The sequence below is a fragment of the uncultured Lutibacter sp. genome (genome assembly GCF_947493565.1).
Taxonomy (GTDB): domain Bacteria; phylum Bacteroidota; class Bacteroidia; order Flavobacteriales; family Flavobacteriaceae; genus Lutibacter; species Lutibacter aestuarii.
Genome location: NZ_CANLRG010000001.1, coordinates 346,029 through 403,699, shown reverse-complemented (window position 1 = coordinate 403,699; position 57,671 = coordinate 346,029). Strand labels below are relative to the sequence as shown.

At 29.0% G+C, this 57,671-nt stretch carries 48 protein-coding genes (1 of these 48 only partly in view); 22 read left to right on the top strand and 26 right to left on the bottom strand.

Annotation, left to right across the window (positions count from 1 at the left end; translation table 11 throughout):
* On the bottom strand, nt 1-249 hold the 5' portion of the coding sequence (smpB, locus tag Q0714_RS01775; RefSeq protein WP_298262578.1) for an SsrA-binding protein SmpB. It extends 213 nt beyond the left edge of the window; only the first 249 of its 462 coding nucleotides appear in the window; it begins with the start codon at nt 247-249; its stop codon lies beyond the left edge, outside the window.
* A gap of 115 nt (nt 250-364) precedes the next feature.
* On the opposite strand from smpB, the gene Q0714_RS01770 reads away from it, so the two are divergent.
* Complete coding sequence (locus Q0714_RS01770) at nt 365-1,417, top strand: serine hydrolase (protein ID WP_298262577.1); 1,053 nt, start codon at nt 365-367, stop codon at nt 1,415-1,417.
* Nucleotides 1,418-1,584: 167 nt separating this feature from the next.
* Here the strand turns inward: Q0714_RS01770 and Q0714_RS01765 are convergent, their stop codons facing one another.
* From Q0714_RS01765 to clpB, 4 genes are all read right to left on the bottom strand, one after another.
* Nucleotides 1,585-2,493 (bottom strand): hypothetical protein, encoded by a 909-nt coding sequence (locus tag Q0714_RS01765; RefSeq protein ID WP_298262576.1) that lies wholly within the window; start codon nt 2,491-2,493, stop codon nt 1,585-1,587.
* A 19-nt stretch (nt 2,494-2,512) separates the two neighbouring features.
* Complete coding sequence (locus Q0714_RS01760; RefSeq protein WP_298262575.1) at nt 2,513-3,199, bottom strand: DUF6799 domain-containing protein; 687 nt, start codon at nt 3,197-3,199, stop codon at nt 2,513-2,515.
* Nucleotides 3,200-3,362: 163 nt separating this feature from the next.
* Nucleotides 3,363-3,875 carry a phosphoglycerate mutase family protein gene (locus Q0714_RS01755; RefSeq protein ID WP_298262574.1) on the bottom strand — a complete coding sequence of 171 codons (513 nt, stop codon included), beginning with the start codon at nt 3,873-3,875 and terminating at the stop codon, nt 3,363-3,365.
* 88 nt (nt 3,876-3,963) lie between these two features.
* On the bottom strand, nt 3,964-6,552 hold the full coding sequence (gene clpB / locus Q0714_RS01750; protein ID WP_298262573.1) for an ATP-dependent chaperone ClpB: 2,589 nt from the start codon (nt 6,550-6,552) through the stop codon (nt 3,964-3,966).
* Nucleotides 6,553-6,685: 133 nt separating this feature from the next.
* On the opposite strand from clpB, the gene ytxJ reads away from it, so the two are divergent.
* Nucleotides 6,686-7,021, top strand: a complete 336-nt coding sequence (gene ytxJ / locus Q0714_RS01745; protein WP_298262572.1) for a bacillithiol system redox-active protein YtxJ — start codon at nt 6,686-6,688, stop codon at nt 7,019-7,021.
* Here ytxJ and fahA read toward each other — a convergent pair.
* A complete protein-coding gene (fahA, locus tag Q0714_RS01740) occupies nt 6,999-8,291 on the bottom strand; it encodes a fumarylacetoacetase (RefSeq protein ID WP_298262571.1) in 1,293 nt (430 codons plus the stop codon). The genes ytxJ and fahA overlap by 23 nt on opposite strands.
* Before the next feature lie 120 nt (nt 8,292-8,411).
* Between fahA and glyA the strand changes: the two genes are divergently transcribed.
* Nucleotides 8,412-9,686 (top strand): serine hydroxymethyltransferase, encoded by a 1,275-nt coding sequence (gene glyA, locus Q0714_RS01735; protein ID WP_298262570.1) that lies wholly within the window; start codon nt 8,412-8,414, stop codon nt 9,684-9,686.
* A gap of 77 nt (nt 9,687-9,763) precedes the next feature.
* Here glyA and rmuC read toward each other — a convergent pair whose 3' ends face one another.
* On the bottom strand, nt 9,764-11,086 hold the full coding sequence (rmuC, locus tag Q0714_RS01730; protein WP_298262569.1) for a DNA recombination protein RmuC: 1,323 nt from the start codon (nt 11,084-11,086) through the stop codon (nt 9,764-9,766).
* 92 nt (nt 11,087-11,178) lie between these two features.
* On the opposite strand from rmuC, the gene Q0714_RS01725 reads away from it, so the two are divergent.
* Nucleotides 11,179-11,718 carry a 1-acyl-sn-glycerol-3-phosphate acyltransferase gene (locus Q0714_RS01725; RefSeq protein ID WP_298262568.1) on the top strand — a complete coding sequence of 180 codons (540 nt, stop codon included), beginning with the start codon at nt 11,179-11,181 and terminating at the stop codon, nt 11,716-11,718.
* Here Q0714_RS01725 and gcvT read toward each other — a convergent pair.
* Nucleotides 11,715-12,797: a glycine cleavage system aminomethyltransferase GcvT gene (gene gcvT / locus Q0714_RS01720; RefSeq protein ID WP_298262567.1), complete on the bottom strand. Its 1,083-nt coding sequence runs from the start codon at nt 12,795-12,797 to the stop codon at nt 11,715-11,717. The two genes, Q0714_RS01725 and gcvT, sit on opposite strands and share 4 nt — an antisense overlap.
* A 180-nt stretch (nt 12,798-12,977) precedes the next feature.
* On the opposite strand from gcvT, the gene Q0714_RS01715 reads away from it, so the two are divergent.
* Complete coding sequence (locus Q0714_RS01715; RefSeq protein WP_298262566.1) at nt 12,978-14,441, top strand: aminopeptidase P N-terminal domain-containing protein; 1,464 nt, start codon at nt 12,978-12,980, stop codon at nt 14,439-14,441.
* A 7-nt stretch (nt 14,442-14,448) separates the two neighbouring features.
* On the opposite strand, the gene Q0714_RS01710 is transcribed toward Q0714_RS01715, so the two are convergent.
* From Q0714_RS01710 to Q0714_RS01670, 9 genes are all read right to left on the bottom strand, one after another.
* Nucleotides 14,449-15,573, bottom strand: a complete 1,125-nt coding sequence (locus Q0714_RS01710; protein ID WP_298262565.1) for an aminotransferase class V-fold PLP-dependent enzyme — start codon at nt 15,571-15,573, stop codon at nt 14,449-14,451.
* Between the two features lie 8 nt (nt 15,574-15,581).
* Entirely contained in the window at nt 15,582-16,079 is a 498-nt protein-coding gene (locus Q0714_RS01705) for a DUF6265 family protein (protein WP_298262564.1), read from the bottom strand.
* 51 nt (nt 16,080-16,130) lie between these two features.
* A complete protein-coding gene (gene thrC / locus Q0714_RS01700) occupies nt 16,131-17,426 on the bottom strand; it encodes a threonine synthase (protein WP_298262563.1) in 1,296 nt (431 codons plus the stop codon).
* Nucleotides 17,427-17,437: 11 nt separating this feature from the next.
* Nucleotides 17,438-18,358, bottom strand: coding sequence for a homoserine kinase (locus tag Q0714_RS01695; RefSeq protein WP_298262562.1), 921 nt, complete (start codon nt 18,356-18,358; stop codon nt 17,438-17,440).
* 3 nt (nt 18,359-18,361) lie between these two features.
* On the bottom strand, nt 18,362-20,806 hold the full coding sequence (thrA, locus tag Q0714_RS01690; protein ID WP_298262561.1) for a bifunctional aspartate kinase/homoserine dehydrogenase I: 2,445 nt from the start codon (nt 20,804-20,806) through the stop codon (nt 18,362-18,364).
* Nucleotides 20,807-21,157: 351 nt separating this feature from the next.
* Entirely contained in the window at nt 21,158-22,366 is a 1,209-nt protein-coding gene (gene lysA, locus Q0714_RS01685) for a diaminopimelate decarboxylase (RefSeq protein ID WP_298262560.1), read from the bottom strand.
* A gap of 175 nt (nt 22,367-22,541) precedes the next feature.
* Nucleotides 22,542-23,774 (bottom strand): peptidase T, encoded by a 1,233-nt coding sequence (gene pepT, locus Q0714_RS01680; RefSeq protein ID WP_298262559.1) that lies wholly within the window; start codon nt 23,772-23,774, stop codon nt 22,542-22,544.
* A gap of 63 nt (nt 23,775-23,837) precedes the next feature.
* On the bottom strand, nt 23,838-24,395 hold the full coding sequence (locus Q0714_RS01675) for a hypothetical protein (RefSeq protein ID WP_298262558.1): 558 nt from the start codon (nt 24,393-24,395) through the stop codon (nt 23,838-23,840).
* Between the two features lie 7 nt (nt 24,396-24,402).
* A complete protein-coding gene (locus tag Q0714_RS01670; RefSeq protein WP_298262557.1) occupies nt 24,403-25,440 on the bottom strand; it encodes an oxidoreductase in 1,038 nt (345 codons plus the stop codon).
* Nucleotides 25,441-25,486: 46 nt separating this feature from the next.
* Between Q0714_RS01670 and Q0714_RS01665 the strand changes: the two genes are divergently transcribed.
* Nucleotides 25,487-26,407, top strand: coding sequence for a patatin-like phospholipase family protein (locus tag Q0714_RS01665; protein ID WP_298262556.1), 921 nt, complete (start codon nt 25,487-25,489; stop codon nt 26,405-26,407).
* Nucleotides 26,408-26,516: 109 nt separating this feature from the next.
* Here the strand turns inward: Q0714_RS01665 and Q0714_RS01660 are convergent, their stop codons facing one another.
* Nucleotides 26,517-27,998 (bottom strand): S41 family peptidase, encoded by a 1,482-nt coding sequence (locus Q0714_RS01660; RefSeq protein WP_298262555.1) that lies wholly within the window; start codon nt 27,996-27,998, stop codon nt 26,517-26,519.
* Between the two features lie 140 nt (nt 27,999-28,138).
* Between Q0714_RS01660 and Q0714_RS01655 the strand changes: the two genes are divergently transcribed.
* The 5 genes from Q0714_RS01655 to Q0714_RS01635 all read left to right on the top strand — a co-directional run bounded on the left by Q0714_RS01655 (nt 28,139) and on the right by Q0714_RS01635 (nt 32,711).
* Entirely contained in the window at nt 28,139-28,648 is a 510-nt protein-coding gene (locus Q0714_RS01655) for an RNA polymerase sigma factor (protein ID WP_298262554.1), read from the top strand.
* Nucleotides 28,635-29,054, top strand: coding sequence for a hypothetical protein (locus Q0714_RS01650; RefSeq protein WP_298262553.1), 420 nt, complete (start codon nt 28,635-28,637; stop codon nt 29,052-29,054). Before Q0714_RS01655 ends, Q0714_RS01650 begins: the two co-directional genes overlap by 14 nt.
* An 11-nt stretch (nt 29,055-29,065) precedes the next feature.
* The gene (locus Q0714_RS01645; RefSeq protein WP_298262552.1) at nt 29,066-29,605 is read left to right on the top strand and encodes a DUF4252 domain-containing protein; all 540 of its coding nucleotides are present in this window, start codon (nt 29,066-29,068) and stop codon (nt 29,603-29,605) included.
* A gap of 1 nt (nt 29,606) precedes the next feature.
* Nucleotides 29,607-30,155 carry a DUF4252 domain-containing protein gene (locus Q0714_RS01640; protein WP_298262551.1) on the top strand — a complete coding sequence of 183 codons (549 nt, stop codon included), beginning with the start codon at nt 29,607-29,609 and terminating at the stop codon, nt 30,153-30,155.
* 117 nt (nt 30,156-30,272) lie between these two features.
* Nucleotides 30,273-32,711, top strand: coding sequence for a M1 family aminopeptidase (locus Q0714_RS01635; protein ID WP_298262550.1), 2,439 nt, complete (start codon nt 30,273-30,275; stop codon nt 32,709-32,711).
* A 52-nt stretch (nt 32,712-32,763) separates the two neighbouring features.
* On the opposite strand, the gene Q0714_RS01630 is transcribed toward Q0714_RS01635, so the two are convergent.
* Nucleotides 32,764-33,159 (bottom strand): helix-turn-helix transcriptional regulator, encoded by a 396-nt coding sequence (locus Q0714_RS01630; RefSeq protein WP_298262549.1) that lies wholly within the window; start codon nt 33,157-33,159, stop codon nt 32,764-32,766.
* A gap of 353 nt (nt 33,160-33,512) precedes the next feature.
* Between Q0714_RS01630 and Q0714_RS01625 the strand changes: the two genes are divergently transcribed.
* From Q0714_RS01625 to Q0714_RS01600, 6 genes are all read left to right on the top strand, one after another.
* Nucleotides 33,513-34,625, top strand: coding sequence for a M14 family zinc carboxypeptidase (locus Q0714_RS01625; RefSeq protein WP_298262548.1), 1,113 nt, complete (start codon nt 33,513-33,515; stop codon nt 34,623-34,625).
* Nucleotides 34,626-34,697: 72 nt separating this feature from the next.
* Complete coding sequence (locus Q0714_RS01620; RefSeq protein WP_298262547.1) at nt 34,698-35,177, top strand: Lrp/AsnC ligand binding domain-containing protein; 480 nt, start codon at nt 34,698-34,700, stop codon at nt 35,175-35,177.
* A 124-nt stretch (nt 35,178-35,301) separates the two neighbouring features.
* Nucleotides 35,302-37,275: a dehydrogenase E1 component subunit alpha/beta gene (locus tag Q0714_RS01615; protein ID WP_298262605.1), complete on the top strand. Its 1,974-nt coding sequence runs from the start codon at nt 35,302-35,304 to the stop codon at nt 37,273-37,275.
* 68 nt (nt 37,276-37,343) lie between these two features.
* Nucleotides 37,344-38,504 (top strand): PAS domain-containing sensor histidine kinase, encoded by a 1,161-nt coding sequence (locus tag Q0714_RS01610; protein ID WP_298262546.1) that lies wholly within the window; start codon nt 37,344-37,346, stop codon nt 38,502-38,504.
* Nucleotides 38,501-39,553 carry a response regulator gene (locus Q0714_RS01605; RefSeq protein ID WP_298262545.1) on the top strand — a complete coding sequence of 351 codons (1,053 nt, stop codon included), beginning with the start codon at nt 38,501-38,503 and terminating at the stop codon, nt 39,551-39,553. The genes Q0714_RS01610 and Q0714_RS01605 overlap by 4 nt, the downstream gene beginning before the upstream one ends.
* Before the next feature lie 247 nt (nt 39,554-39,800).
* Nucleotides 39,801-40,250, top strand: coding sequence for a hypothetical protein (locus Q0714_RS01600; RefSeq protein WP_298262544.1), 450 nt, complete (start codon nt 39,801-39,803; stop codon nt 40,248-40,250).
* Nucleotides 40,251-40,639: 389 nt separating this feature from the next.
* On the opposite strand, the gene Q0714_RS01595 is transcribed toward Q0714_RS01600, so the two are convergent.
* Nucleotides 40,640-41,338, bottom strand: a complete 699-nt coding sequence (locus Q0714_RS01595; RefSeq protein ID WP_298262543.1) for a pseudouridine synthase — start codon at nt 41,336-41,338, stop codon at nt 40,640-40,642.
* Between the two features lie 167 nt (nt 41,339-41,505).
* Between Q0714_RS01595 and Q0714_RS01590 the strand changes: the two genes are divergently transcribed.
* From Q0714_RS01590 to Q0714_RS01575, 4 genes are all read left to right on the top strand, one after another.
* Nucleotides 41,506-41,985, top strand: a complete 480-nt coding sequence (locus tag Q0714_RS01590; RefSeq protein ID WP_298262542.1) for a lipocalin family protein — start codon at nt 41,506-41,508, stop codon at nt 41,983-41,985.
* On the top strand, nt 41,985-42,695 hold the full coding sequence (locus Q0714_RS01585) for an OmpA family protein (protein WP_298262541.1): 711 nt from the start codon (nt 41,985-41,987) through the stop codon (nt 42,693-42,695). Before Q0714_RS01590 ends, Q0714_RS01585 begins: the two co-directional genes overlap by 1 nt.
* Before the next feature lie 68 nt (nt 42,696-42,763).
* Complete coding sequence (locus Q0714_RS01580) at nt 42,764-43,534, top strand: sulfite exporter TauE/SafE family protein (protein WP_298262540.1); 771 nt, start codon at nt 42,764-42,766, stop codon at nt 43,532-43,534.
* Between the two features lie 12 nt (nt 43,535-43,546).
* Nucleotides 43,547-43,717 (top strand): CPXCG motif-containing cysteine-rich protein, encoded by a 171-nt coding sequence (locus tag Q0714_RS01575; RefSeq protein WP_298262539.1) that lies wholly within the window; start codon nt 43,547-43,549, stop codon nt 43,715-43,717.
* A gap of 61 nt (nt 43,718-43,778) precedes the next feature.
* Here Q0714_RS01575 and Q0714_RS01570 read toward each other — a convergent pair whose 3' ends face one another.
* Nucleotides 43,779-44,978, bottom strand: coding sequence for a multidrug effflux MFS transporter (locus Q0714_RS01570; RefSeq protein WP_298262538.1), 1,200 nt, complete (start codon nt 44,976-44,978; stop codon nt 43,779-43,781).
* Nucleotides 44,979-45,244: 266 nt separating this feature from the next.
* Here Q0714_RS01570 and yccS point away from each other — a divergent pair, with 266 nt between their 5' ends.
* Nucleotides 45,245-47,398 (top strand): YccS family putative transporter, encoded by a 2,154-nt coding sequence (gene yccS, locus Q0714_RS01565; protein WP_298262537.1) that lies wholly within the window; start codon nt 45,245-45,247, stop codon nt 47,396-47,398.
* A 95-nt stretch (nt 47,399-47,493) separates the two neighbouring features.
* Here the strand turns inward: yccS and Q0714_RS01560 are convergent, their stop codons facing one another.
* From Q0714_RS01560 to Q0714_RS01540, 5 genes are all read right to left on the bottom strand, one after another.
* On the bottom strand, nt 47,494-50,280 hold the full coding sequence (locus Q0714_RS01560) for a prolyl oligopeptidase family serine peptidase (RefSeq protein ID WP_298262536.1): 2,787 nt from the start codon (nt 50,278-50,280) through the stop codon (nt 47,494-47,496).
* Between the two features lie 73 nt (nt 50,281-50,353).
* Nucleotides 50,354-51,283 carry an EamA family transporter gene (locus Q0714_RS01555; protein ID WP_298262535.1) on the bottom strand — a complete coding sequence of 310 codons (930 nt, stop codon included), beginning with the start codon at nt 51,281-51,283 and terminating at the stop codon, nt 50,354-50,356.
* Nucleotides 51,284-51,432: 149 nt separating this feature from the next.
* A complete protein-coding gene (locus tag Q0714_RS01550) occupies nt 51,433-53,778 on the bottom strand; it encodes a TonB-dependent receptor (RefSeq protein ID WP_298262534.1) in 2,346 nt (781 codons plus the stop codon).
* A gap of 93 nt (nt 53,779-53,871) precedes the next feature.
* A complete protein-coding gene (locus Q0714_RS01545; protein ID WP_298262533.1) occupies nt 53,872-54,507 on the bottom strand; it encodes a response regulator transcription factor in 636 nt (211 codons plus the stop codon).
* A gap of 62 nt (nt 54,508-54,569) precedes the next feature.
* On the bottom strand, nt 54,570-57,548 hold the full coding sequence (locus Q0714_RS01540) for a two-component regulator propeller domain-containing protein (RefSeq protein ID WP_298262532.1): 2,979 nt from the start codon (nt 57,546-57,548) through the stop codon (nt 54,570-54,572).
* Nucleotides 57,549-57,671 lie beyond the last annotated feature (123 nt).

Genomic DNA, 57,671 nt, shown 5'->3' with positions numbered 1-57,671 from the left:
CAACAATTTGCGTTCGCTTTTTGGTTTATGATTAAATGCATGACCGTATAAATACTCTTCAATAAACATATTTACAACAAACAATTCGCCTTTTTCATTAAACTCACAAAAGCTTTCGGTAATTCTAGCCTTGCTTTCTCTAATAGATTTTATTTCAGTACCTGTTAATTGAATACCTGCAATATACTTGTCTAGTATTTCGTATTCAAAGCGAGCTTTTTTATTTTTTATATTGATTTTCTTCTGCATATAAATGCAAATGTACTACAAAATATAAATAAAATTATTAGTTTTTTTAATGTTGTGCGTGGTTAAATGTAACAAAGAAGAATTCTTATCGTCTGTAAAATAAACCTAAACATTCATGAAAAAAATATTTCTTTCAATATTAACATTAATTGCTTCTTTAAATGTTTTTTGTCAATCTGATAACATAGACAAATACATTAAATCAAAAATGCAGGAAAAAAGTATTCCTGGACTGCAATTAGCAATCGTAAAAAACAACAAGATTATCAAAACCGGCGCCTACGGAATAGCTAATATTGAGGATTCTATAAGAGTAGATTCAGAGACAACTTTTGCCATTAATTCTATGACTAAAGCATTTACAGGAGTTGCAGTTATGCAATTAGTTGAGGAAGGAAAAATTGCTTTAGAAGATCCTATTTCCAACTATATTGATAGTTTACCCGATAACTGGAAAAGTATAACTATTAAGCAAATGCTTACCCATACTTCTGGACTCCCTAATATGATGGACTATAATGCAAAAATTATTGCTAGTTGGGAAGAAGTTCAGAAACTTCCCATGGTATTTGAACCAAATAGTAATTTTCAATACAATCAGACAAATTATGTGATTATTGGTAAAATCATCAACAAGATTAGTGGTTCAACTTTTCAGGAATTTATTAAAGAACGTCAACTAAAATTGATTTCTGCAGATAGAACTATGGAATCGGGTTTTGGGCATTACCAAAGCGTAATTCCGCACTCAGCTAGAGGTTATACTTACTTCATCAATGGATCTTTAACTCATGCTTATGAAGAGTTCCCTGAAGAGTTTAGAACAGCTGCAGGTATGAGTTCAACTGCAATAGAGTTGGCTAATTGGCATCTTGCTCTACAAAATGGCACTTTTCTAAAAAAACCAAAAAACCTTTCAACACTTTGGACTCCAGCAATTTTGAATAATGGAGAAACGAAAGGATTTGGTGGAACTCTTAACGGTTATGCCATTGGGACTCCAATTATGATTAAACCAAATAAATCAAAAATTATAGCCTCAATTGGAGGTGGTAGATCAGCTGCACTTACATTCTTAGATAAAGAAGTTACAATTATTGTCTTAACAAACTTAAAAGGTGCTTTCCCTGAAAGATTTATAGAAGAAATATTAGAGTTTTTAGACTAACATAAAACTTAATCAATGTCTTTTTTTATTCATAAAATAACTATACACAACACCTCATAAAATTTATGTTTAAATTTAAACTAATCAAACAACAAACATTCAACTAACAATTTGTAACAACCGAAAAATCTCTGATTTTCCAGTTGTACAAATCTTATAAAATACCGTTAAAAATTATAAGCAATTCCTAAAACCCAATAAAATGAGGTTTCTAAATTTTCTTTTACCAATGTTGAATCCACCAATAAATTAGATTCATTTTGAGGTAAAACTAAGGTTGGTAAAAATGAAAATGTAAATGAATTTTGACGATACCACATGGGTACACCAAATTCTAAAGCCATAAAGCTAAATTGTTCACTTTCTTGGACTTCAACAGTCGTTATAATAGTTTCTGATATGTTATTCATTCCACTTCCATTCCCATGACCACTACCGCCAGAGCCACTTCCTCTAGTAAATCTGTTATTTACAAAATATTCTTGGTAAAAGTTTTGTGAACCAAAATAAACTCCTATGGTTGGAGAAATTTGAAATTTATAGTTGTTTGTTATAAAATCATGACTTATTTCAGAGGATAGAAATAAATCCGAATTATCACTAGTATTAAAATATGCACTAGCTGATAATGAAAGATCTACAATAGTAAAATCATATAAAAAATTAGTAGTGAAATCTGCTATTACTTCAGAAATTACATTGTAACTATCCTCATTAAAAAAGTATTTAGTAGCTGATATATCACCGTAAAAATTACCGATATTAAAATCGTAACCTGCAGAGATTAAAAATACGTCAATTCTACTTTCATTTTTTTTTGTTAAGTATGAAAAAGAAGCTTTAGTATAGAAACCAGATTTGTGATGATACATAAGTGAAGGGTAAAGGTAAGGAGATTCAATGGAATCTTTTCTACCCATAAATATGGCATCGCTAATATAATTTATATCCATTGAGAAATACGAGTCTTTGGTATTGATACTTTCAGGATTGTTGTTTTTAGTTTGAGCAGCTACTGTTGTACCAAATATGACAAAAAGCGCAATAAAAAGAAATTTAAATTTATAGGTGTCCATTTTAATTTATTTAAAATTTTTACATCTGTCCGGAACCCTTTTTCATTCCTTTTTTTTGTGATTTTGGCTTCATTTGTAGCTTTTTTTTAGTCATAGTTTTGGTAGCTTTCTTATTTTTTTGAACAACCATTTTTCTATGCATATAGGTGTTTTTATACATTTCTCCATTTAAGTTTATGCATTCACCATCTTTTAAACGTAACTGTTGACGTGCTTTTGTTTGAAAAGTTCCATCAGGATTTACAACAGTTCCATTTCCTAAATTAAGCTGTTCTTGAATCTTATTTTGCTCTTGGTTTCTTATTTGATACATCTGACCATCAATATTTATAATCTGAAATCTATTTTGATTTCTAACTTGAATTTGAGCTTCTGATAACCCTTTATTTTCTTGTTGAATTTTATATCGGTATTGATATTCATTTCTATATAAAATTCCATCACTATCTAAACATGAGCCATCTTTTAAACGTAATTTGATTCGATCTCTAGTTTGGTAAGTTCCATCCGGATTTACGATGGTACCATCGTTTAAAGTTATTTTATCTTTTAAACGAATTTGATCACGATCTCTTATTTGAAGTACTTCCCCATCAACCAACATGAATCTTGTTTGGTCTCGATTTTTATCTTGATCTTTGTTTTGTGCTACTAATCCAATAGTTCCTAAAACTATAAAAATTAAAATATTGACTATTTTTTTCATAATATAAACCTTTAAATATTTATTTAATTATTCGCAAACTTTGCTTTTTAAAGCTGCTTTTGCGAACTATTAAAATTTAGACCTCAAATATTTCTAAAGGTTTAATTAAAATTTGAAAAAAGTGATAGAGGGATATTATATCAAAGTTTTATGAATAGTTGTATTAATGGCTGTTGATTTCTAATAAAATATCATTTTTTAAACCATTTGTAAGAGTGATTATATAAAGATTTGCATTATTGGTATCATCAATATCTGAATATTTTTGAATGCCTAAAATTTTGTTTGCAAACTGAGGTGTAGTGTTACTATGTCCAACAATTAAAACTGTTTTACCTGTTGTTTTTTCTTTAAATTCCTCATTATATAAATCTCGAGGATTGTAAAACAATATTTCTAAATTAGCACTTAAAGCTGTTGGTTGTGCTGTTTGTATGGTTCTTTTATAATTTGTAGTATAAATAAAATCAAAAGTCACATTTTTAAAAACCTTTGCCCAATTTTGGGCTCTTTGTAAACCAATTTCAGTTAAGTTTGGATTTGTATTGGTTTTATTTGTTCTGTCTTTTTCAGCATGTCTTATTAAATAATACGTTGTAGTTTGATCTTTTTGTCCCTTTACGTTTTGAATATTAATTAATGAAATTGCAAGTATAAAAAATATAATTTTTCTCATAAAACATGGTTTAATTTGAAGCAAGATACATAAAAAAACTCCTTAGTTAATTTAACTAAGGAGTTTTATAATTAGTTTCTTTAAAAAATTACTTGTTTCTAAATACAATTTTGTCATCGAAAGCATCTAATAATATATGACTATCCGCAGTGACCTTCCCTGATAAAATTTCTTTAGACAATTCATTTAAAATATCTTTTTGAATCACTCTTTTTACAGGTCGTGCACCAAATTGAGGATCGAATCCTTTATTTGACAAGGCATTTACAACATCTTCAGTGTATTCAATATGTATCTCTTGTTTTTTTAATAATTTAATTAAACTATTTAGCTGTAATTTAATAATTTGATGAATTTCAGCTAAGTTTAAAGGTGTAAACATAATTATTTCATCAATTCTATTTAAAAACTCGGGTCTAATGGTTTGTCTCAATAACCCAATTACTTCCACCTTCGTAGCTTCTGTAACTATGTCTCTCTTTTCCATATCCATATCTTCAAATTTTTCTTGAATGATATGGGCTCCCATATTTGAGGTCATTATTACTATGGTGTTTCTAAAGTCAGCAACTCTTCCTTTATTATCGGTCAATCTACCTTCATCTAATACTTGCAATAAAATATTGAATGTATCTGGATGTGCTTTTTCAATTTCATCCAATAAAATAACTGAATATGGTTTGCGTCTAACAGCTTCTGTCAATTGTCCGCCTTCATCATACCCTACATAGCCTGGAGGTGCACCTACCAATCTACTAACTGCATGACGCTCTTGATATTCACTCATATCAATACGAGTGATAGAGTTTTCATCATCAAATAAATACTCTGCTAAGGCTTTTGCTAATTCTGTTTTACCAACGCCTGTGGTACCCAAAAATAAGAAAGTACCAATAGGTTTTTTAACATCTTGTAAACCTGCTCTAGAACGTCTTACAGCATCTGAAACTGCTTGAATTGCTTCTTCTTGTCCCACAATTCTTTTATGCAATTCGGTTTCTAAATGCAATAATTTTTCACGTTCGCTTTGTAGCATTTTGGTAACAGGAATTCCTGTCCATTTGGCAACTACTTCGGCGATATCATCACGTGTTACTTCTTCTTTAATTAAGGCTGAACTTTGATTTTCAGCTAATTCTTTTTGAAGTTTCTCCAAAATATCTTGTTCTTGCTTAATTTTACCATAACGTATTTCTGCTACTTTACCATAATCTCCATCGCGTTCGGCTTGTTCGGCTTCCAATTTATAGTTTTCTATAGCCTCTTTACTCGCCTGTACATTATCAACCAATTCTTTTTCAGAAGACCATTTTGCATTTATTTCATTTCGTTCCTCTTTTAAATTAGCAAGTTCCTGCTTTAAAGAAGTTAATTTTTTCTCATCCTTTTCTCTTTTAATGGCTTCAATCTCAATTTCTAACTGCATTATTTTTCTATCCAAAACATCAAGTTCTTCTGGTTTTGAATTGATTTCCATACGTAGTTTTGCGGCAGATTCATCCATTAAATCAATGGCTTTATCTGGTAAAAATCTATTCGAAATATAACGTTGCGATAGTTCAACAGCTGCAATAATTGCTTCATCTTTAATTTGAACTTTATGGTGGTTTTCATATTTTTCTTTAATACCACGTAAAATAGAAATGGCACTTTCAGTATCAGGTTCATTTACCTGTACTTTTTGAAACCTACGCTCCAACGCTTTATCTTTTTCAAAATATTTTTGATATTCGTCTAGAGTAGTGGCACCAATGGCTCTTAACTCGCCACGCGCTAATGCAGGTTTTAATATGTTTGCAGCATCCATAGCTCCCTGTCCACCACCAGCACCAACTAAGGTATGAATTTCATCAATAAACAACACGATTTCTCCATTAGAAGCTTGTACTTCTTTGACTACAGATTTTAAGCGTTCTTCAAATTCGCCTTTGTATTTTGCTCCAGCAATAAGCGCTCCCATATCTAAGGAATAGATTTGTTTATCTTTAAGATTTTCTGGAATATCTCCTTTGATAATACGATGGGCTAAACCTTCAGCAATTGCTGTTTTACCTGTACCTGGCTCACCAACCAACATTGGGTTGTTTTTGGTTCTACGCGATAAAATTTGAAGAATACGTCTAATTTCTTCATCACGACCAATTACTGGATCTAATTTTCCATCTTTTGCTAACTGATTTAAATGACGCGCATATTTGTTTAATGAATTGTAGGTATCTTCAGCACTTTGTGAAGTTACTTTGCTTCCTTTTCTTAATTCAATTATGGCAGCTTTTAACTCTTTATCTGTTACACCCTGATCTTTTAATATTTGTGAAGTCGTGTCTTTAGTATTGAAAATTCCTAAAAGTAAATGCTCAATTGAAACATACTCATCTTTTAAATTTTTAGCTTCAATAGTTGCAGAATTTAACATTTTTGATGCATTTCTAGACAAAGACAGTTCTCCTCCAGAAACTTTTGCATAACTTTCTAATGTTTTATCTAATAAATTTTTAAGTAAATCAATATTAACACCTAGTTTATTAAATATATATGGAGTTACATTTTCATCAACTTCAAAAATAGCTTTTAAAATATGTGAATTTTCTATTTGCTGATGCTCTAAACTTTGCGCTATTTGTTGCGCTTGTTGAATAGCTTCTTGCGATTTTATTGTAAAATTATTAAAGTTCATAACGTTTAATTTTTTTTGTATTTATATTTGTAACTTCAAATAACATTCCAATAAAGAATAAGTACTAATTTAAGTCATTTTGTCTTATTTTTTAAGGGTTTACGACAAATTGTCTTTAATTTAAATAGAAGTTATGAACTGGATTCCTTTGACTGAAACACAACAATTAGATGAACTTATTGATATATCTAATTCTAAACCTATTGTTATTTTTAAACACAGTACCCGCTGTGGAATTAGTAGAGGGGTATTGACTCAATTTGAAAAAGCAACAAATTCTTTAGAAGAACATGTTGCTTTTTATTATTTAGATTTATTGAAGTTTAGAACGATTTCTAATGAGATTGCAACCAAGTTTGATGTTTTTCATCAATCTCCTCAACTTTTATTAATTAACAAAGGTAAAGCAGTGGCAAACTTTTCTCATTACGATATTATTTCGTCTTTTATTTTGAGTGATTATATTTAGGAGGTAGAATTTTTCCAGTACATTTTCCAAATCCAATTCTCACTTTTTCATTTTCACAATAGCCTCTTAAAATTACATTGTCGCCATCATTAAAAAAAGTTCTTGTAGTTCCATCCTTTAATGTAATTGGTTCTTTTCCTCCCCAAGTAAGCTCAAGCATAGAGCCATAACTATTTTTTGTAGGTCCAGAAATAGTTCCACTTCCCATTAAATCTCCAGCTCTAACGTTACATCCATTAACTGTATGATGCGTAAGCTGTTGATTCATTGTCCAATACATATATTTAAAGTTGGATTCGCTTAAAATATTAAGATCTCCATTTTCGGTTTCTAAAGAAGCTTGTAATTTAACATCAAAACTATTATCTGTTCTTTTTTGTTGTAAATAAGGTAACGGTGTAATTTCCTGTTTTGGGCTCTCACATCTAAAAGGCTCCAAGGCATCCATAGTAACTATCCAAGGAGAAATTGTAGAAGCAAAGTTTTTACCTAAAAAAGGGCCTAAAGGAACATATTCCCATTTTTGAATATCACGAGCACTCCAATCGTTAAATAATACCATACCAAAAATGTAGTCTGCCGCTTCATCTATACCAATAGGTTCTCCCAAATTATTAACATCGGTAGTTACAAAAGCTGTTTCAAGCTCCATATCTAATTTTTCTGAAGGACCAAAAATAGGTTGTGTTTCACCCATTGGAAGTAGTTGTCCATGTGGTCTTCTAATTGGTGTTCCTGAAACAATAATTGAAGAAGAACGACCATGATAACCTACCGGTACATGTAACCAATTGGGCATTAAAGCATTTTCTTTTCCTCTAAACATTACACCTACGTTTGTAGCATGTTCTTTACTTGAATAAAAATCGGTATAATCACCTACGTTTATTGGCAAAAGCATTTCCACTTCATTTACATCAAAAATAATGACATCTCTATGTTTTTGATTATCTCTTAAAGTTGAATTTTCAGTGTCAAAAACATCTGCAATTCTATTTCTAACTAATCTCCAAGTTTTTCTTCCATCTGAAATAAAATCGTTTAACGAATCTTGCATAAACATATCATCCGTTAATGGAATTCCATCAAAATAACCTAATTGATGAAAAGCTCCTAAATCAATTGCATACTCTCCAATTCTAGTACCAATTGTAATAATATCATCTTTAGTAATAAAAACACCGAAAGGAATATTTTGAATTGGAAAATCGCACCCTTTTTCAACGTTTAACCAAGATTTTCTGCTAGGATCATTTGCTGTTATTTGCATATATATAAACTATATTGTTCTATTATTAAATATTATTATCAAATATATAAGTTTCTTCTTAATTGCAAAATGAATTTGCTAAATTTGCCATTAATTTAACTTTTAAAAAAGTATCAAATAATGCAACGCGACCAAATTATTTTCGATCTAATAGAAGACGAAAGAGAAAGACAAACAAACGGTTTAGAATTAATTGCTTCAGAAAACTTTGTAAGTGATCAAGTTATGGAAGCTATGGGCTCAGTTTTAACAAATAAATATGCTGAAGGATACCCCAACAAACGTTATTACGGTGGTTGTGAGGTAGTTGATATTGTTGAGCAAATTGCTATAGACAGAGCAAAAGAACTTTTTGGTGCTGAATATGTGAATGTACAGCCTCACTCAGGCTCACAAGCAAATGCAGCTGTTTACCATGCGGTATTAAATCCTGGAGATAAAATTTTAGGATTTGATTTGTCTCATGGAGGACATTTAACACATGGGTCACCAGTTAATTTTTCTGGGAAATTGTATCAAACTTCATTTTATGGAGTTGATCAAGAAACCGGCGTTTTAAATTACGATAAAATTCAAGAAATTGCAGAAGTTGAAAAACCAAAATTGATTATTGCTGGAGCTTCAGCGTATTCAAGAGATATAGATTTTGAAAAATTCAGAAAAATTGCAGATTCTGTAGGAGCTTTATTAATGGCAGATATTTCTCATCCTGCTGGACTTATAGCAAAAGGAATTTTAAATGATCCAATTCCTCACTGTCATTTTGTAACTACTACCACTCATAAAACATTGAGAGGCCCTAGAGGTGGTATTATTATGATTGGAAAAGATTTTGACAATCCTTTTGGATTGAAATTAAAAAACGGAAATCTTAAAAAAATGTCAACTTTAATTAATGCTTCCGTATTTCCTGGAAATCAGGGAGGTCCGTTAGAACATGTAATTGCTGCTAAAGCAGTTGCTTTTGGAGAAGCGTTAACAGATGAGTTTTTACATTACCAAATACAAGTTAAAAAAAATGCCGCTGCTATGGCAGATGCATTTGTTGCTAAAGGATATAAAATTATCTCTGGAGGGACAGATAACCACTGTATGTTAATTGATTTAAGAAACAAAAATATTAGTGGAAAAGAAGCTGAAAACGCTTTAGTAAAAGCTGATATTACCGTAAATAAAAACATGGTTCCATTTGATGATAAGTCACCATTTGTAACTTCTGGTATTAGAATTGGTACTGCAGCGGTTACAACAAGAGGCTTAAAAGAAGATGATATGGTTGCGGTGGTAGAGTTAATAGATGAAGTACTTATGAATTTTGAAGATGAAGCTAAACTTGAAAGTATCGCTGAAAAAGTAAATGAAATGATGTCTGAAAGACCCCTATTTAAATGGTAATAATTTAGATATAAAAAAAGCCCTGATTTTACAGGGCTTTTTTTATACGTATATTTTTAAATATATTATAAATTAATTTATTCATCATTTTCATTGGCACGTTCTAATAACTTATCGTTAAATGTTTTACTTCCTTTAGCTCCTAATTTTTTAATAGCTTCTACTCGTTTAATTAAATTTCCCTTTCCGGTTAGTTTTTTCATAGAAGAATCATAAGAACCTTGTACTGTTTTTAATTGATTACCAATTTTAATTAAATCCTCAGTAAGGTTAACAAACTGGTCATAGAGTCTACCTGCTTGTAAAGCTATCTCAATGGCATTGCGTTGTTGTTTTTCATTATTCCACATACTATCTATAGTTCTAAGCGTAGCAAGTAGGGTAGTAGGCGTTACAATTACTATATTTTTTTCAAATGCTTTATTGTATAATTGATTATCGTAATTTAAAGCAATGGCAAAAGCAGGTTCTATAGGAACAAATAATAGTACAAAATCTGGAGATTCCATTTCATAAATATCTCCATACTTTTTATCGCTTAATTGCTCAATATGTCTTTTTAGTGAATTGACATGCTCTTTTATGGAACGTTCTTTTTCAGTTTCTTCATCTGTATTTATATAATGTTCATAAGCGGTTAAAGAAACTTTAGAATCAATTACCATTTTTTTATTATTTGGTAAATGTATAACTACATCGGGCAATATTCTTTTACCCTCTGCATTGGTAAAACTTTGTTGAACAAAATACTCTCTATCTTTTTCTAAGCCTGACTTTTCCAATACACGTTCCAAAACCAATTCTCCCCAATTTCCTTGAGTTTTACTATCTCCCTTCAATGCTTTTGTAAGGTTAATGGCTTCCTTGCTCATTTGTTCATTCAACTCTTTTAACCCAAATATTTGCTGACGTAAAGCTGCGTGATAATCAATGCTTTCTTTATGGGTATCTTCTACCTTTTTTTCAAAAGTTTGAATTTTTTCTTGTAAAGGATTTAAGATATTTTTTATATTTTCTCTATTTTGCTCCGTAAATTTTGTAGATTTTTCTTCGAGTATTTTATTGGCTAAAATTTCAAAATCTTTAGAAAATTTTTCTTGTAGCTTTTCAACATCCGCTTTATTTTCTTGTAGCTTTCCTTCTAAATTTTTAAGTTCAGATACCTTTTCAGTTAAGCGCAAATCTATTAGGTGTTTTTCATTATTTAAAATAGATTTTTCTTCATTTAACTTAGTAACAATATTTAAATTAACATCTTTTTCTTCAAGTAAAAGTTTATTTCTTGTTTCTAACTCAGAAATTGTTTTATCAAGCTTGTTTTTGGTAAATAGTTTACCTATAACAAAACCTAGAATTAAGAAAATAATTCCTATTAAAACATAAAAAAAAATAGCATTCATTATCTTTAAATATTAGTTTATAAAAGTAAGATTTTTATATTTGTTGCTAAACTAACTGCTAAAAAAATAAAAGCAGAGTTATTAACAACCTTATGAAACTACTTGCTCGATTTATATTGTTTAAAATTTTAAAATGGAAAATTATTGGAAGTTTTCCTAAAGAATTGAAAAAATATGTAATCATAGCTGCTCCTCATACACATTGGATTGATTTTCCCTTAGGAATATTGGTTAAATGGGCAGAAGCTGCTCCAATAAATTATATTGGAAAAGCTTCGTTATTTAAACCACCTTTTGGTTTTATTTTTAGATGGCTTGGAGGTGCCCCAGTAAATAGAAGCAAAAGCACTAACAAAGTGCAAGCTATTGTTGATGTATTTAATAAGAATGAGAAATTTATTTTGGCTTTATCACCTGAAGGCACTAGAAAAAAAGTTGAAAAATGGAAAACAGGTTTTTATTATATTGCAAAAGGAGCAAACGTACCTATTGTGATGGCTACCTTAGATTTTAAAAATAAGCAAGTCAAAATCTCAGATCCTTATTATTTAACGAACGATATGGAAAAAGATTTTGACTTGTTTTATACTTATTTTAAAGAGGTTGAAGGTAAAATACCTGAATACAGTTAACCCTTGTAAAATGGTAAACGTACCACTTTTGCTGGAATTGCTTTTTTACGTACTTGAATAAAAATTTCTGTATCTCGTTTAGCAAAAGCTGTTTTAACATAGCCCAAACCAATCGCTTTTTTTAATGTAGGACTCATAGTACCAGAAGTTACTTCCCCAATAATTTCCCCTTGTGCATCAACAATTTCATAACCGTGGCGAGCAATTCCTTTATCAGTTAATTCAAAAGCAACTAACTTTTTAGCAACGCCTTCTTCTTTTTGTTTTTTTAATGCTTCAGAATTTACAAAATCTTTAGAGAATTTTGTAATCCAACCTAAACTAGCTTCAATAGGTGAGGTAGTGTCATTAATATCATTTCCATATAAACAGAATCCCATTTCCAAACGTAAAGTGTCTCTTGCAGCTAATCCAATAGGTTTAATACCAAATTTTTCTCCTGCTTTAAATACTTCCTTCCAAATATGCTCGGCATCTTTGTTTTTAAAATAAATTTCAAATCCTCCAGATCCTGTATAACCTGTTGCTGAAACAACCACATCATTTACACCTGCAAAAGTTCCTATTTCAAAAGTGTAATATTGCATATCAAACAAGTTAATTTCAGTAAGAGATTGAAGTGCTTCAGCTGCATCTGGTCCTTGTATCGCCAATAAAGAAATTTCGTCAGAACTATTGGTCATCTCAACTCCAAGATCGTTGTGTTGAGAAATCCAATTCCAGTCTTTTTCAATATTTGAAGCATTTACAACCAACATATATTCTTCTTCGGAAATTCTATAAACTAATAAATCATCAACAATTCCACCATCATTATTTGGTAAACAACTGTATTGAACTTTTCCATTATGAAGTAAAGAAGCATCATTAGAAGTCACTTTTTGAATCAATGCTAAAGCATTCTTTCCTTTTAAATAAAATTCTCCCATGTGCGAAACATCAAAAACACCTACACTGTTCCTTACAGTTTCATGTTCTATGTTTACACCTTCATATTGTACTGGCATATTATAGCCTGCAAATGGCACCATTTTAGCACCTAATTCCTCGTGAATGTGAGTTAAAGCAGTATTTTTCATTTAGTTTTATTTTTGTGTCGCTAAAGTACTAAATAATCATAAAATGTATCGGTATTAAATTAACTTATTATTATGATAAACATGTAGAAATTATATTTATTTGTTAATATTTTAGAATTTGTAGGTGTCAATATTTCTTTTTTTATATTTGAATTAAATTTTTTGATAAAAAAACTACTTATGAAGCTAAAAAATGTAATTCTTGGACTTTGCTATTTTGTAATAACAAGCACTATAGCACAAAATAAATTTTTACCAGAAGATTATTTAACTAAAGATTTTCATAAGGAAAGAAGAGAGCAATTAAGAAAAAAACTTCCTAAAAATAGTGTGGCTGTTTTTTTTGCTAACCCAGTTAGAAATAGAGCCAACGATGTGGATTATGTTTACCATCAAGATCCTAATTTTTTCTATTTAACAGGGTATAAAGAGCCACATGCTATGGTTTTAATTTTTAAAGAAAATCAAACCATAGATAATGTCAATTTTAATGAAGTAATTTTTGTACAAGAACGTAATGAAAGAGCTGAAATGTGGACAGGTAAAAGGCTAGGAGTTATTGGTGCACAAGATGATTTAGGTTTTAGAGTTGCATTTAATGGTAGCGATTTTAGAAGTTATGACATAGATTTTTCAAAGTTTGATAAAATTTTGTTTGAAAATTTTAAAAATGACGTTAGAGATACAAGAAATAATGCTGATTTATATGATTTAATTAAAACATTTAAAGAAAAAGTATCGTTTGATTTGATTCACTTAAAAAATCCATCAAATGATAAAATGTACAATGAAACTAAAAAAAGAATTGATACTGATATGTTACAGGGTATTATGGCTTCTTTACGTGAAATAAAAACCAAAGAAGAATTAGTTTTATTAAAAAAAGCGGTTGAAATTTCTGCAGTCGGGCAATTAGAAATGATGAAAGCGATGCACCCAAACATGTCTGAAACTGAAGCACAAGGAGTTCATGAATTTGTTTATAAAAAATACGGAGCAGAGTATGAAGGATACCCATCTATTGTTGGAGCTGGTAACAATGGTTGTATTTTACATTATGTAGATAATAATAAAACACATATTGGAGATTCTAATTTAATTTTAATGGATTTAGGAGCAGAATATCATGGCTATACAGCTGACGTTACTAGAACAATTCCTGCTAATGGAAAATTTACTGCAGAACAAAAATTAATTTATGATTTGGTATATAAAGCACAAGAGGCTGGAATAGCTGCTTATAAAATTGGAACTAAAATGTCTGAACCTAATGCTATAGCTCGTAAAATTATAAATAAAGGATTGGCAGATTTAGGAATAATTGCATCAGAAAAAGATAGGCATAATTATTTTCCACATGGAACTTCACATCATATTGGGTTAGATGTACACGACCCAGGGAATTATAACAAATTTGAAGAACATATGGTGGTTACCATGGAACCTGGAATTTACATTCCAGAAGGAAGTCCTTGTGATGAAAAATGGTGGGGAATAGGAATTCGTATTGAAGATGACATTTTAATTACTAAAAATGGACCTGTAAACCTATCCGCTATGGCACCTAGAACATCAGAAGCAATTGAAGCAGCTATGAAATTACCAAGTGTTTTGGATAATTTTAAATTGCCTAAATTAGACTAGTTATTTTTTAAGATAAAGCTTGTTGCCAATCAGCAATTAAATCATCAATATGCTCTATACCAACAGAAACTCTAAGTAAGTTTGATGGAGTAGGACTATTTTCTCCTTCAACAGACTTCCTGTGTTCTACTAAACTTTCAACTCCGCCTAAGCTAGTTGCAGTTGTAAAATATTTTAATTGTGTTGAAATTTGAAATGCATTTTTCTCGGTACCTTTAATTAAAACTGATAGCATAGCTCCAAATCCTGTTTGCTGACTTTTAGCGAGAAGATGCTGAGGATGACTTTTTAATCCAGGGTAAAAAACTTTATCAATTTTAGGGTGACTTTCTAAAAAAGTAGCTAATTTATGTGCATTTTCAGTTTGTTTAGAGATTCTTAAAAATAATGTTTGAATTCCTCTAGCAATTAACCAACAATCAAAAGGTGCAGGTACAGCTCCTGATAATGATTGTATGTTCCTAATTTTATCAGCTAAATCATTATTATTTAAAACAATGCAACCTCCCAAAACATCGCTATGACCCCCAAAGTATTTTGTGGTTGAATGCACTACCATATCTGCTCCTAATTTTAAAGGATTTTGAAAAACAGGAGTTAACCAAGTATTGTCAACCACACATAATGCATTGCCTTTATGCGCAATTTTTGCAATAGCCTTAATGTTACTTATTTTTAATTGTGGGTTCGAAGGGCTTTCAATCCAAATTATTGCTGTTGATGGTTTTATAGCTTTCTCAACTTCAAGTAAATTACTCATATTTACCAAGCTATAGCTTAAATTCCAACGTTGAAAAACATCTTCCATTAATTTTTTAATAGCATAATAAATATCATTCGGTAAAATAATATGATCACCAGATTTTAAACTTTGTAAAATTGTACTAATAGCAGCCATTCCAGAAGAAAAAGCAAAAGCAAACTGCCCTTGCTCCAATTGTGCAATACTTTGTTCAACAATAGTTCTGTTAGGGTTTCCATTTCTAGAATAAATAAAATCGTTATTGTAAGAACCATCAGTATTTCGTTTGTAGGTACTTGCTAAATAAATTGGAATGCTAACTGGTTCCACATCCATCATTTTATTTTCAATACTTTTTATTGCAAGCGTTTCAAATTTTGGTTTTTGCATTATTTTCTTCAATTTTTTAAGGTATATGAAAATTTTATTTCTTCTTTTAAACCATTACTTTTTTCAAAAACTACGTAGATGTTTAATTTATTTTCACCTACTTTTTCAAAAGTCAATCCGTCAAAATAAACTTTATTGTTTTCAATTTTAACTAATCTAAAATTTTCAGACACCTCTTTTTCTTCCCAGCCTTTTAAATCATTATCAAAATGTTTAATTCTTAGGATTAAGGTTTCATTTAATTCAGAAATGGTACATAACTCATAAAACTTAACTTTATTATCAACTACTAGTTTAAATGATCCCATCATAGAATCTCCCATTGGAGCAGTCCAAACTTCTTCAGTTAAACCCCCTAAAGCTTTTCCTTGCCAATACCCAGCAATCCAAGAAACTTGTTTCAGAGTTGCTTTAGGTGATTTATTAACTGGAGTATACTTTAACGTATTTTGAGCAATTGATATGGATATGATAAGGCAAAAAAGAAAAGCTAGATATTTTTTCATCACAAAAAATTTATCTAGCTAATCTACTATAATTATTTTAAAATATAGTCATTAAGATTTTAATAAGTAAGCTTTTAACTCTTCATAAGTAGAAATATTTATAGCTCTTTTTTCTTTATGAATAACTTTCAAAATTTGTTTAGGCAACTCAATTTGTTTAGTAATTATTGGACTTACGACATCTAAAAATTTAACAGGATGAGCTGTTTCTAAGAAAATTCCTTGAGTTTCTTTGTCAATTCCATATTTTTTCAACCCTAAATAGCCAACAGCTCCATGTGGGTCAGTAATATAATTACATTTTTCATAAAGAAATTTCATCACCTCTTTGGTTTCATTATCAGTAAATGAATAAGAAGATAAGGTATCTTTCAACTTTGAAGAATTATTTTTAAAAATTTCTAATATTCTTACAAAATTACTTGGATCACCAACATCCATAGCATTAGAAATGGTTTGTTTTGAAGGTTTGGGTTGGTAAACTCCAGTATTCATATAATTAGGAATAATGTCATTTATATTTGTTGAGGCAATAAATTGTTTTACAGGCAACCCCAATTGTTGCGCCATAAGTCCAGCACAAATATTTCCAAAATTACCACTTGGGACAGAAAAAACTATTTGTTTGTGTTTGTTTTTTAATTGTTTATATGCAAAAAAGAAATAAAACATTTGAGGTAACCAACGAGCAACATTTATAGAATTTGCAGATGTTAAATTTTTAGAACCTAATAAATCTGTATCTAAAAAAGCATTTTTTACCATTGTTTGGCAATCATCAAAAGTGCCATTTACTTCTATTGCTGTAATGTTTTTACCTAAAGTAGTAAGCTGCTTTTCTTGCACTTCACTTACCTTTCCACTTGGGTATAAAATAACCACATCAACACCTTCAACTCCTAAAAAACCACTAGCTACAGCACCTCCTGTATCTCCAGAAGTTGCGACTAAAACCGTAACCTTAGCAGTGTTATTTATTTGATTAAAATATCCTAAACACCTCGCCATAAAACGAGCACCAACATCTTTAAATGCCATGGTAGGCCCATGAAAAAGTTCAAGAGTTGCAATATTGTCTTCAACAGCAACAACTGGAAAATCAAAATTAATTGTTTCTTTTATGATTTCTTTTAAGATTCTTTCTGGAATTTCATCGGCTACAAATTGTTTAATTACTTCATAAGCTATTTCTTCATTTGAAAAATATTCAATATTTTTAAAAAAACCTTTAGTTAAGGGTTTTATTGATTTAGGAAAATACAATCCTCTATCTGGAGCCAATCCTTTTATCACAGCATCTTTAAAAGATACATCTGGTGCTTTTTTATTTAAACTATAAAAATTCATAGTAGTATTTATTATATTTTTTTTATTCCTTGTTTGTTAATTTTGGAAATATGTATATCGTATGGAATTCCGACTTTATCATATACAGCTTTCATAGCTTCTCCAACTTTTATGGCTGTTTCTTCACCTTTACTTAATGCAAAAATTGAAGGGCCAGAACCTGAAATACCACAACCTAAAGCTCCTGTGTTTATACAGTTTTGCTTAACTGCATCAAAAGCAGGAATCAATATTGAACGGATAGGTTCAATAATAAAATCTTCTAGAGAACGACCAATTAAATCATAATCTTCAGTATATAAACCACTGATTAATCCTCCAACATTTCCCCACTGTTTGATGGCTTCTTTGAGTGGAACAGAGGTTTTTAAAATCTCTCGTGCATCAGAAGTTTTAACTTCAATTTGAGGATGAATCACGCTGGCAAATAACTGACTAGGGGTATTGATTTTAACAATGTCTAAAGGTTGATAACTTCTAACTAAAGTAAATCCACCAAAAAGAGCAGGGGCAACATTGTCTGCATGAGGCACCCCTGTAGCAAGCCGTTCACCTTCCATTGCAAAACGTACTAATTCTAAATTTGAAAAAGGTTTTCCAAGCATTTCGTTAATTGCCCAAACAGCTCCAGCTGAACTCGCCGCACTACTTCCAATGCCGCTACCAGGCTTTATTTGTTTATTAATTTCAATCTCGAAACCAAATTCACAGTCCGTTTCAGCTAATAAAGCCAAAGCTGCCACTCCTGCCACATTTTTATGTGTGTCTAGTGGTAAATCTTGCCCAATTATTTTAGTAATAGTTACTCCTTTCTTAGCAACTTTTTTAATCAGCATTTCATCACCTACAGTGTCTAAAGCTAATCCTAGCACATCAAAGCCACACGATATATTTGCAATGGTAGCTGGTGTAAATATTTTTAGTTGTTCCATAATTTAATTATTTCCAATTCTAATAATATCCGCAAATAAACCCGAAGCTGTCACATCAGCTCCTGCACCTGCTCCTTTGATAATTAAAGGTTGTTGGCTGTATCTTTCAGTGAAAAACAAAACAATATTATCACTACCATCTAAATTATAAAAAGGGTGGTTTGAAGAAATTTCTTGTAAACCAACTTTTGCCTTCCCATCATCAAATTCTGCTACATATTTTAATCTACACTTATTGTTTGCTGCATTTTGTTGAATTTTATTAAAATGGTTGGCTTCAGTTTTTAAAGTTGCTAAAAAATCATCTACAGAAGCTGATTTTAGGGAAATTTCAGGTAAAAAAGAATTATTTTCTATGTCTGATAATTCTAGTTTTGTTCCACTTTCACGCGCTAAAATGAGTATTTTTCGCATAACATCAATACCACTTAAATCAATTCTTGGATCAGGTTCGGTGTATCCTTGTACACCTGCTTCATTTACAATTTCATAAAATGAATTCTTCTCATTAAAATTATTGAAAACAAAGTTTAAGCTTCCAGATAAAACAGCTTGTATTTTGGTAACTTTATCACCCGAAGCTACTAAGTTTTTTAAGGTATCTATAATTGGTAAACCAGCACCAACATTGGTCTCAAATAAAAACGGAGCATTGTATTCTCTAGATAAGCGTTTTAAGTTTAAATAATTTGTATAGTTTGAAGAACAAGCAATTTTATTACACGTAACTACAGCAACACTTTCTTTTAAATAACTAGCATATAAACTTGAAACTTTTTCATTGGCAGTATTGTCTACAAAAATGCTATTTCTATAATTTAGTTTGGTTACCTTTTCATGAAAAAGATCCATATCAAGTGGTTCTCCTTTATCTAATAAAATTTTCCAATTTTCTAATTCAATACCATCTTCATTAAATAGCATTTTTTTAGAATTTGTAAGAGCTATTACTCTAACCTGAAGTTTTAAATTATCTAATAGATATTGTTGCTGTTGCTTAATTTGAGCTAATAGTTTGCCACCTACATTACCTACGCCAACTATAAATAAATTTAATTGTTTTGTTTGATTCTCAAAAAACTCAGAGTGTAATGTGTTTAATGCTTTTTTAATATCTTTATGAGCAATAACTGCTGAAATATTTTTTTCGGAGGCGCCTTGAGCTATCGCTCTAATGTTTACATTATTTTTACCTAAAGTACTAAACATTTTTCCACTAATACCCTGATGACTTTTCATATTATCACCAACAAGTGCAATAATAGCATTGTCTTTTTCTACGGTTAATGGTTCTACTTTACGCTGCTCAATTTCATAAGAAAAGGTGGTATCAATTGCTTTTTTAGCTTTTTCAGCATCCTGATTACTTATTGCAATACAAATGGAATGTTCTGATGAAGCCTGAGTAATTAAAGCTACATTAATTTGATGATGTGCTAAAGATTCAAACAAACGCTTAGAAAAACCAGGAATTCCAATCATACCACTTCCTTCCAATGTAATTAATGTCATATTTTCAATATGGCTGATTCCTTTAATTGGGTTGGTATTAGAAGAAACTTTTGTAATTAATGTACCATCCGCTTTGGCATCAAATGTATTTTTGATGCAAATTGGGATTTCTTTTTCTAAAACAGGTTGAATGGTTGGTGGATACAATACTTTAGCACCAAAATGTGAAAGTTCCATAGCTTCTTGATAAGAAATATTTTTTATTGGAAATGCTTGCTTAACAAACTTAGGGTTTGAAGTGTACATTCCACTTACATCTGTCCATATTTCCAAAATTGAAGCGTTTAATGCTGCTGCAATAATTGCCGCTGTATAATCGGACCCTCCACGCCCTAAAGTAGCAACTTCTCCTTTTTCTGTTTTAGCAACAAAACCAGGTAAAACAACTATAGTGTGTTTATTTTGATTAAAGTATTTTTCAATTGCAGCATTAGTTTTACTAAATTTTACAGAAGCATTAGAAAAAGTTTCATTGGTTACAATTAATTCTTGAGAATTTTTAAGCGTAGAGTCTAATCCGTTATATTTCATAGCCTTTGCTATAATAAAGGATGATAAAAGTTCACCAAAACTAACAATTTTATCTGAGGTTTTATTTGATAATTCATTAATTAAAAAAACTCCTTCTAAAGTGTTTTCTAGTTTATTAAGCACTTTTTTTACTTCCCCTAAAACACTACTTTGGTTACTCACAGGGATTAATTCACGTATAACATTGATATGTCTGCTTTCAATTTCTTTAAATTTATTGATATAGACATTGTTACTTTCACAGGCTAAAGAACCCGCTTCTAATAATAAATCTGTTACGCCCCCTAAAGCAGAAACAACTACAGCGACTTTATTTTTATAGGAGCTTTCTTTAACTATGCTAATTACTTTGTGAATGTTTTCTGAGGAAGCTACAGAAGAACCTCCAAATTTCAATACTTTCATTGGTATTATTTTATAATATTTTTAGTTTAATTTTAAAATATTCCTTGTTTCAAATCTTTTGAAATCGAATATATACAACGGATGATATGAATAGAAAATAACCCTTAAAGGGTAATAATAGTAGTAGTAATAGCAATCGTAAAACTGCGAATGATATTCGCCGTTTGAGTAAATAAATATGTTTTTACTAATTGCATAGGGCAAATGTACATATTTTTGATTAACTACAAATATTTAAAGGTATTTTTAATTAAATATTTATTTTAGAGGTAATCAATTGATTAATTTGTAAAAAATAGCATATAATATTGTTATTAATAAAAAACTCCGAAATAAATTCCGGAGTTTTTGCTAATCGATATCTATAATAACTTGATTTTTTAATAAATCGTCAAAGGTTTCTTCTTTTCTTATGAGGTAATCTTTTCCTTTATAAACTAAAACTTCAGCTGGTCTATAACGCGAATTATAATTTGATGCCATGGAGAAACAGTAAGCCCCAGCATTATTAAAACATAATATATCTCCTTCTCTAATTTCACTAATTCTTCTATTAGATCCAAAAGTGTCTGTTTCACAAATATAACCAACTACAGAATAATAACGCTCTCGTCCTTGCGGATTTGAAATGTTATGAATATGATGATAGGCATCATACATCATAGGACGAATTAGGTGGTTAAACCCTGAGTCAATGCTAGCAAAAACAGTAGAGGTGGTATGCTTTACCACATTTACATGTGCTAAAAAATAACCAGCTTCACTTACCAAAAATTTCCCAGGTTCAAACATCAATGTTAATTCCTTGCCATATTCTTTACAAAATTGTTTAAATCTTTTAGAAAGTTTTTTACCTAATTCTTCAATATTTGTTGAAATATCTCCTTCTTTATACGGTACCTTAAATCCGCTACCAAAATCAATAAACTCTAAATCTTTAAATTCATTAGCTGTTTTAAACAAAATTTCTGTAGCTGCTAAAAATACATCAATATCTAAAATATCAGAACCCGTATGCATATGGATACCGTTAACTTTCATCTTGGTGTTTTTAACAACTCTTTTAATATGTGGAACTTGATGAATAGAAATCCCAAATTTAGAATCGATATGCCCAACAGATATTTTATGATTTCCACCAGCCATAATATGTGGATTGATACGTATGCAAACTGGGATGTTAGGGTAGTGTTGACCAAATTGTTCTAATATAGAAATATTGTCAATATTTATTTGTACTCCTAAATTAGCAACTTGCTCAATTTCTTGTAGCGAAACACCATTAGGTGTAAAAATAATATTTTCAGGTTCAAAACCAGCTTCTAAGCCTAATTGTACCTCTTGTATAGATACCGTATCAATACCTGAACTTAATTTTTTAAATAATTTTAAAATGCTAATATTTGAATTTGCTTTTACAGCATAATTCAATTTTAAATTTTCTACAGTTGAAAAAGCATTGGTAATACGATTATATTGAGAAATAATTTTTTCTGAATCATAAACGTATAGCGGACTTCCATACTTTTCAGATAATGACGTTAGTAGTTGATTATTCATTTAATATTTTTTAGAATTTCAAAAGTAAACAACCTATTTATTATTTTATAATATATTTTTAAAAAATAACACTATTTAACAAGTTGTTAAATTTTATTGACTCAGTACATAATGATAAAAAAACACCCCTCTAATTTGAAGGGTGTTCTACTTAATTAATATTTAATTTGTTTATTTATTTCGCACGTTCCGCAGTAATTTTAGCAATTTTTACAATAACATCTGTTGCTAATTGTAAAGATTCTGCTGCAACATATTCATATCTTCCATGGAAATTATGCCCTCCAGCAAAAATATTTGGACAAGGTAATCCTTTGTATGATAATTGGGATCCATCAGTACCTCCTCTAATAGCTTTAATTATTGGCTTTATATTTAACTGTTTCATTGCTTCTTCAGCAATATCCACAATATGCATTACTGGCTCAATTTTCTCACGCATATTAAAGTATTGATCTTTAATTTCAACTTCAATTAATTTATTTCCCAATTTTGCGTTTAAGTCATCTGCTACTTTTTGAAACTGTGCTTTACGGTTTTGAAATAATTTCATATCATGATCTCTAATAATATATTCCAATTCAGTTTTTTCAACCTCTCCGTTCATAGAGTGTAAATGATAAAAACCTTCATATCCTTCTGTTTCTTGAGGGATTTCATTTTTAGGTAAAGCAGCAATAAAATCACTAGCAATTAACATGGAATTGATCATTTTTCCTTTGGCATATCCAGGATGTACAATTTTTCCGTTAATAACCACTTTTGCACCAGCAGCATTAAAGTTTTCATATTCTAATTCTCCAACTTGGCTACCGTCCATAGTGTAAGCCCATTCTGCTCCAAACTTTTCAACATCAAACATATGAGCTCCTTTACCAACTTCTTCATCAGGGGTAAAACAAATTCTTATTTTACCATGTTTAATTTCAGGATGATTGATTAAATATTCCATAGCGGAAACTATTTCGGTAACTCCTGCTTTATCATCGGCACCTAAAAGAGTTGTTCCATCTGTAGTGATCAAAGTTTGACCTTTATATAATAACAAATCATCAAAATAGCTTGGGGATAATACAATGTTTTCTTCTTTATTTAAAACAATGTCTTCTCCATTATAATTAGGATGAAATTGAGGCTTGACGTTTGTTCCCGTATAATCTGGACTAGTATCAATATGAGCTACAAAACCTATAGTAGGTACTTTGTAATCTACATTTGAAGGGAGTGTAGCCATGATATAACAATTATCATCTAAGGTAACATCATCCATACCAATTTCTTTTAATTCATCAACCAAAATATGCGCTAAATCCCATTGTTTTTCTGTACTTGGAAAAGCTGGATTATTTGGGTCTGACTGTGTATCAACAGTGATATACTTAACGAAACGATCTATTATTTTTTGCATTTTATTAAAATTTTCATCAAAAATAAGTATTCAATTATCTTTTTACAATCTAAAAGTCATAAATTATTGTAAAAGTTCAATTTTTTCAATAAGCTTAATTGAACTGCATATTCTTTCCTCAATAGCATTTGCTCCATAAATTTCAGAAGTAGCAGATAAATAGGAGTTTGGGTTGATTTTTACTAATAAGTTGAATTGATGGTATTTAAAGCCTTTTTTAGTACCTTTCACTACATACCAAAATGCAGGTTTTTTTTTGAATTCAAGAGTGTTCTTTTTTACAGTTTCCAAATTTTTTATTGCAATTAATGAGTCTGTTTTTTTAAAAAATGAATCTTCAAAGTTGAGTTCTCCATAGTTATAAGTAACATCTAAAATAAAAGTTTCACTTAATTGCTTTGTAGTGTCTGCACTGAAAATTTCAGATTGACTTTCATTGTAATACAATTCTGTTTTCCAGTTTTTTGGAATTTTTAATTTAAAGTTTTTGTTGAAATCTTTATAAACTGTTAAGTTATCAAAATCTGTAGAGTTACATTTAAAAATACTGCTTAATTCGGATTGTTTTTTACAACTAGAAAATAAAAGCAATATTATAATAAAAAAGATCAGATATCTCATTACACATTTAATTAATAGTCATTTTTGCAATAGTTTCGTTTCCTGAAAGCCACGCAGTGTTTTTTGAAACTACACGAATGGTATAAAATCCTTCATCACTTACTTTTTGCCATGTTTCACCTGAATTATTAGAATAAAATACTCCGTTTGTAGATACTGCCAAAACTTCTTTTCCATCTGTATTAGGAATATATTGCACACAGCTTACATATTTTGGAGCTTTATTTTCTGCTACTACTTTCCAGGTTTTACCACCATCTGTTGTAATTGCTTTGTTTGCAGAATTTCCAAATTTATCCAAATAATCTCCACCACAAATTATTCCTTTGTTTTCATTAAAAAAATCTACAGAATATATTCCTGTTGTGTTTTTTCCTTGAATGATAGGAGTTTGGTAAACGCTCCAAGTTAACCCCATATCGGCTGTATGAAAAATTCTAGCTTTAATTCCACCAGTAACTATCCATGCATTTTTACCAACAATTGCAATATTGGTATTACTTGCAGCAAAAGCAGCTTCTCCATCACTAATTTTTGGTAAATTTTCACAAGGTATTTTTCCCCAAGTTTTACCACCATCTCGTGTAAGTAATATAGATAAGCAATTACCTGTTGGATCTCCCATGGCTATTCCATTCAGTTCGTCAAAAAATTTCATGGAGTCATAAAATACTTTTTCATGTGTTTCTTTATAGACAATGTTTATTTGATTATTTTTGTACTGATAGAGTAGTGCTGGATTCCCAACAGATAATGCATAAAAAGCTTCTTTATTAAAAGCCAATGCTCTAAAATGTGGAATAATAGTGTCGGTTATAATTTTTTTTGTAGCTCTTAATTTTCCTGAACTTGTAATGATACCAATATCACCATTTGAACCTGCATATACCAACGAAGAATCATTGACAATTTCTATAGCTCGAATACTAGTACTGTCCAGTTTAAATTTTTCTATTGAAATTGTTATTGTTTCACGTGGATGGTAATTTTTTTTACAAGCACCAAAAACAATAAAGATTGCAAAAAAAGATATTGTTCTTATCATTTTAATATTTTTAAGGGTCTAAATTAATTAAAACATTCCTATTTTCATGAAAAAAGCATTAGTAATATCTGGTGGAGGTAGCAAAGGTGCATTTGCAGGAGGAGTTGCACAATACTTAATAAATACTAAAAAAAAGAAATACGATTTATTTGTTGGATCTTCAACAGGTAGTTTAATGATTTCTCATTTGGCTTTAGGGAAAGTTGATGAATTAAAAAAAATTTATACAAACGTCAACCAAAATTCAATTTTTAGTAATTGTCCCTTTAGTATTAAAAAAGTACATGGTGAAAAAATAATAGGTATCAATCACTTAAATACTTTATGGAATTTTATTAACGGAAGAAAAACTTTTGGTGAAAGTAAAAATTTAAGAAATCTTATCACTAAAAATATTAGTAAAGAAATGTTTGAGCAGCTACTTAATAGTAAAGTAGATACTATTGTAACAGTTTCAAATTTATCATTAAATCAAGTAGAGTATAAATCTTTAAAAGAATGTAATTACAATGATTTTTGCGATTGGGTTTGGGCTTCTTGCAATTATGTTCCTTTTATGAGTTTATTAATAAAAAATGGCTGCCAATATGCTGATGGTGGGTTTGGATGTTTAGTACCAATTAAAGAAGCTGTTTTACGTGGCGCCAAGGAAATTGATGCCATTATTTTAGAAACGGAAGTAACTCAAATTAATAGAATACCATCTAAAAATGCTTTTTCATTATTATTTGATGTATTTGATTTTATGCTTGAACATGTAGAACGCCATAATATTACAATTGGAAAACTATCGGCAAAACACAATGATGTAAAACTTAATTTATTTTATACACCTACCGTTTTAACAACTAATTCGTTAATATTTGATAAAAAACTAATGACAGAATGGTGGAAAGCTGGTTTTCAATACGCACAAAACAAAGATAATGAATCTATGAGTGAATTTAGAGCTGATGTTTTAAACTAGAGCAAAGGCAAAAAAAATTACTTTTTAGGAAATCCAGCAATAAAATTATCAATAAAAAAAGACAAACTAGAAAAGTTTGTCTTTTTTTATTTTATCTAAAATAATAGTACTATTTTAAAAAAGTACCATCTATATACATTTCTTTACTAAATTTATTTTCCATTACTGAAATATCTAATTCTACCACATCAACAAAATCGATAGATTTTGAAGGAGTCATTCTTGAAGAAATTCCTTTTATATCGTCTAAAGCAGCTTTTAAAACCACTTCATTTTCATCACCAAAAGGCAATATGTTATTCCAATAATTGTATTCAATAACCTCAATATCTGGCGCAAAACCTTGTATATAATCACTTTGCCCTAATTTATTGTAAATTTGAAATACAATAGGTTGCATCGCATATAAATGAGAAGGGTTGGCAGAGGACTCATTTAAGTAATTAGAAGAGGGAGAATCATATAGGGTAACTGAACCTACATTTTTTCCATAAGTAGTAGTTCCAATTACTTTTACGGGCATAAAAGGTCTCAACCCATTAATTATCATTTCGCTAGCTGAAGCTGTGCTTCCAGATGTTAATACATACAATTGATTGATATTGTTTAATCTATTTATGGCTTCAGTTCCAATTTCCTCTCCACTGGAATCATAATTTTTTTGAGTATTTTGAAAAGTATATGCACCATTTTGATTGGTGTGCTTATCGTTAAATTTTAACTCTGCAAAAATATCACTTCCAGCACTTTGAGATATCATACTAGCCAAATAAGCAGAAGTTGCAACAGAACCACCACCATTCAATCTTAAATCTAAAATCAACTCATCAATTCCTTCAGCTTTAAATGTTGCAAAAACAGCATTCAATTCATCATTATAAGAAGACTTAAATCCATTATAAACTAAATAACCTACTTTTTTACCATTGATATCATTAAATACTTTTGAAAAATGTATAGGGTTTTCAGCCAAAACTACTGAAGTAATTGTTTTATCTTCAATTGGATTTAAAACACCTCCATTTTCATTAACCATGGTTAATGTAACTGTTTCATTTGAAAGCTTTCCAGCAGTTGTACTGTAATTAGCTTCATTAACTACAACCCCATCAATTGCATTAAAAATATCACCTCTTTTTATTCCTGCATTTGCTGCTGGAGATTCAGGCGATACATAACGAACATAGAATATAATATCTCCATTATTGTTAATTTTTACAGCTTGTAGTCTAAAACCAAACGATTTAGAAATTCCTTGGAAAGAATTATTTAATTCAACATAATCATCAACAATCCAAGAAAACCTATCAGTGTTTCCTTTATTATATAATAAACTTTCAAATAAATCTTCTGGATCTGAAAAGCCGTTTAAATAAGTATAAAAAGCATCGGTATCATTATCTTTAGTATCGGCTAAGTTAGCAACATTGGGCTGCCAATTGTACCAAGAATTCATTCCTTTCCAAACAAATTTATTTATAGGGTTATTTAACTCTGTTGTAATAACTGGTTCGTCATCATTTTTACTACAACTAATAAAAACGAGACTAAATATTATATAAAAGGCTAACCAATAATTTATTTTTTTCATTTTCTATTCATTTATTTTCTTTTATTTTGCCGCAAGATATTAATTTATTTTACAAAAAAATAATAGTAGGTGTTACAAAAACGTAACTTGCTCGTCATAATTGTGAAAGCGACCTAAAAAGTTGTAAAACCAAACTTAAAATGAAGCAATCTGAGTTTTTAAAAACTGTAATGCCCTTTAAAGATAAAGTATTTCGTTTAGCAAAAAGATTACTAGTATCTACTGAAGAAGCTGAAGATGCAACTCAGGAATTGTATTTTAAGTTATGGAGAAACAAGTCTAAATTAAAAGACTATAAAAGTATTGAAGCTTTTGCAATGACGATGACCAAAAATTATTGTTTTGACAGATTAAAATCGAAACAAGCCAGTAATTTAAGTTTAGTTCATAGCAATTATCAAGAAAAAGATACGCCCTTACAAAGGCGAATGGAACTTAATGACAGTGTAAGTTTAGTTCATAAATTAATTGAAAACTTACCAGAGCAGCAAAAATTAGTAATACAGCTTAGAGATGTTGAAGAATACGAGTTTGATGAAATTGCGGAATTATTGAATTTACAACCAACAGCCGTAAGAGTAACATTATCTAGAGCTAGGAAAACAATTAGAGAACAATTAACAAAACAACACAATTATGGAGTTAGCTAACATAGAAAAGTTGTTGGAAAAATACCTAAATGCAGAAACTACTATTGCAGAAGAAAAAAAACTAAAAGCATATTTCTCAAGTGATTTTGTAGCCCCACATTTAGTAGAATATCAAGCGATGTTCGGATATTTTTCAACCAGTAAAAATGAGCGTTTTACAAAAACCATTCAATTAAAAAGTCAAAAGCGGAATTGGAAATGGTTGTCCGTAGCAGCTTCATTAGTCCTACTGGTAAGTGTTTATACAGGTTATCAAAAAAACCAACAAAAAGAGGCTGAAAAAGTTTATGCCGAAACTAAACAGGCATTAGATTTACTTTCAACCAATTTAAACAAAGGAACTGTTGCCATTGCTCAATTGCAGCATTTCGAAGACACAAAAAACAAAATTTTTAAACAACCTTAAAAGTAAAAAAAATGAAAAAATTAATTATAATTATAGCAATAGCGCTTTTATCAGTTACCAGTTATGCGCAAAACTCTATCTTTGATAAGTTTGAAAATATGGACGATGTTTCAACTGTAGTTTTTACACCAGAAGCATTCAGACTAATTTCAAAATTTAAAGGAGCTGGAGAAGAAGGGAAAGAATATTTTGATATGGTTAAAGGGTTAACCTCCTTTAGAGTATTTACCACTGAAAGTATTGCAATTGCAGAAGAGATGGATAATGTTGTTACAAAATACCTTAAATCAAACAAGTTAGTTGAATTAATGCGTGTTAAAGACAAGGAATCAAATGTAAAAATATATGTACGTCAAGGAAAAGATGAAGACCACGTAAGTGAATTATTAATGTACGTTGGAGGTACTGGAAAATATATGAAAGATTCAGGAAGCCCTATCAAAGCAGAGTCCGTAATACTTTCATTAACTGGAGACATAGATTTAAATAAAATATCTGAACTTACTGAAGCTCATATTCCTAATAGTGGAAAACAACTAAAAAACAAATAATATGAAATCATTCATAAAAATTATAGGATTCACTTTTGCAACAGTTTTCTTGCTAATAGCTTGTAACAACAATCCTTCTTTACAAAAATACTATGTAGATAGTAAAGAAAACAGTGAATTTATTTCAGTTGATTTACCTTCAAGTATCATTCAGTTAAAAGATACTGAAGTTTCTGAAGATATTAAAAATACACTAGAAACTATAAAAAAAGTTAATTTTTTAGCGTTGCAATTAACGGAAACAAATAAAGAGTTGTACAATTCTGAAAAAGAAAAAGTTTTTGCAATTCTTAAAAATCCAAAGTACAAACAACTTATGCGTATGAATATGGGAAAAGCCAATGTAAGTGTTAATTACCTAGGTGAAGAGGAAGCAATTGACGAAGTGGTAATTTTTGGAGCAGATAACGACAAAGGATTTGCAGTTGTTAGAGTTATTGGAGAAAATATGAATCCTTCTGATATTATGAAGTTAACTAATGAAATTAAATTAGATGGAGATTCTAATCAAATGCAACAACTTGAAGGACTTTTTAAAAGCTTAAAATAAACTCTAACACATATATAAAAAAAGCCATATCTTAACAGGTATGGCTTTTTAACTATCTATTAACTACATGAATTAATTAAAATAGTATTTTTGAAGCCTAAATATTAATAAGTATCAATGAAAAAAATAGTTATTTTAATTGCATTATTTGTCACTTTTTCAATAAACGCACAAGTAAAAACTTATCACCCAGAAAGAGAAAAAATTAACAATCTTATTCACACCAAGTTAAAGGTCGATTTTAATTTTGAAAAAAGTCAATTAAATGGAGAAGCTTGGATTACTTTAACACCCCATTTTTATCCAACAAATAAATTGGTGTTAGATGCCAAATCTTTTAAAATTAATGAGGTAAAAGTAAACCATAAAAAAGCCGCATATAATTATTCAAATAACGAATTAACTATTGAGTTAGATAAAACTTATAAACGAGGGGAAGAGTACTTAATATATGTTAATTATATAGCCAAACCTGAAGAAGTTATCCAAAAAGGTAGTGAAAATATAACAGATGCTAAAGGGTTATATTTTATTGATCCTAAAGAAGAAGATCCAGAAAAACCTACACAAATTTGGACTCAAGGAGAAACAGAAGCTAGTAGCTGTTGGTTTCCCACCATTGATGCACCAAACCAAAAAACTTCACAAGAAATTTATATGACAGTACCCTCCAAGTACGTAACCCTATCTAATGGAACTTTAATAAATCAAACAGATAATAAAGATGGTACACGTACTGATTATTGGGCTATGGATGAAAAACATGCTCCATACTTATTTTTTATGGGGGTTGGTGATTTTAGTATTGTAAAAGACACTTGGAATGGTTTAAATGTTGATTATTATGTAGAACCTGCATACAAAGATGTTGCTAAAGATATTTTTGGAACAACTCCCGAAATGATGACCTTCTTTTCAAACCTAACAGGCATTCCATATCCTTGGGATAAATACAGTCAAATTGTTGTAAGAGATTATGTTAGTGGAGCGATGGAAAATACCACAGCTGTAGTTCATGGTGAAGATGCTCAACAAAAAAAAGGACAATTAATAGATGCTAATGAGTGGGAAGGTACAATTGCTCATGAACTATTTCATCATTGGTTTGGAGATTTAGTGACCACAGAAAGTTGGGCAAATTTAACTGTAAACGAATCTTTTGCTACCTATAGTGTGTACTTATGGTACGAATATAAATATGGAGCTGATAAAGCTGCCGCACATATGTATAACGATATACAAACATATATGCAAAGTGGAAGTGAAGATAAAATTTTAGTCCGTTTTCATTACCACGATAAAGAAGACATGTTTGACACTGTAAGTTACCATAAAGGAAATGCTATTTTACATATGTTAAGAGATGTATTAGGCGATGATGCTTTTTTTGAAAGCTTGAACTTGTACTTAACAACACATAAATTTGGAACTGCAGAAGCCCATGATTTGCGTTTAGCATTAGAAAAGGTGAGCGGAAAAGATTTAAATTGGTTCTTTAACCAATGGTATTATGGAAACGGTCATATAAAAATGGATGTAACTTATGATTACAATACCATTAATAAAACAGTTACAGTAAATATTCATCAAAAAGAAAAAGTATTTAAATTTCCATTGGCAATTGATATTTATGAGGATAAAACTAAAGTTAGACATCAAGTATGGGTAGATGCTACACAAAATTCGTACACATTTCCAATCAATCAAATACCAAAATTAATTAATATTGATGCCAAACATGTTTTGTTAGCCGAAATTAACGACAAAAAATCTCTCGAAAATTACATATTTCAATTTAACAATGCCCCTCATTATTTAGATAGAAGACAAGCTCTAGAAGCGGTTATTAAACATCAACAAACTGAAAAAGAAGCTTTAAATACTGTTATTAAAGCATTAAATGATCCCTATTATGAAATAAGGGTTTTAGCCTTAGAAAATATCGATTTATTTCAAAAATATAATAAAAGAGAAGCCATAGCAAAAATTGAAAATTTAGCTCAGAATGATCCTAAAACATTAGTAAAAGCTGAAGCTCTAAAGGTTTTAGGTAAGCTTGTTGATCCCATATACAAACCATTATTTGAAAGAGGGTTAGAAAGTGAATCATTTGCAGTTAAAGGAAGCTCTTTAATTTCATTATACCAAATTGATAAAAATGCAGCATTAACAAACTTAGAAAAAATTAGTGATGAGGTTAAAAATAACTTGCCCGATGCTGTTACTACTATTTATATCAACGAAAAAGATAAAACAAAACTACCTTATATAGCAAAAAATGTACTAAAAGGGATGTTTTTAACTCAAAATCAGCGTACACAACAAATGTACGGTGAAGCTTTTAAGTGGATAGCCGAAAGCGATAATAAAGAAGCTATAGAAAATTTATCAAACGATTTTGTAAAATTAGGGTTACAATACAAAAAATACAATTTTGATAAAATGGCTGTCAATATGTTAAATCAAATGGTTTATATGCAACAACAAGCTAATAATACTAATAAAGAAGAGTTAATTTTAATTTTAAAAACATCAATGGCGAAGCTGATTGAATAAAATAACTTATAAATAAATATCTTTTAAGCCTCTATTTAAAATAGAGGCTTTTTTATGCTATGTAGTTTTTAAAGCTTCCATTTTTAAAGAAAATAATTATTCTTTCAATTTCTAAATCTTCTTTATTCTGTAAAGGTTCTATTAACTTACTTTCAGTAGGATTCATTATTTCTTCTTTAGAAAACAGCGAAGAGGGTGTATATTCATCCTTTTTGACTGATACTTTCGGAAATTTTCCACTTCCATTTAACAACCAATAAAGATCAACTTCAGGAAAAGCTTTTAATATTTTTAATACAAAATCTAAACTTGGTTTATTTCTACCAGACAATAGGTGAGAAATGCTCGATCTTTGAACATTAATTTTATCAGCTAATAATGCAGCTGATAATTGATAATAATTCATAATAATATTCAGTCTTGCTATAAAATCTTCAATATTAACCATAGTTTACATTTGTAAATTATCTATATATTTACAAATGTAAAAAATAGGATTCACATGTACAACTTAAAGTTGTTTATACATTCATTAGATGTGATTTAATTAAATTATTAATTTAGATAATTTATTTTAAACTATTGAAATAAAGCAATTTAAATATTATACATAAGTATTGTTTATAATTGATTAGTTATTCATAACATCTCCATTATACAATTTACAACTTAGTTTACAGCTGTAATCTAATTGAAGCTTACTCATTGTTTACATTTGTAAAAAGCACTAGATTTACATTTGTAACTTTAAAAAAATACTAAATACTTAAAGTAGTTTAAATATATCTGTATTTTTGTTCTATGGAAGAAATAAACATTGCACATTTAGAAAATTGGTACGCTTCTAATTTTGAATCACGCTTAAAAGGTAGAAGGATTTTATTTGAAGATATTGAGCCGTTGATAAAAAAAGTTGCACCCATTTTAAAAAAAGAAGTAATTGGATACTCTACCAATAATATTCCAATTTATAAACTTACCATTGGAAAAGGTTCTAAAAAAATACTTACTTGGTCGCAAATGCATGGAAATGAAAGCACTGGAACCAAAGCTTTGTTCGACCTCTTTAATTTTTTAACAAACCCAAGTGTTCAGTTTAACCATATAAAAAGTGAAATACTTAACAACTGTACCTTACAATTCATTGTAATGCTAAACCCTGATGGAGCCATTAAATTTACAAGAGAAAATGCTGAAAATATTGATTTAAATAGGGATGCTGTCGCTTTAAAAGCTACGGAAAGTAAAATTTTAAGGAATACCTTAGATAATTTCAACCCTAAATTTTGTTTTAATTTACATGACCAACGATCAATTTTTAATGTAGAAGGAACCAAAAATCCTGCAACCATTTCATTTTTAGCTCCTTCAGAAGATAAAGAGCGAACTTTAACAGAGGGAAGGAAAGAAACTATGAGTGTTATTGTAAGCATGAATGAATTACTTCAAAAATACATTCCTAACCAGATAGGTAGGTACACCGATGAATTTTATCCTACTGCAACAGGAGATAATTTTCAAAAATTAGGACATAACACTATTTTAATTGAAGCTGGTCATTATAAAAATGATTACGATAGAGAAATAACAAGAAAGTATAATTTTTATGCGATATTACAAGGTTTATACTTTATTGCCAAGTCTGAAAAATTTGAGAACTATCAACCTTATTTTAAAATTCCAAATAATGACAAAAAGTTTTTAGATATCATTTATAAAAATATTGAAATAGTCGAAAATAATAAAAAGAAAAGAGTGGATATTGGTATTCAGCTTAAATTCAAAGTGATAAATGGTAAATTTGACATTTATAAATGCATCGAAATAAAGGGAGATTTATCAAATTATTTCACTTATAATACTATAACTGCGGATAATATAAATTTTAAGGAATTAAAATTGTCAAATTCGTAAATATTTTATTCTTTTTTCAAATTTTTTTAATAAATTTGCATATTATATTTTTATTTTTAATAAAAACACATCATGAAAAAATTTGTACTAGATGAAATAGATCATCAAATACTAGATATTCTTATAGAAAACGCAAGAACACCTTTTACAGACATTGCAAAAAAATTAGTAGTATCAGCTGGAACCATCCATGTTAGAGTTAAAAAAATGGAAGATGAGGGAATTATAAAAGGCTCCACTTTAACTCTTGATTATGAAAAAATGGGATATTCCTTTATATCTCATGTTGGAATTTATTTAGCTAAAACATCCAAAACTAAGCAAGTTGTAAGAGATTTGAAGAAAATTCCAAACATTACAATTGCTTATATTACCGCAGGTAAATACAATATATTTTGTAAAATAAGAGCAAAAGACACCAATCATGCAAAAGAAATAATTTTTGAAATAGATGACATTGATGGAGTTTCAAGAACAGAAACAATGATTTCATTAGAAGAAAGTATTAATGATAAAACACGTTTAATGCATTCCATTTTTAGAGAAATCTAAGCATCTTATTTTTAACGATTAAATACCTTATCATTTTTTATGATAAGGTATTTTTGTTTTAACGCTTTATTAGTACATTTGAGTTTATTTAAAATCTATGAAATCAACCCAAAATAACCCTTCATTGGTTTTCAATAGAAAGGGATACACAGATAAGCAGCTAATAGACCTCTATAAAGCAATTTTAAAACCTCGATTAATTGAGGAAAAGATGTTGATTCTTTTAAGACAAGGTAAAATTTCCAAATGGTTTTCAGGCATTGGTCAAGAAGCAATTTCTGTTGGTATAACTAAAGCCTTAAATTTTGATGAATATATTTTACCAATGCATCGAAATTTGGGTGTTTTTACAACTCGAAATATTCCATTGCATCAACTTTTTTCACAGTGGCAAGGTAAAAAGGGTGGGTTTACCAAAGGAAGAGATCGTTCTTTTCACTTTGGAACGCAAAAACACAAAATTATTGGAATGATTTCTCATTTAGGGCCTCAATTAGGTATTGCTAATGGAATTTCTTTAGCCAATTTATTACGTAATGAAAAAAAAATATGTGCCGTTTTTTCTGGTGAAGGAGGTACTAGTGAGGGTGATTTTCATGAAGCACTAAATGTTGCAGCAGTTTGGAGTTTACCCGTTCTTTTTTGTATTGAAAACAATGGTTACGGTCTTTCTACCCCTTCAAACGATCAATTTAAATGTAAAAACATTGCAGATAAAGGGATAGGCTATGGCATGGAAAGCCATATTATTGAAGGAAACAATATTTTAGAAGTTTATTCAAAAGTAAATGAAATAGCTAAAAGTGTTCGCAAAAGTCCTAGACCCGTACTTTTAGAGTTTAAAACCTTTAGAATGCGTGGGCATGAAGAAGCAAGTGGTACTAAATACGTTCCAAAAGAAATGTTAGATTTTTGGGCTTCAAAAGATCCTATTGAAAATTACCATGCCTTTTTAAAAGATGAGCAGATACTTTCTGAAAAATTAGACGTAATTATTAAAGAAGAATTGCTTCTAGAGATTAGCGAGAATTTAAAAGAAGCCTTTTCAGAGCCTGAAATACATTCAACAATTGAAGAAGAACTTGCTGATGTTTACACGCATACGAACTTTATAGAAATTACTCCTTCAAATAAAACTTCAAATATTAGATTTGTTGATGCCGTTTCTCAAGGACTTAAACAGTCTATGGAGCGTTTCAATAACTTGGTGGTTATGGGACAAGATATTGCTGAATATGGTGGGGTTTTTAAAATTACTGATGGCTTTTTAGAAGCATTTGGAAAAGAAAGAGTTAGAAATACTCCCATTTGTGAATCTACCATAATTGAAACCGCATTTGGATTGTCAATCAACGGCTATAAATCGGTTGTAGAATTACAATTTTCAGATTTTATAACTTCTGGGTTTAATCCTGTTATTAATTTATTGGCAAAATCTTATTACCGTTGGGGTCAAAATTCTGATACCGTTTTAAGAATGCCTTGTGGAGCAGGTGTAGGAGCAGGGCCATTCCATAGTCAAACCAATGAAGCTTGGTTTACTAAAACTCCAGGGTTAAAAGTTGTATACCCAGCGTTTCCATACGATGCAAAAGGTTTATTAACAACTGCAATTGAAGATCCTAATCCGGTGTTATTTTTTGAGCATAAAGCCTTGTACAGATCTATATATCAAGAAGTTCCTGAAGATTATTATACCATTCCATTTGGTAAAGCTGCAATTATAGAAAAAGGTCTCGATTTAACAATTATTACTTATGGAGCAGGAGTTCATTGGGCACTTGATGAAGTTAGCAAACACCATATTTCTGCAGATATTATTGACTTAAGAACCCTACAGCCTTTAGATACAGAAACGATTTATACTTCTGTAAAAAAAACAGGTAAAGTATTAGTTTTACAAGAAGACACTGTATTTGGAGGTATAGCTTCAGATATCTCTGCTTTAATAACTGAAAATTGTTTCCAATTTTTAGACGCCCCAGTTAAACGCGTTGGCAGTATTGAAACTCCCATTCCATTTGCTAAAAACTTAGAGAATTTATATTTAGCTAAAAGCAAACTTTACACTGAAATTTTAGATTTATTGAATTATTAAACTTTTATTTTTTTAGGCTGATTAAAATCATATAAAACATAATGGAGAAGTTTTAATTTTAACATAAGATGTTAAAAGAAAAAAAAGAATTTTATAAAGTTTGTTTCGATACCATGCAAGTTGGGATACTTGTTTGTAATGAGCAAAAAGAAATTGTACTAGAAAACAACCCTTTAAATAGTATTTTCGGCTATCAAAATAATGAACTACATGGATTAAGTACTACCGATATACTTAAAGACATTGCGTTGTTTAATGATTTTATACAACATCCTAAAAATCAGAAATATAAAGTTCCAATTGAATCAATAGGAGTTAAAAAGAATGGTCAAGAAATTCCTATAGAACTTACTTTTGGAAAATTAGAATATGAAAATCAGTTTTATTATAAAGCTTTGATTTCAGATATTAGTGAACGAAAAGAAAAAGAAAAAAAAATAACCACCTTAAACTATCAATTAGAAGAGGAGGTTAAAAATCGTAACAATGAGCTTGAAAAAGTTGTAGAGCAACTAAAAAAATCTTTAAACAAAGAAATTGAACTAAATCATCTAAAAACTAAATTTATTGCGCTGGCTTCACATGAATTTAAAACGCCGTTAAGTGCTATTTTGTCATCTACAGAATTAATTGTTAAATATACAGAATTAGAAAAGTATCATAAACGAGATACTCATGTAGCTAAGGTTAAAAGTATGATCCATCATTTAAATGGAATGTTAGATGATTTTTTAACTTTAGAAAATATAGAATCAGGAAATATAAAACCTTGTTACACTCCCCTAAATTTAAATAAGTTAATTAAAGAAATTACCAAATTTACCAAACCTTCATTAAAAAAGGGACAGGTTTTGATTTTTGAAAATCAAATTGATGAAGAAATATATCAAGACCCAAAATTATTGAAAATTATTTTAACAAACTTATTGTACAATGCCATTAAATATTCTGATGAAGAAAGTGAAATTCATGTAAAAATTAGTCAAAATAAAAATAACATTTATTTCAGTGTAAAAGACTATGGTATAGGAATCCCTGAAGCAGAACAAAATTTAATATTTAATCGTTTTTTTAGAGCTAAAAACGTGTTGTATTATCCAGGAACTGGGATAGGGCTCAATATTGTAAAAGGATATGTTACAAGTTTGAAAGGTACTATTTCATTTGTAAGTAAAGAAAATAAAGGAACTAGCTTTAAAATTCAATTACCAAAAATTACGATTCAATGAATAAAAAAGTATTATTAATTGAAGACGATCCTGCTGTTAGAGAAAATACAGCAGAAATATTAGAATTAGCTAATTTTTCAGTCCAAACGGCTAACAATGGTAGGGAAGGAGTCACAGTCGCTAAATCTTTTATTCCAGATATTATAATTTGCGATATTTTGATGCCTGAATTGGATGGGTTTGGAGTGTTACAAATACTATCTAAAACACCAGTTTTAGAACATATTCCTTTTATTTTTTTAACTGCAAAAACAAACCATGAAGATTTAAGGAAAGGCATGGAGTTAGGCGCTGATGATTATATAAAAAAACCTTTTGAAGAATCTGAACTTTTAAGAGCCATAGACAGTAGATTAAAAAGAGTTGAAGCCTTTGAAGTTAAAAAAAAGTTTAAGTTTTCAACAAATAACACAAAATATAAAAGTTTAGGGAATATTAAAAACATTGAACATTACTTAGCTAAGAAAAAAGTATATACATATAAAAAAAACGAAACTATTTATTGTCAAGGAATCCAAAGCAATCATTTATATTTAATTAAAAATGGTTTGGTTAAAACCTATAAATCTAATGAACTAGGAAAAGAATTTATTACAAGTTATTATACAAATATGCAGTATTTTGGCTACGCATCATTTGTAAAGCACACTCCTCATTTTGAAAATTCTAAAGCCATTGTAAATACTCAATTATATAAAATTAGTAAAGAAGAAATTATTGCTGTAATAAATGACAACAACCATATACTTTACAATTTTATTGATTTGTTAGCTAGTGATTTAATTGATATAAAAAAACAGTTAATTACAACTGCTTATAGCTCTGTAAGAAGAAGAACAGCTTTAACCTTAATTAAATTATTAGATAAATATCCTACAAAAAGTACTAATGAAATTAGTATAAGTCGAATTAATTTGGCCAATTCTATTGGTATAGCAAAAGAATCATTGATAAGAACTTTGCATGATTTTAAAGAAGAAAAACTAATAAAAGTAACTACAAAAAGTATTACCATTATTGATATTCCTAAGCTTCTTAAAGTAAATTAATCAAATTTATATTGATGAAAATCATTTTTTATATTGATGTGCATCATTGCAATTTGAACTATCCACCCGTAATTTTGATTAAATAATTAAAGCCACTTTTATATAAAAGAAAAAGAAGTGATGCTATTATAAGTGAGCCTAAAAAAGGTTTATGCTAAAGAAAACTTTAAAAAGATTTTTTAAGAATTAAAAAATGTTTGAAAACAAAAATTAAAAAATCTTTTTTATTAAAATAAAATCTAATAAAGTGAAAAGATTAATCCCAAAACAAAATAAATTAAAGCCTAATTGCAGTATTGAGCATTTACATAAAAACACCCTAAAATGGATTTCCGAATTTCAGTTTATAAAAGTAGAAGAGGAATTCTTAAAAGAGTTGTTAGCTGAACACATTATTGAGTTTTGTTCAGAAAAACATTATAGTAAAGCAAAATTACTGTTTAACGGAATAAGTCATGAAACTGTTCTTAGAGAAGAATTGATTAATGATATTAAAGAACATAAAATAAATTTAGCCTTATTATTAGAAAATATTTATCTAAAAAAAGAAGGTGTTTTTAGAAAAACACATGAAATATTAAAAAAAGAAGTACAAAATTATTTTGAAAATTTTAAATATATAAAACTAGAAATATTTGAACTGGTATTAACTATTTTGAAAAATGAAAAGCAAAAAAGATTAGTTATAAATATTTAAATAAATCTAAATTTATATACAGAATTAAGTTGTTTTATTGGGGGTAAAATGCTTAGCAAATTAAATATATTTATAATAAATTTTAAAAGATTAATTAGGTATTTGTTTTATATATAACTAAAAAGTTCAATTATTTCACCGTTTTCGAATTATAGTTCTTTCATATTTTGTATGATATCATAAATTGTAATTGATCAACCATTACAAATAAAATATTGTGGACGTGACAATTTAAATGGGAGGTTGCTCAATTGTAAAAGAAAAAGTTTTAATAAAAACTATTTATTTTGAGGTGAAAGTGGTTTTTATTTAACCAAATCGTATTTATCATCATATAAATATTTAAATTCAGCAAAAAATAGCTTAACTATAATTCGAAAACGGTGTTTTTAAAATTCAAATTGCCAACTAAATTTTTCAAATATTTTTTGCCAATTAAGTGGTAAATCAGCATATAAATCTAATTTTTCTTTTGTTAATGGGTGCTCAAAATGTATGGAGTGTGCATGCAAAAATAAATTATCACAATTCAATTCATTTTCAAACATCCTATTATGAAACCGATCTCCGTATTTATAATCACCCACAATAGGATGACTAATTTTATTCATATGAATTCTAAGCTGATGCATTCTTCCTGTTGCTGGCTTTAATCTAACTAAACTATATCTTGATGTTTGGTAAGGATGAACAGCAATATCTAATTGTTTGTTAAGTATTGGTTCACATAAAGTTTCTGCATCTTTATAAAGTTTAGTATCAGGGTGTTTTACAGGAGACTTAATTGTACAGGGAGTTTCAATAAAACCTCGAACAATGCCTAAATATTTTTTTTGAATGCTATTAGAATTAAATAATTCTTGAAAAATAGCTACATATCTCTTTTGTTTGGCCAAAACCAATACACCAGAAGTTTTGCGATCTAACCTATGAATTGGATAGTAATTTTCTTGAAACTCTTCCTTTAATAAATCAAGTAAAGTAGCTTCTTTTATATTTCTAGCATAGTATGAATTATGAATTAAAATCTTATTGGGTTTATTAACAACAATAATGTAATTATCTTCAAAAAGAATCTCAATTTTCATGCCGCAAATATACTTTTTTTATTATTCTAGGTTAAAGTAAACTCTAAATAATTTAATTGCTAATCTTTATAAAATTAGTAGGTCTTTTTTATATCTTTGAATAAAAAAATAATTATATTTAATACTTACAGCTAAAATCAATTAAATAACTTAAAGCTTAAAAGAAAATGAAAAAACTATGCATGTTTGCTGTGGTAATTTTTACCATAATTTCTTGTGGAACTCCCAAAACAGTGATTCAGTCCAAAAAAGTAATCAAAGGCTATTGGAACTTAGATATGGTTACTTATAGTGAATCGGGTGATTTTAAAACGCTACTTCTAAATGACGCTTTAGCAACTTGTTTTGAAGGAAGTACTTGGAGGTTTATACCTAACAATAATACTGGTAATTACACCATTAATAATCAAAATTGTGTGCTAGGAGAAAGATATTTTATTTTTACCATTCAAGAAATTGATCCTAATACTGGTTTGTATGATTTCTTATTAAAACCTACTAATGAGAAGGAGAAATCAGAAGATAATAAAGGTTTTAGATTGAATTTAACTCAATTATCAGAATCTACCATGCAATGGCAACAAACGGTATTATTAGGTGGACAACCTTTAAAAATTAATATGAACTTTTCAAAAATCAATGAATAATGAAAACACTTATAAAAAAAATAACGATAACAATATTTTCAACTATTTTAGTAGTTAACCTAAGTAGCTGTGAAGCAACAAAAAACGCTAGTAATACTCAAAAGGGAGGAGCAATTGGTGCTGCTGGTGGAGCTATTTTAGGAGCCATTATTGGTAATAATGTTGGTAAAAAAGGTGATGGTGGTGAGCTAGGAGCTGTAATTGGTGGAGTAGTAGGCGGGACTGCTGGAGTTCTTATTGGTAAAAAAATGGACAAACAAGCACAACAAATTGAAGAAGAAATTCCTGGAGCTGTGGTAGAACGCATTGATGATGGTATTGTAGTAACCTTTGATGAAAACAGCGGAGTTTATTTTGATACTAATAAATACAATATTAATGATGCTTCGGATGCTTTATTAAATAAATTAGCGAATATTTTAAAAGAATATCCAGATACCAATGTTTTAATTGTTGGACATACAGATAGTACAGGTGCTGATGCTTATAATATGACCTTATCAAAAAACAGAGCCTATGCAGTAACTAATTTTTTCATTCACAATAAAGGGTTGAATTCTTCGCGATTTACTACAAATTGGTTTGGTGAAGAACAACCTGTTGCTGATAATACTACCGTAGAAGGGCGATCAAAAAATCGTAGAGTAAATATTGCGATTGTTCCTAACGATAAAATGAAAGAAGATGCAAAGAAAGAAGCAGAAAATTAAAAAATAAAAGATCATTTTAAAAAGACTGTCTTAAGACAGTCTTTTTTTATAAAAAAAATTAAAATTTAATGGTGAATTACCTACAAGATTTTACCATACTACCAAAACTAACAATGTTAAACTGGTTTTTTGCAATTCTTGGTGCCTTTTTGTTAGGGGTTGGAAAAGCTGGAATTAAAGGAATAGGAGTTGTTATTGTAACTTTAATGGCCATTGTTTTTGGAGGGAAATCTTCAACGGGAGTACTAATACCTATGATGGTTTTTGCAGATATTTTAGCCGTTATTTATTATCATAGACATACTCAATGGAAATATTTAGGAAAGCTTTTACCAACCATGATAATTGGAGTATTGATAGGAGTGTGGTTGGGAAACGATATTTCCGACGAACTTTTTAGACGTTTAATGGGAGCTTTAATTCTTGTGATTGTAGTTATTATGATTGTAATGGACAAACATACATCTACTCATATTCCTCAAAATAGCGTTTTTTCCAACAGTATGGGATTATTATCTGGATTTACCTCTATGATTGGAAATTTAGCAGGCTCTTTTTCAAATATCTACTTTTTAGCAATGCGCTTACCTAAAAATGAATTTATTGGCACTGCAGCTTGGTTGTTTTTTATTATAAATGTATTTAAACTTCCTTTTCATATGATTGTTTGGAAAACCATATCAATTCAAAGTATTTCAATTAATCTAATTTTATTACCCATAATTATCTTCGGATTTTATACTGGAATTAAGTTGGTAAAACTCATAAATAATCAATTGTACAGAAAGTTTATTATTTTAGTAACTGCTGTAGGAGCTTTGTTAATTTTATTTAAGTAAAAATTATACTAAATGTTAGAACATTTTTTTCAATGTCCATATTGTTGGGAAACAATTTCTATGTTGTTAGATAGTTCAATTGTTGATCAAATTTATATTGAAGACTGTGAAACCTGCTGTAACCCTATTGAAATTCATGTCACTTTTGAAAAAAACAAACCTTGTTTTGTTCAAAATCAATAATAATGAATAGAAAGTTTAAATAAACCAAATTAACATATTGATATTCTATTCTTTATATGTTTTAATTTTTTAATGAATTTCTTTTTAAATACATTAAAATTAAGATAGAAGACAAACTACAAACTAAAAACCCAATAAATAGAGGAAGTGCTGTAGAAGTTACAAAGCGACCAATAAAAGTGCTAATAGGGACTGCCATAATTGTAGAAATAAATCCAGTAATCGCAGCACCAATTCCAGCAATATGTCCTACAGGTTCCATTGCTAAGGCTCTTAAATTTCCAAATAAAAATCCAATGGCAAAAAATTGCAAACCAAAAAATACCAATAAAATTTCAATAGGTGGATTGGTATTACCATTAAACAACATAATATAAAGTAATGAAACACTAAAAAATGTTAGGAGTGAAGTAGTTACTAATTTTTCCATTCCAAATTTTAAAACCAATGCACCATTTAAAAACGTTGCTGAACCAATGGCAATGGCCAACCCAGCAAATATAAAAGGAAATTCTTCTTTTAAATCGTATTGAAACTGAAATATTTGTTGCGCTGTACTCAAATATACCATAAATGATCCAGTTACAAATCCTGAAATTACCGTAAAACCAATAGTGCGTTTAGATTTTTTAATTTCTTTTAAACCATCAATAAAAATATGACTTGAAAATTTAACACGCTTTTCAATAGCTAAAGTTTCTGGTTGTCTTAACCAAAACCATCCACTAACTAACACGCTAAATAACAATTGAATATAAAAAATGGCTTGCCAATTATAGTGATCTAACACAAATTTTCCCATGGCTGGTGCAACAATTGGTACTAAGATAAAAACAACAGTTATGAACGACATAATTCTAGCCATATAATCACCACTATAAGTATCTCTAACCATTGCTATACTAATGGTTCTTGGTGCTGAAAGTCCAATACCTTGTAAAATTCTGCCAAAAACCATCATTTCTAAACTTTCAGAATACACACAAATTAAACTTGCAATAATAAACAAACCAAAACCCATATATACAATTGGTTTTCTGCCTAAACTATCAGAAATAGGTCCAAAAAATAAAGGACCTAAACCCAGTCCCAAAAATATCATTGTAATTAGCAGTTGATTATCAACCGTTTGTGTAGTTCCTATAGAAATTCCTATAAAATCAAGTGCTGGTAATAAGGCATCTATAGCTAAAGCAACTATAGACATAAGTGAAGCCATTAAAGCTATAAATTCAAACTGTGATGATTTTTTTTGTAGCATTCAGCAAATGTACTATAATTTATTATTGGGATGTATAGAGTGGAATTTAAAATTCACTATTTAACATAATATAAATTATAGTACAAATGTCAATATTTATTATTGTTGTATCTTTTATTTGTACTTCCTCAATTAAAACCATATATGACACCAATCTAAATTCTAAAAGTGTAAAGCATTTATAATATTATCATATTATTTAAATTGCTACCAAATGTATTGATTACTTTTGCAAGGCAATTAAAATAGCAAAGCATCCATAAAAAATGAATCAACTTTTCAACTATCTTAATATATCATCATGGTACAAATCTTTTAGAAATACGTTTTTAAGCGATCCAGATAGATTGTTGGCTTTTAAAGCTACCTTTGTTATTGGCTCACTTGTTATTTTAATGGTGATTTTTGGCTATCCGTTTTATGGAGTAAGTTTGGGTTTAGGTGCTCTGGCTGGTACTTTATCTGAAACTGATGACCACCCTAATGGACGTTTAAAATCAATGGTACTAAAAGTTTTAAGTTTTGCCATTTCAAGTTTTTCTGTAGAGTTATTACAACCTTATCCAATATTACTAGCTATAGGACTCTCATTTTCTACCATTATATTTATTTTAATAGGCGGAATTAGTGAACGATTTAGAGGTGTAACTTTTGGAGCGCTACTTATAGGTATCTATACCATGATTGGAGCTGACATAAGTCCTAATTGGTATGTTCAGCCTATTTTATTAACCACTGGAGCATTTATTTATGGTGTTTTATCCTATATTTTATTAAGCTTAAAGCCATACAGTTTAATTGAAGAGCAATTAGCAAGAGGCTTTACAGCTCTTTCGTTGTATTTGAACGAAAAATCTAAATTATTTCCAAGTGATGAACCTACAGAAAAAGAAATACGTGCCAAGTTAGCCTTACTAAATGTACAAACTGTTGAAGCCTTAGATAAATGTAAAGCAGTATTGAATAGTTATGGAGAGTCACTTTCTAATCAGCAACCGCTTCAACCATACCTACATTATTTTATGGTATTACAAAGCTTGCATGAACGGGCTGCATCAAGCCATGACCCTTACAATTTATTAAGTGCAAATCCTCTAAATAATGAATTAATTGGTGGAATTCGTCAATTATTACATGAATTGGCTCATGCCACCCAAAATTTTTCTAAAAGTTTACTTACTGGCATTTCTTACAAACATCCAATTGCGTTAGATTGGTTGGTGAAAACTACCAATAGTTTATTACAAAATAATAAATTAACAATATCTCAACCTATTAAATTGCTCATCCTTAATTTAAGTAAATCTCATATCACTTTAAAAAATATTCATCAAAATAACCTGTCTAATTTACTTCCAAGATTAGAAAAAGATTCACGCACTTATTTTGAACGTTTAAAAGCACAGTTAAATATAAATCATCCAAGAATGCGGCATGCTTTAAGGTTAAGTGTTTCTTTTTTAATTGGTTTTACCTTGTCAGAATATTTTCATATTGCTAAAGGAGAATGGATTGTGCTTACCATTTTATTTGTTTTACAACCTAGCTATAGTGAAACAAGAAGAAGGCTATTTCAAAGAACTGTTGGTACATTGGCTGGTGTGATAATTGGTGTCTTAATTATACAACTATTTTCATTTTCAGGACAAATAGTTTTAATGTTAGCTTCCTCTTATTTATTTTTAATTTGGATGAAGCGACGCTATTCTATCAGTGTTATTTATGTTACAATTTTTGTGCTTTGTGCCTTTAATATTATTGCTAATAAAGGAGTTGATGTAATGGCTCCTCGTTTAATAGATACAATTATTGGAGCAATTATTTCATTTGTGGTAGTTCGATTTTTATGGCCGGAGTGGCAATATAAAAAATTACCAAACTTGTTGAGTGAAGCCATTCTTAAAAATACAACTTACTTTAAGGCAATTTTAGAAGAATATAAAAAACCAACAACTGATGATTTAGAATATAGAATTGCTAGAAGAGAAGCACATAGAGCTGACAATGCGTTAGTTACTGCCTGGCAAAATATGCAGTTAGATCCTCAAAAACAACAACAATTAAAAAAAGTAGCATTTAAATTAACTTATTTAAATCATGCTTTACTTTCTTATGTTTCTGCATTGGGTGCACATAGAAATCAAAACCAACAAGAAAAACTATCCCATCAAGTCTTTGAAATTCACATTTTAAAAGCATTAGAAGAATCGCATCATTGGTTGATAACCCAAAGCAATAACAAAATTGAAAACATTGAAGATACTTTAGAAAAAATTAGTAATCAATTGCTAAATACGAACAAAGAAATCACACAAATTCAATATATTTTACTATTTAATATTGCTGAAGTAACTTTACAAATTCTTGAGCAAGCTAAACTTTTTAAACTAACATCAGTTGCTACAAAACCTTTAAAATAGTATAAAATATTATAATTATGAATTGTAAACAACTGTAACCATATTTTTTAAAAAATAATTTTTTTATTTATATTCAAATATTTCTTTTATACATCTTATTTCTGCAATAGTTCTAAACCTTGGTTGACTCCTTTTTCTATTGCTGGAACACCTTTTTCCATCCATACAGGTTTTGGAGCGTTTTTTAAATAATAATCAAAAAATTGTTGCATTCTAATATTAAAATCCTTCCTATTTTGGAGTTTTAATGGCCAATGTGGCTCTCCGTTATAATTTAAAAACCAAGATGGTTTACCCAATCTTCTTAAAGCGGTAAAAAATTCAATACCTTGATACCAAGGCACATGCCCATCTGCATCATTATGCATTATCAACAGCGGTGTGTTAATTTTGTCAATTGCAAAAATGGGTGAATTTTCTATATATCTCATTGGAAATTCCCAAGGAGTTCCCCCTATTCTGCTTTGAGTATGTTCATACTGAAATTGTCTACTTAAACCTGTCCACCATCTAATTCCTCCATAAGCACTAATCATATTTGGTACAGGTGCACCAGATTCTGCAGCCTTAAAAATATTTGTTTTAGTAACTAAATAAGCAATTTGATAGCCTCCCCAACTATGTCCTTGCACACCTATATTGTTTTTATCGACAAATCCTTTTTCAATAAGAGATGTAACTCCAGGAATAACGCAATTATAAGCGCTTTCTCCTGGATATCCAACTCTATAATAAATATCTGGATTAAAAATTATATAGCCTCTGCTTGCATAAAAACTATAATTAATAGTAGATCTTCCAGCTGATGGAGCTTTATGATTATGCAATCCATCTGAACTAGTTTCATAAAAATTAACAATCATTGGGTACTTTTTTGAAGCATCAAAGTTTTCAGGTTTAATAAGCATTCCTGTTAATTTAATACCATCTAATGAAGTCCAATGAACTAATTCGGCTGTTCCCCAGTTGTAGTTTTTTTGTTGAGGGTTTGCATTGGTGATTTTAATTGGCGATTTAAAATTTAAATTTGAGAGCCATAAATCTGGAAATTCTTCAAAAGACTGTCGTGTAAATAACAGTTGATTTTCATTTACTGCTTTAAGGGGTCTTGAAAATTTAAAGTCTCCATTTAACAACTGTTCACCTTTATTATTTTTTGGATTATACTCGTAATAACCAGCACTTTTGTCTATTTCATTGAACGTGCTTAACAGCCATTTTTTATCTTTATTTATTGAAACTTCTTCTGCATCTAATTTAAGATAACGATAAACCGTTTTAGTTTTTCTTCCATTGGTTAGTTGTTTACTCTCACCATTGGAAGGGTCAAATTCCCAAATATCATACCTATCATATAAAATAACTGTTTCATCATTATTTGTCCAACCTGCAACTCCATAAGATCCTGGATAATTTGGGCTATCATTTAATTCATCATAAAAAACTCTATTTTTTGTTAAATTAATTAGTTTATTAGTTAAAATATGGTAAGAAAACCAAGTACTATCAACTAAGTTATAACCATAAACATAATTAGCTTTTGGACTTAAGCGTACCCTGCCCTTTACATTAGTAAGTATGTTTTTGGTTTCTCCAGTTAGGGCATTTACAAGTGCATAATCACGAGCTGTACTTCCCTCCCATTGACTTTGAAGTTGGTAAGGCTTTGGGTTATTTACTAATGCATAATTAGCATCTCCCTTAGCACCAATTTCTGTATTAGGATATTTTTTTGAAGCTAATTGAACCAGTTTATTATTGTTTAAGTGTAAAACGGCTGTATATGATTTTTTAGCATCATTTTTAGCTTGCATTTCTTGAACTGTATACAATTGAGGCTCATTATAAGTCCAAACTTCTACATTTACAATCTCTTCATCAAGTAACGTCGTATCTTTTACAATTGGTGGTAATGACAAACCAAAATATAATTTAGAATTATCTTCAGAAAATGAAATTTTAGCATCAGAAGAAACCAAAAAACCCTTTGGTGTAGTTGTGTTGTCTATTAATTTAGTAGCTTTTTCTTTAGTTGTATTCCAAGTGTAAAGTTCATTGGGTCTAATTTGTGCTTTTGTTGTATCAGCATCCACAACAAAAGCTGCCTTTTGTCCATTATTACTGAATGTGAAATTATAATAATTTCCTTTTTTAGTTGAATGAATATTTTTTAAACCACCTGTTTCTATATCATAAATATAAACTCCAGATTTAAAAATATCCTCTACACCAGTTGAAATAAATGAAAGCTTTTTTCCGTCCTTTGCAAACGAATAATTGGTAACAAATTTGAAAGTATCTTGTTTTGAAGTTAATAAGTTTCTAAGGATTAAATGGTAGCCATTTTTTTTACTTACTTTTTTACTTTTTTTAGATATAGATTTTTTAGCTAAAGAATCCGATTTTTTATTAGAATTTTCTTTTGGTGTTTCATCTAATACATAAGCGATTACACTTGACCATTTTTCTGGTATTTTATACGATTTAACATTTCCAATTTTAATAAAATCATTGGTGTTTAAATTAAAAATGCCCAAAGTATCTTTTGGTAGTTTATCTTTTTTTACTTTCTTTCTTTTTAGTTCTTTAATACTGTCTTTCCATGGCTTTATTGAAAAAAAGGCATTATTTGAATCGTAAGAAAACTGACCATATTCGGCTCTTTCATATTCTAAAACTAAAGAACCATTAGAATTCTTAATTTTTAAATAACTATCTTTCTCTCCCTGCTTCAAAGAGTAAATTATAAAATCTCCATTGGAAGAAATACTAGGTTTTTCAATGGTATTCCAAAAATCAACATCTTTATGATCCAGTATTTTTTTTTGAGCAAAAACGCTTATTGTACATAAAATTAAAAAAGTAGTAAAAATAGCTTTCATTGTTAAATGATTAAATTAAGCTATAAATATACTTGAATTGAATGAAACCTTTTTAAGAATTTACATAAAATAGCTATTTTCTTTTAAACCTATAGAATCTAGAATATAACGTAAGTTTTTTCTTAGTATTTATAAAATAAACACCTGTAAGTAAAATTATTGCTGCAATTATTGATTGTAACGAAATTTGCTCATTTAAAAAATACCAACCCAACGCCAAGGCAATTATTGGGTTTACATACGTTGAAGTAGCCACTTTTTCTGGTGAAACAACTCTTAGTAAGTAATTAAATGAAGTAAACGCTACAATACTTCCAAATACTATTAGAATAATCATTGAAAATTGTACAGATTGTGTCCAATTTGCTGGAGACGTCCAAACTTCACCAAAAGTAAAACTTCCTATTAAGAGAATAATACCTCCAGTTAACATTTGATAACCTGTGTTAATAAAAAAGTTTGATGGTAGGTTTGCTTTAGAAACAAAAATACTTCCATAACTCCAACTAACCATACAAACAAACACCATTAACATTCCAATTACTGTATTTTCATCTCTTATCAATTCTTTTTGACTCACCAATAAAAAAATACCAATAAAGCCTAGTAAAATTCCAATTAAAGACATTGCGTAAATCTTTTTTCTTTCAAATACACGCATCATTAATAAAACAACTAATGGTTGTGCAGAAATTTCTAAAGCGGCTAATCCACTATCTACATATTTTAAAGCCCAAACTACAACACCATTTCCAAAAGCTAAAAATAAAAATCCTGCTATTGCAGTGTTTAGCAATTGCCTTTTTGTAATACGCAAACTAATTTTTAAAATTCGAGCAATACTAAAAATTAAAATACTGGCAGAAATAAATCTAATGGAAGCCAACATTAAAGGTGGTAACTCCGTTACTGCAATTTTGTTTAATAAATAAGTAGATCCCCAAATTACATAAATGGAAAAAAAGGCTAAAACAATTAAAATAGGATTGGGTGTTTTTTCCATTGTAAGGTAATAAAATTAATAGGCCAATGTTATGAAAAATATTTTACATAGAAATGTGCCAAATGCTACATTTCCATAATTTTAAATTCTAAAAAATAATTTAATAATAAAACTTTGTTAATCAATACATTATAATGGTTTATGGGAAGTTAAAAATCAATAACAAAGCCAATACTTGGAATTAATTTTCCGTTATCAGTCTTAATTTCTACTAGGTTTTTAGGAGTAACTTGTTCGCCTTTGTCATTTCTCTCTAAACCATATTCTGGAGGTTGTGGTGCATTATGTGTTAAAAGATTTTGAAATTCAATATATAACTCAATAGCATATTTTTTTAGATTCCATTTTTTATCAATTCTAACATCTAATTGATTAAATGCTTTTAGTTTAAGCTCTCCTAACCTACTATAATCAAGCACAATATTAGGATAGCTATTTAGTGTTTCTTCTTTATTTATAGGAACGTAGGGTGTTTTTCCTGAAAATCTAATGCGAGAACTTAATTCCCAATTTTTTTTCAATTTATATCCTCCTGTAAATGATATTAAATGCCTGCTATCCCAAACTGAAGGAACATACTTTGAAGTTTGAAAACCAGTAAATTCACTATAAAAAAATGTGTACGAAAAAATTCCATAAAAATTATTTGTTAATTTCTGTTGGTACAACAACTCTGTACCAAAAGTACGTCCTTTTCCAATGGTTTCAATTTCTTCATTACCCAATACTTCAAAACCTGCTCCCTTATTTGCTAGCGATATTCCGTCTAAAACTGAAATGGGATACTTATCATATTTTTTATAAAATCCTTCAAAAGTAATTGAAGAAGCTGGGCCAAGAATACGTTCAATTCCAACTACGTAATGAATGCTTTGTGTATAATCTGCGTCTTTATTTATTAAATTATTTGAAGCATCTCTAAATCCTAAACTTGTATAAGGCAAAATTTTATAATAGATACCTAAGGATGCATTTAATTTCCAAACCTCATTTAAATTGTATGATAATGACATCCTTGGAGAAAAGTTGGCACTACGTGAATTATTTTTTGTAAATGTATCAGCATCTAACCTAAAGCCAAAAGAAAAATCTAATTTATCATCAAAAAAAGACGTAGTTGTATTGGCAAAATATCCATATTTATAAAAATTTATTTTAGTATTATAGTCAATATTTGAACCTACATCAATAGTAGAATTTGAATAGTTAGAATATTGTGTATTAACACCTGTAGAGAATTTCCAATTACTTAAAAATTTTGTATACTGAAATCTAAACTTTGTTTCAGTTTCTTTAGAATTATTACTAAAATATACATTACTTTTAGTTTCATTATCTTGATAACGAGTAAATTGATTGGTTAAGGAGTTGGTACTTAATGTTGTTTGAAAAAAACCACTTCCATCTTTAAATCTACGTTTCCAAGAAACACCCATAGTATTGGTTTGCTGTTCAATAATTGGAACTTGTTCTAATGTAGCCTGTTGCTCTTCATCATATTCTTTGGGAGCTTCTATAGAAAAATCATCAACTGACCCAATTCCTAAAACAGAAATTTCATTATAGTCATCAACTTTATGAGCTATTTTATATTGATAATCCCAATAATCTGGTCTAATTGGCAACCCTATCAATTCAAACAAAAATTTCAAATAACTTCTTCTAGCGGAAACAATAAAACTTGTTTTACTTTCTTTGGCATTATTTTTAAATAAAGGCCCTTCTAAGGTTAATGCTGTTTCACTAGCTCCTAATCTAAAATTTCCATTAAACTTTCTATTATTACCCTTGCGCTGTTTAAACTGTAAAACACCTGATAAAGGATTGTCATATTGTGCACCAAAAGACGAAGATGACAAAGTTACATCATCAATAAAAGCTACATTGAGCATACCAACAGGACCGCCAGAACTACCTTGTGTACTAAAATGATTAATGTTTGGAATTTCCATTCCATCCAAATAATAAACCGTTTCATTAGGGGCTCCACCGCGAATAATTAAATCGTTTCTAAAACCTCCAACTGACGGAGAAACACCAGGTAAAGATTGTGCTACATTAACTACATCATTATTTCCTCCAGGATAAGTAGCTATTTCATTTGCTGATAAAGTTTGGGTTGACAATGGAGTTTCTTTTGGCCTGCTAATTTTTCGATTCGTAATTACAATTTCTTGCAGTTTTTCTGAAGCTACAGTTAAAAAAAAATTATATTGTTGGTTTCCTTTTGATTTAACAATAATATTAAATTTGGTTTGTGGTTGAAATCCTAAATAACTAGCAGTTAAATTATAAGAATCTGGTTCAATCCCTTTTAAAATAAAAAAACCATCTTCATTTGTAGTTATTCCTATTTGTGTATTTTCTAAATAAACGGATGCTCCAAATAATGGAATGCCCATTTCATCTTTTACATACCCTGTTAACTCACCAAAAACTTGAGCTTGAATAGTTATTGAAATAAATGTTAAAATTAATAGGAATCTATTTTTCATAAAAAGAGTTATGATTACAAATATAAAAAAAGCCACCTTATTGAAAGTGGCTTTTAAAGCTTGATTAACTAATAATTGTCTATTCTTTTAATCTTATTTATTTAAGTACATTTTAACAGCTCCTAATTTACTATTTACATGAAGTTTTTTATAAATATTTTTAGCATGAAATCTTACAGTGTCTATAGTTATAAATAATTTATTGGCTATATTTTTAAAAGGCAAACCTTCAGAAAGTGCTTGTAAAACTTCAATTTCTCTAGCTGATAGTTTTTCAAAACCATCAACTTTATGTGATTTTTGAGGATTAAAGTAATGAATTATTTTTTTAGCTACTACAGGAGAAATTGGCGCACCTGCTTCTAAAGTTTGTAACACTCCATTTTTTATAGATTTTAATGGCGTATTTTTAAGTAAATAGCCATCTGACCCAGCTTTTAAAGCATCAAAAACATGTTTATCATCTTTATAAATAGTCAACATTATAATATAAACATCAGGATATTGATGTTTGATATGATGAATTCCTTCTATACCAGACATGCCTGGAAGATTTATATCTAAAAGTATCACCTTTAAATCTGGGCTGTTACCAATGCATTTTAGAAATTGTTCAACAGAATCGACAGCAATTTTACAAGAAAAGTTAGGATCACTATTAAAATATAATTCAATTCCTTCTCTTATAATTTTATTGTCTTCAATTATGGCAACATTTAAAACTTCCATTTTTTTAAAATTACATTAAATTTAAATATCTAAAAATAGTAAACAACTACATTTTCATGTAGTTATTTATTTAAATAATCTATCCAAAGTTCTATTGTAAACCCATCCTTTGTAAAAATTTCAAGATGAGATTTCATTTTAACTGCACGTAGGCGCATATTATTTATACCGTTTCCATTTAATTTATCTCTAGTCAAACTGATATTTTTACCATTATCCTGTATTCTTAATCTTATACTTTTTTTGTCTTTAAAAAAAGAAACTGAAACATGTGTTGCGTTAGAATGTTTAATAATATTTGTAATGGCTTCTTTAAATATTAAAAATACATGTTGCCTATAATCTTGTTTCAATAAAATTGATTTTTTTTCTTCAATAGCATCTAAATTAAATGTAATATTTTTTGGTGTTAACAACAAGTACATCACATTATTCATTCGGTCAGATAAGTTTTGTAGGCTATTATTCCTTGAATCTATTGCCCAAACTATATCACTAAGGGTATCAACTGCTTCTCTGCTTTGAATTGAAATTTGACTTAATACTTTATCTTTAGCTTTTATTGTTAGCTTCTCACTTAATAATTCTGCTCTTATTGCAATCCCTGTTAAAGCACTACCTAATTCATCATGTAAATCTCTTGAAATTCTTAATCTCAACTCTTCCATTTTTTTGATGTGTCCTAACTCATACCTCCTTATAGAAAACCCTATTAGAACCATAAACCCTCCTAAAAAAGTTATAAACCACCATCTTTTATAATATATTTGCTTTACTGTAATTGGGATTTTGATACTTTGTTTACTCCATTTTCCATAGTTTGTAGAAGCCATAACTTCTAAATTATACTCTCCAGGAGGTAAATTTGTAAAAGATAAAACATTTGTTTTACTCAATAGCCTCCATTCGTTTTGTAAACCTGAAAATTTATATTTGTACTTATTATTTTCTGGCTGTAAATAATCTGAAACAGAAAATTCGAAATTAACAAATGTATTATCATATGGTAAAGTTAAAGATTTAAGGTTATTATTATCAATATTAATAACCATTGTTGAATCTTTTGTTGAACTGTACCAACTTACTTTTGTTATATTTAATTTGAAGTTGGTAATATCTGTATCAAAATCTTCTGGAAAAAAACTAGAAATCCCATTTTGACCTCCCATAAATAACTCACCGTTTTTAGACTTTAATTGCGATGATGAATTGAACTCATTATCTGCTAAGCCATTAAAATCATAAAAATTAACAAATAAATTATTTAAGGTATCTAAACGAGAAAGCCCATGTAAGGTTCCAACCCAAATATCATTTTTAAAACCAGGCAATATAGAATAGGTAGTATTATTACTTAATCCTTGAAATTCATTAAATATTTTAATCCTATGAGTATTAATATCATATTTTAAGATTCCATTAGATTGTGTTGCCAACCATAATGTTCCCTTGTTTATTAAAATTGTGCGAATCTCATAGAAAATACTTCTTATTTTTGAAACGTTAACCATCATTAAGTCATTGTTATTGTTATAGATAACCTTAAGATGAAACAAACCTGTACTAGTTCCTATCCATAAACTTCCTTTTTTGTTACTTTTAATATCGTAAATTATATCTTTATTTAAATTATCATTAGCTAAACTTTCAATCTCTCCTTTTTGGGAATTGTAATATTTTAATCCATTTCTTGTTCCAAACCAAACAATATCATTTTCATCCTTAAATATTTTAAAAATATGATTGTTGTAATTGTTAAATTTATTTTTTTTAAAATAAGGCCTTAGAACATTTGTTTTTTTATTATAAATTCCTAATCCTCCTCCTTGTGTACCAACAAAAAGATTTAAAGAGTCTAATTCTAATAATGAAAAAGGGCTTGAATTTATTTTGTTCGTCCAATTTAAATTTTTAAAAGTTTTAGATATTGAATCATATTTAAATAAATCAGTTTGATTTACCGTATAAATATCATTATTCACATCTTGAATAATAGACCTAATTTTATTGGCTTTTGAAAGTTCTAAAGAGTGTAAATGATTTCTAAATAAATTTTGCTTTTGCTTAAATTTATATAGCCCTGTTGTAGTTGCAATCCATAATAAACCTGTACTATCTACAAAAAAAGAATTTATCCAGGTTTCACTTTTTCCAATATTAATTTTTAAAAAAACATTATTTGTTTCTAAACTAAATAGATAAAAAGTACCGTTATTTGTTCCTAAATAAACTTTATTATTTTTATCAGTAAATGCTAGACCTTGCAAATTTTCTTTTTCATTAAATTTAATACCTGCATCAACAAAGCTTTGTGTAGTTAATTGGTATTTTAAAATTTTATTTTCTGTCGCTAAATAGGTTACAGAGTTTTGCTGGAATAATGTTTGAGAGCTTTCTTTTGATGTTCTAATTATTTTTACTGCAGATGAATTTATAAGTGCTATTTTTTTTATATTAGATTCTAACTCTGTAGCCTCAATAATTAAATTATTATTTGGCATCTCTAAAATTTCATTAATTGTTGAATTTGTTGAAACATCTTTTATTTTAAAATTTTGAAAATGATTATTCCCTAAATATTTACTTATTGAATTGGTATTATAACCTATCCAAATAGTATTATTTTTATCTTTAAATAATTTTGTTACATAGTTGTTTGGAATAGATCGTTTATCATTTTCCAAATGAATATAACTTTGCATTACTTTTGTATTTAAGTTTAATACATTAATCCCTCCTTTAGAGGCAATCCACAAATTATTATTATCAATTAATAGGCTTCTTATATTATTATCTAAAAGGGATGGATTTGAAGTTATATTATATGCTATAAAATTGTAGCCATCATATCTGTATAAACCTAAATTTGTTCCAATCCATAAAAACCCATTTGAGTCTTGCTCAATACTTATAATATTATGGTTTTGGAGTTTAGTGCTAATCGTTACATTATCAATAAAACTAAATTCTTGAGCTTTTAAATTTATAAATGAATTTAAAAACAATAAGAAAAATAGTAAATATCTAATAATCAACATCATGGTAAAAGTTTAATAAGTAACAATTATTTAACTTCTATGAAAGGTACTATATTTTTTTACACACAAATATAAAACATCTAAAAAAAAAGTCTATTTAATTGAAAACTACATTATTATGTAGTT

Coding starts and splice junctions, on each gene's coding strand:
- Q0714_RS01770 (WP_298262577.1), top strand. CDS start 365: ATGAAAAAAATATTTCTTTCAATATTAACATTAATTGCTTCTTTAAAT.
- Q0714_RS01765 (WP_298262576.1), bottom strand. CDS start 2,493: ATGGACACCTATAAATTTAAATTTCTTTTTATTGCGCTTTTTGTCATA.
- Q0714_RS01760 (WP_298262575.1), bottom strand. CDS start 3,199: ATGAAAAAAATAGTCAATATTTTAATTTTTATAGTTTTAGGAACTATT.
- Q0714_RS01755 (WP_298262574.1), bottom strand. CDS start 3,875: ATGAGAAAAATTATATTTTTTATACTTGCAATTTCATTAATTAATATT.
- clpB (WP_298262573.1), bottom strand. CDS start 6,552: ATGAACTTTAATAATTTTACAATAAAATCGCAAGAAGCTATTCAACAA.
- ytxJ (WP_298262572.1), top strand. CDS start 6,686: ATGAACTGGATTCCTTTGACTGAAACACAACAATTAGATGAACTTATT.
- fahA (WP_298262571.1), bottom strand. CDS start 8,291: ATGCAAATAACAGCAAATGATCCTAGCAGAAAATCTTGGTTAAACGTT.
- glyA (WP_298262570.1), top strand. CDS start 8,412: ATGCAACGCGACCAAATTATTTTCGATCTAATAGAAGACGAAAGAGAA.
- rmuC (WP_298262569.1), bottom strand. CDS start 11,086: ATGAATGCTATTTTTTTTTATGTTTTAATAGGAATTATTTTCTTAATT.
- Q0714_RS01725 (WP_298262568.1), top strand. CDS start 11,179: ATGAAACTACTTGCTCGATTTATATTGTTTAAAATTTTAAAATGGAAA.
- gcvT (WP_298262567.1), bottom strand. CDS start 12,797: ATGAAAAATACTGCTTTAACTCACATTCACGAGGAATTAGGTGCTAAA.
- Q0714_RS01715 (WP_298262566.1), top strand. CDS start 12,978: ATGAAGCTAAAAAATGTAATTCTTGGACTTTGCTATTTTGTAATAACA.
- Q0714_RS01710 (WP_298262565.1), bottom strand. CDS start 15,573: ATGCAAAAACCAAAATTTGAAACGCTTGCAATAAAAAGTATTGAAAAT.
- Q0714_RS01705 (WP_298262564.1), bottom strand. CDS start 16,079: ATGAAAAAATATCTAGCTTTTCTTTTTTGCCTTATCATATCCATATCA.
- thrC (WP_298262563.1), bottom strand. CDS start 17,426: ATGAATTTTTATAGTTTAAATAAAAAAGCACCAGATGTATCTTTTAAA.
- Q0714_RS01695 (WP_298262562.1), bottom strand. CDS start 18,358: ATGGAACAACTAAAAATATTTACACCAGCTACCATTGCAAATATATCG.
- thrA (WP_298262561.1), bottom strand. CDS start 20,806: ATGAAAGTATTGAAATTTGGAGGTTCTTCTGTAGCTTCCTCAGAAAAC.
- lysA (WP_298262560.1), bottom strand. CDS start 22,366: ATGAATAATCAACTACTAACGTCATTATCTGAAAAGTATGGAAGTCCG.
- pepT (WP_298262559.1), bottom strand. CDS start 23,774: ATGCAAAAAATAATAGATCGTTTCGTTAAGTATATCACTGTTGATACA.
- Q0714_RS01675 (WP_298262558.1), bottom strand. CDS start 24,395: ATGAGATATCTGATCTTTTTTATTATAATATTGCTTTTATTTTCTAGT.
- Q0714_RS01670 (WP_298262557.1), bottom strand. CDS start 25,440: ATGATAAGAACAATATCTTTTTTTGCAATCTTTATTGTTTTTGGTGCT.
- Q0714_RS01665 (WP_298262556.1), top strand. CDS start 25,487: ATGAAAAAAGCATTAGTAATATCTGGTGGAGGTAGCAAAGGTGCATTT.
- Q0714_RS01660 (WP_298262555.1), bottom strand. CDS start 27,998: ATGAAAAAAATAAATTATTGGTTAGCCTTTTATATAATATTTAGTCTC.
- Q0714_RS01655 (WP_298262554.1), top strand. CDS start 28,139: ATGAAGCAATCTGAGTTTTTAAAAACTGTAATGCCCTTTAAAGATAAA.
- Q0714_RS01650 (WP_298262553.1), top strand. CDS start 28,635: ATGGAGTTAGCTAACATAGAAAAGTTGTTGGAAAAATACCTAAATGCA.
- Q0714_RS01645 (WP_298262552.1), top strand. CDS start 29,066: ATGAAAAAATTAATTATAATTATAGCAATAGCGCTTTTATCAGTTACC.
- Q0714_RS01640 (WP_298262551.1), top strand. CDS start 29,607: ATGAAATCATTCATAAAAATTATAGGATTCACTTTTGCAACAGTTTTC.
- Q0714_RS01635 (WP_298262550.1), top strand. CDS start 30,273: ATGAAAAAAATAGTTATTTTAATTGCATTATTTGTCACTTTTTCAATA.
- Q0714_RS01630 (WP_298262549.1), bottom strand. CDS start 33,159: ATGGTTAATATTGAAGATTTTATAGCAAGACTGAATATTATTATGAAT.
- Q0714_RS01625 (WP_298262548.1), top strand. CDS start 33,513: ATGGAAGAAATAAACATTGCACATTTAGAAAATTGGTACGCTTCTAAT.
- Q0714_RS01620 (WP_298262547.1), top strand. CDS start 34,698: ATGAAAAAATTTGTACTAGATGAAATAGATCATCAAATACTAGATATT.
- Q0714_RS01610 (WP_298262546.1), top strand. CDS start 37,344: ATGTTAAAAGAAAAAAAAGAATTTTATAAAGTTTGTTTCGATACCATG.
- Q0714_RS01605 (WP_298262545.1), top strand. CDS start 38,501: ATGAATAAAAAAGTATTATTAATTGAAGACGATCCTGCTGTTAGAGAA.
- Q0714_RS01595 (WP_298262543.1), bottom strand. CDS start 41,338: ATGAAAATTGAGATTCTTTTTGAAGATAATTACATTATTGTTGTTAAT.
- Q0714_RS01590 (WP_298262542.1), top strand. CDS start 41,506: ATGAAAAAACTATGCATGTTTGCTGTGGTAATTTTTACCATAATTTCT.
- Q0714_RS01585 (WP_298262541.1), top strand. CDS start 41,985: ATGAAAACACTTATAAAAAAAATAACGATAACAATATTTTCAACTATT.
- Q0714_RS01580 (WP_298262540.1), top strand. CDS start 42,764: ATGGTGAATTACCTACAAGATTTTACCATACTACCAAAACTAACAATG.
- Q0714_RS01575 (WP_298262539.1), top strand. CDS start 43,547: ATGTTAGAACATTTTTTTCAATGTCCATATTGTTGGGAAACAATTTCT.
- Q0714_RS01570 (WP_298262538.1), bottom strand. CDS start 44,978: ATGCTACAAAAAAAATCATCACAGTTTGAATTTATAGCTTTAATGGCT.
- yccS (WP_298262537.1), top strand. CDS start 45,245: ATGAATCAACTTTTCAACTATCTTAATATATCATCATGGTACAAATCT.
- Q0714_RS01560 (WP_298262536.1), bottom strand. CDS start 50,280: ATGAAAGCTATTTTTACTACTTTTTTAATTTTATGTACAATAAGCGTT.
- Q0714_RS01555 (WP_298262535.1), bottom strand. CDS start 51,283: ATGGAAAAAACACCCAATCCTATTTTAATTGTTTTAGCCTTTTTTTCC.
- Q0714_RS01550 (WP_298262534.1), bottom strand. CDS start 53,778: ATGAAAAATAGATTCCTATTAATTTTAACATTTATTTCAATAACTATT.
- Q0714_RS01545 (WP_298262533.1), bottom strand. CDS start 54,507: ATGGAAGTTTTAAATGTTGCCATAATTGAAGACAATAAAATTATAAGA.
- Q0714_RS01540 (WP_298262532.1), bottom strand. CDS start 57,548: ATGATGTTGATTATTAGATATTTACTATTTTTCTTATTGTTTTTAAAT.